Annotated in this window: 56 protein-coding genes, 3 pseudogenes and 1 riboswitch (1 of these 60 running past the window's edge); of the genes and pseudogenes, 9 read left to right on the top strand and 50 right to left on the bottom strand. The window is 44.8% G+C overall.

Going from position 1 to position 57671, the window contains the following annotated elements; all coding sequences use genetic code 11:
- The 5 genes from FZD51_RS23705 to FZD51_RS23685 form a co-directional block, all read right to left on the bottom strand.
- A protein-coding gene (locus FZD51_RS23705) for a hypothetical protein (protein ID WP_148976978.1) crosses the window boundary here: on the bottom strand, positions 1 to 52 show its start. 377 nt of this gene lie to the left of the window's left edge; 52 of the gene's 429 nt are visible here — the first part of the coding sequence; its start codon is at positions 50 to 52; its stop codon lies beyond the left edge, outside the window.
- Positions 53 to 956: 904 nt separating this feature from the next.
- Entirely contained in the window at positions 957 to 1214 is a 258-nt protein-coding gene (locus FZD51_RS23700; RefSeq protein WP_148976977.1) for a hypothetical protein, read from the bottom strand.
- A 24-nt stretch (positions 1215 to 1238) separates the two neighbouring features.
- On the bottom strand, positions 1239 to 1994 hold the full coding sequence (locus FZD51_RS23695; protein WP_148976976.1) for a TraR/DksA C4-type zinc finger protein: 756 nt from the start codon (positions 1992 to 1994) through the stop codon (positions 1239 to 1241).
- Positions 1995 to 2141: 147 nt separating this feature from the next.
- Positions 2142 to 4697 carry a hypothetical protein gene (locus FZD51_RS23690; RefSeq protein ID WP_148976975.1) on the bottom strand — a complete coding sequence of 852 codons (2556 nt, stop codon included), beginning with the start codon at positions 4695 to 4697 and terminating at the stop codon, positions 2142 to 2144.
- 17 nt (positions 4698 to 4714) lie between these two features.
- Positions 4715 to 5554 carry a DUF2157 domain-containing protein gene (locus tag FZD51_RS23685; protein WP_187445881.1) on the bottom strand — a complete coding sequence of 280 codons (840 nt, stop codon included), beginning with the start codon at positions 5552 to 5554 and terminating at the stop codon, positions 4715 to 4717.
- 218 nt (positions 5555 to 5772) lie between these two features.
- On the opposite strand from FZD51_RS23685, the pseudogene FZD51_RS23680 reads away from it, so the two are divergent.
- Positions 5773 to 7142: pseudogene (locus tag FZD51_RS23680) on the top strand (dipeptidase).
- A gap of 36 nt (positions 7143 to 7178) precedes the next feature.
- Here the strand turns inward: FZD51_RS23680 and FZD51_RS23675 are convergent.
- The 9 genes from FZD51_RS23675 to FZD51_RS23635 all read right to left on the bottom strand — a co-directional run bounded on the left by FZD51_RS23675 (position 7179) and on the right by FZD51_RS23635 (position 16705).
- On the bottom strand, positions 7179 to 7370 hold the full coding sequence (locus tag FZD51_RS23675; protein WP_009790816.1) for a hypothetical protein: 192 nt from the start codon (positions 7368 to 7370) through the stop codon (positions 7179 to 7181).
- Positions 7371 to 7438: 68 nt separating this feature from the next.
- Entirely contained in the window at positions 7439 to 7786 is a 348-nt protein-coding gene (locus FZD51_RS23670; protein WP_148976973.1) for a hypothetical protein, read from the bottom strand.
- A gap of 126 nt (positions 7787 to 7912) precedes the next feature.
- Complete coding sequence (gene helD / locus FZD51_RS23665; protein WP_148976972.1) at positions 7913 to 10234, bottom strand: RNA polymerase recycling motor HelD; 2322 nt, start codon at positions 10232 to 10234, stop codon at positions 7913 to 7915.
- Positions 10235 to 10502: 268 nt separating this feature from the next.
- Positions 10503 to 11201, bottom strand: coding sequence for a tryptophan 2,3-dioxygenase family protein (locus tag FZD51_RS23660; RefSeq protein WP_148976971.1), 699 nt, complete (start codon positions 11199 to 11201; stop codon positions 10503 to 10505).
- Between the two features lie 15 nt (positions 11202 to 11216).
- Positions 11217 to 11840, bottom strand: coding sequence for an arylformamidase (kynB, locus tag FZD51_RS23655; protein WP_148976970.1), 624 nt, complete (start codon positions 11838 to 11840; stop codon positions 11217 to 11219).
- A 13-nt stretch (positions 11841 to 11853) separates the two neighbouring features.
- Positions 11854 to 13125, bottom strand: coding sequence for a kynureninase (gene kynU / locus FZD51_RS23650; protein WP_148976969.1), 1272 nt, complete (start codon positions 13123 to 13125; stop codon positions 11854 to 11856).
- A gap of 118 nt (positions 13126 to 13243) precedes the next feature.
- Positions 13244 to 14842, bottom strand: coding sequence for an MDR family MFS transporter (locus FZD51_RS23645; protein WP_148976968.1), 1599 nt, complete (start codon positions 14840 to 14842; stop codon positions 13244 to 13246).
- A gap of 30 nt (positions 14843 to 14872) precedes the next feature.
- On the bottom strand, positions 14873 to 15235 hold the full coding sequence (locus FZD51_RS23640; RefSeq protein WP_187445880.1) for a MarR family winged helix-turn-helix transcriptional regulator: 363 nt from the start codon (positions 15233 to 15235) through the stop codon (positions 14873 to 14875).
- Between the two features lie 189 nt (positions 15236 to 15424).
- A complete protein-coding gene (locus FZD51_RS23635) occupies positions 15425 to 16705 on the bottom strand; it encodes an MFS transporter (RefSeq protein ID WP_148976966.1) in 1281 nt (426 codons plus the stop codon).
- Positions 16706 to 16847: 142 nt separating this feature from the next.
- On the opposite strand from FZD51_RS23635, the gene FZD51_RS23630 reads away from it, so the two are divergent.
- From FZD51_RS23630 to FZD51_RS23620, 3 genes are all read left to right on the top strand, one after another.
- Positions 16848 to 17273 (top strand): VOC family protein, encoded by a 426-nt coding sequence (locus FZD51_RS23630; protein WP_148976965.1) that lies wholly within the window; start codon positions 16848 to 16850, stop codon positions 17271 to 17273.
- Between the two features lie 143 nt (positions 17274 to 17416).
- Entirely contained in the window at positions 17417 to 18994 is a 1578-nt protein-coding gene (locus tag FZD51_RS23625; protein WP_338120407.1) for a histidine kinase N-terminal 7TM domain-containing diguanylate cyclase, read from the top strand.
- A gap of 71 nt (positions 18995 to 19065) precedes the next feature.
- Positions 19066 to 19983, top strand: a complete 918-nt coding sequence (locus FZD51_RS23620; protein WP_148976964.1) for a nuclease-related domain-containing protein — start codon at positions 19066 to 19068, stop codon at positions 19981 to 19983.
- 595 nt (positions 19984 to 20578) lie between these two features.
- On the opposite strand, the gene FZD51_RS23615 is transcribed toward FZD51_RS23620, so the two are convergent.
- From FZD51_RS23615 to FZD51_RS26920, 18 genes and pseudogenes are all read right to left on the bottom strand, one after another.
- Positions 20579 to 21040: an SRPBCC family protein gene (locus FZD51_RS23615; RefSeq protein WP_148976963.1), complete on the bottom strand. Its 462-nt coding sequence runs from the start codon at positions 21038 to 21040 to the stop codon at positions 20579 to 20581.
- A gap of 88 nt (positions 21041 to 21128) precedes the next feature.
- A pseudogene (locus FZD51_RS23610) lies at positions 21129 to 22006 on the bottom strand (alpha/beta fold hydrolase).
- A 368-nt stretch (positions 22007 to 22374) separates the two neighbouring features.
- Positions 22375 to 22551 carry a hypothetical protein gene (locus tag FZD51_RS26345; protein WP_187445879.1) on the bottom strand — a complete coding sequence of 59 codons (177 nt, stop codon included), beginning with the start codon at positions 22549 to 22551 and terminating at the stop codon, positions 22375 to 22377.
- 29 nt (positions 22552 to 22580) lie between these two features.
- Complete coding sequence (locus FZD51_RS23605; RefSeq protein ID WP_148976962.1) at positions 22581 to 23039, bottom strand: YhfM domain-containing protein; 459 nt, start codon at positions 23037 to 23039, stop codon at positions 22581 to 22583.
- 154 nt (positions 23040 to 23193) lie between these two features.
- Entirely contained in the window at positions 23194 to 23352 is a 159-nt protein-coding gene (locus FZD51_RS26745; protein ID WP_262381083.1) for an NUDIX hydrolase, read from the bottom strand.
- 146 nt (positions 23353 to 23498) lie between these two features.
- A complete protein-coding gene (locus FZD51_RS23595) occupies positions 23499 to 23879 on the bottom strand; it encodes an NUDIX hydrolase (protein ID WP_262381076.1) in 381 nt (126 codons plus the stop codon).
- Between the two features lie 154 nt (positions 23880 to 24033).
- Positions 24034 to 25275 carry an MFS transporter gene (locus FZD51_RS23590; RefSeq protein ID WP_148976961.1) on the bottom strand — a complete coding sequence of 414 codons (1242 nt, stop codon included), beginning with the start codon at positions 25273 to 25275 and terminating at the stop codon, positions 24034 to 24036.
- Between the two features lie 54 nt (positions 25276 to 25329).
- Positions 25330 to 25737, bottom strand: a complete 408-nt coding sequence (locus FZD51_RS23585) for a GNAT family N-acetyltransferase (protein WP_148976960.1) — start codon at positions 25735 to 25737, stop codon at positions 25330 to 25332.
- A gap of 147 nt (positions 25738 to 25884) precedes the next feature.
- Positions 25885 to 27255, bottom strand: a complete 1371-nt coding sequence (locus tag FZD51_RS23580; protein WP_148976959.1) for a GNAT family N-acetyltransferase — start codon at positions 27253 to 27255, stop codon at positions 25885 to 25887.
- A gap of 57 nt (positions 27256 to 27312) precedes the next feature.
- A complete protein-coding gene (locus FZD51_RS23575; protein ID WP_148976958.1) occupies positions 27313 to 28161 on the bottom strand; it encodes a GNAT family N-acetyltransferase in 849 nt (282 codons plus the stop codon).
- Between the two features lie 23 nt (positions 28162 to 28184).
- Positions 28185 to 29132 carry a Gfo/Idh/MocA family protein gene (locus FZD51_RS23570; protein WP_148976957.1) on the bottom strand — a complete coding sequence of 316 codons (948 nt, stop codon included), beginning with the start codon at positions 29130 to 29132 and terminating at the stop codon, positions 28185 to 28187.
- A gap of 108 nt (positions 29133 to 29240) precedes the next feature.
- Positions 29241 to 30131, bottom strand: coding sequence for a phosphotransferase family protein (locus FZD51_RS23565; RefSeq protein ID WP_148976956.1), 891 nt, complete (start codon positions 30129 to 30131; stop codon positions 29241 to 29243).
- 10 nt (positions 30132 to 30141) lie between these two features.
- On the bottom strand, positions 30142 to 30858 hold the full coding sequence (locus FZD51_RS23560) for a class I SAM-dependent methyltransferase (protein ID WP_148976955.1): 717 nt from the start codon (positions 30856 to 30858) through the stop codon (positions 30142 to 30144).
- A 13-nt stretch (positions 30859 to 30871) separates the two neighbouring features.
- Positions 30872 to 31924, bottom strand: a complete 1053-nt coding sequence (locus FZD51_RS23555; protein WP_148976954.1) for an ArsR family transcriptional regulator — start codon at positions 31922 to 31924, stop codon at positions 30872 to 30874.
- Positions 31925 to 32148: 224 nt separating this feature from the next.
- A complete protein-coding gene (gene sdaAA / locus FZD51_RS23550) occupies positions 32149 to 33021 on the bottom strand; it encodes an L-serine ammonia-lyase, iron-sulfur-dependent, subunit alpha (RefSeq protein ID WP_148976953.1) in 873 nt (290 codons plus the stop codon).
- Positions 33022 to 33047: 26 nt separating this feature from the next.
- A complete protein-coding gene (sdaAB, locus tag FZD51_RS23545) occupies positions 33048 to 33707 on the bottom strand; it encodes an L-serine ammonia-lyase, iron-sulfur-dependent subunit beta (protein WP_148976952.1) in 660 nt (219 codons plus the stop codon).
- Positions 33708 to 34315: 608 nt separating this feature from the next.
- Complete coding sequence (locus FZD51_RS26925; RefSeq protein WP_262381081.1) at positions 34316 to 34810, bottom strand: methyl-accepting chemotaxis protein; 495 nt, start codon at positions 34808 to 34810, stop codon at positions 34316 to 34318.
- 48 nt (positions 34811 to 34858) lie between these two features.
- Positions 34859 to 35251, bottom strand: a pseudogene (locus tag FZD51_RS26920) (PAS domain-containing protein); the annotation flags it as partial.
- 702 nt (positions 35252 to 35953) lie between these two features.
- On the opposite strand from FZD51_RS26920, the gene FZD51_RS23535 reads away from it, so the two are divergent.
- Positions 35954 to 36580: an FMN-dependent NADH-azoreductase gene (locus FZD51_RS23535; RefSeq protein ID WP_148976950.1), complete on the top strand. Its 627-nt coding sequence runs from the start codon at positions 35954 to 35956 to the stop codon at positions 36578 to 36580.
- A 48-nt stretch (positions 36581 to 36628) separates the two neighbouring features.
- Here FZD51_RS23535 and FZD51_RS23530 read toward each other — a convergent pair whose 3' ends face one another.
- The 9 genes from FZD51_RS23530 to ltaS form a co-directional block, all read right to left on the bottom strand.
- Complete coding sequence (locus FZD51_RS23530; protein WP_148976949.1) at positions 36629 to 37264, bottom strand: FMN-dependent NADH-azoreductase; 636 nt, start codon at positions 37262 to 37264, stop codon at positions 36629 to 36631.
- Between the two features lie 86 nt (positions 37265 to 37350).
- Positions 37351 to 37725 (bottom strand): permease, encoded by a 375-nt coding sequence (locus FZD51_RS23525; protein ID WP_148976948.1) that lies wholly within the window; start codon positions 37723 to 37725, stop codon positions 37351 to 37353.
- Between the two features lie 4 nt (positions 37726 to 37729).
- Positions 37730 to 37945, bottom strand: coding sequence for a helix-turn-helix transcriptional regulator (locus FZD51_RS23520; protein WP_101547618.1), 216 nt, complete (start codon positions 37943 to 37945; stop codon positions 37730 to 37732).
- Positions 37946 to 38522: 577 nt separating this feature from the next.
- A complete protein-coding gene (locus FZD51_RS23515; RefSeq protein WP_148976947.1) occupies positions 38523 to 39707 on the bottom strand; it encodes an alanyl-tRNA editing protein in 1185 nt (394 codons plus the stop codon).
- A 33-nt stretch (positions 39708 to 39740) separates the two neighbouring features.
- The gene (locus FZD51_RS23510; RefSeq protein WP_148976946.1) at positions 39741 to 40463 is read right to left on the bottom strand and encodes a nucleotidyltransferase domain-containing protein; all 723 of its coding nucleotides are present in this window, start codon (positions 40461 to 40463) and stop codon (positions 39741 to 39743) included.
- A 23-nt stretch (positions 40464 to 40486) separates the two neighbouring features.
- A complete protein-coding gene (locus FZD51_RS23505; RefSeq protein ID WP_148976945.1) occupies positions 40487 to 40858 on the bottom strand; it encodes a VOC family protein in 372 nt (123 codons plus the stop codon).
- Between the two features lie 90 nt (positions 40859 to 40948).
- Positions 40949 to 41908 (bottom strand): RNA polymerase sigma factor, encoded by a 960-nt coding sequence (locus FZD51_RS23500; RefSeq protein ID WP_148976944.1) that lies wholly within the window; start codon positions 41906 to 41908, stop codon positions 40949 to 40951.
- 450 nt (positions 41909 to 42358) lie between these two features.
- Positions 42359 to 42592, bottom strand: coding sequence for a group-specific protein (locus FZD51_RS23495; RefSeq protein ID WP_148976943.1), 234 nt, complete (start codon positions 42590 to 42592; stop codon positions 42359 to 42361).
- A gap of 133 nt (positions 42593 to 42725) precedes the next feature.
- Positions 42726 to 44696: a lipoteichoic acid synthase gene (gene ltaS / locus FZD51_RS23490; protein WP_148976942.1), complete on the bottom strand. Its 1971-nt coding sequence runs from the start codon at positions 44694 to 44696 to the stop codon at positions 42726 to 42728.
- Positions 44697 to 45067: 371 nt separating this feature from the next.
- Between ltaS and FZD51_RS23485 the strand changes: the two genes are divergently transcribed.
- Positions 45068 to 45682: a YczE/YyaS/YitT family protein gene (locus FZD51_RS23485; protein WP_148976941.1), complete on the top strand. Its 615-nt coding sequence runs from the start codon at positions 45068 to 45070 to the stop codon at positions 45680 to 45682.
- Positions 45683 to 46528: 846 nt separating this feature from the next.
- Here FZD51_RS23485 and FZD51_RS23480 read toward each other — a convergent pair.
- From FZD51_RS23480 to FZD51_RS23465, 4 genes are all read right to left on the bottom strand, one after another.
- On the bottom strand, positions 46529 to 47494 hold the full coding sequence (locus FZD51_RS23480) for an ATP-grasp domain-containing protein (protein ID WP_148976940.1): 966 nt from the start codon (positions 47492 to 47494) through the stop codon (positions 46529 to 46531).
- 14 nt (positions 47495 to 47508) lie between these two features.
- On the bottom strand, positions 47509 to 48555 hold the full coding sequence (locus tag FZD51_RS23475) for an LLM class flavin-dependent oxidoreductase (protein ID WP_148976939.1): 1047 nt from the start codon (positions 48553 to 48555) through the stop codon (positions 47509 to 47511).
- 81 nt (positions 48556 to 48636) lie between these two features.
- A riboswitch (SAM riboswitch) is annotated at positions 48637 to 48743 on the bottom strand.
- 103 nt (positions 48744 to 48846) lie between these two features.
- The gene (locus FZD51_RS23470) at positions 48847 to 51138 is read right to left on the bottom strand and encodes a helicase C-terminal domain-containing protein (protein ID WP_148976938.1); all 2292 of its coding nucleotides are present in this window, start codon (positions 51136 to 51138) and stop codon (positions 48847 to 48849) included.
- A 103-nt stretch (positions 51139 to 51241) separates the two neighbouring features.
- Positions 51242 to 51688, bottom strand: coding sequence for a C40 family peptidase (locus FZD51_RS23465; RefSeq protein ID WP_148976937.1), 447 nt, complete (start codon positions 51686 to 51688; stop codon positions 51242 to 51244).
- A gap of 215 nt (positions 51689 to 51903) precedes the next feature.
- On the opposite strand from FZD51_RS23465, the gene FZD51_RS23460 reads away from it, so the two are divergent.
- Positions 51904 to 52095, top strand: a complete 192-nt coding sequence (locus tag FZD51_RS23460; protein ID WP_148976936.1) for a hypothetical protein — start codon at positions 51904 to 51906, stop codon at positions 52093 to 52095.
- A 48-nt stretch (positions 52096 to 52143) separates the two neighbouring features.
- On the opposite strand, the gene FZD51_RS23455 is transcribed toward FZD51_RS23460, so the two are convergent.
- Positions 52144 to 53178, bottom strand: a complete 1035-nt coding sequence (locus FZD51_RS23455; protein WP_148976935.1) for a mechanosensitive ion channel family protein — start codon at positions 53176 to 53178, stop codon at positions 52144 to 52146.
- 165 nt (positions 53179 to 53343) lie between these two features.
- Between FZD51_RS23455 and FZD51_RS23450 the strand changes: the two genes are divergently transcribed.
- Positions 53344 to 54429 (top strand): AI-2E family transporter, encoded by a 1086-nt coding sequence (locus FZD51_RS23450; protein ID WP_148976934.1) that lies wholly within the window; start codon positions 53344 to 53346, stop codon positions 54427 to 54429.
- 128 nt (positions 54430 to 54557) lie between these two features.
- Here the strand turns inward: FZD51_RS23450 and FZD51_RS23445 are convergent, their stop codons facing one another.
- Positions 54558 to 55022, bottom strand: a complete 465-nt coding sequence (locus FZD51_RS23445) for a PAS domain S-box protein (protein WP_187445877.1) — start codon at positions 55020 to 55022, stop codon at positions 54558 to 54560.
- Between the two features lie 25 nt (positions 55023 to 55047).
- The gene (locus FZD51_RS23440; RefSeq protein ID WP_148976932.1) at positions 55048 to 55350 is read right to left on the bottom strand and encodes a PAS domain S-box protein; all 303 of its coding nucleotides are present in this window, start codon (positions 55348 to 55350) and stop codon (positions 55048 to 55050) included.
- Positions 55351 to 55506: 156 nt separating this feature from the next.
- Between FZD51_RS23440 and FZD51_RS23435 the strand changes: the two genes are divergently transcribed.
- Positions 55507 to 56556, top strand: a complete 1050-nt coding sequence (locus FZD51_RS23435; protein ID WP_148976931.1) for a M42 family metallopeptidase — start codon at positions 55507 to 55509, stop codon at positions 56554 to 56556.
- Positions 56557 to 56591: 35 nt separating this feature from the next.
- Here FZD51_RS23435 and FZD51_RS23430 read toward each other — a convergent pair whose 3' ends face one another.
- Together FZD51_RS23430 and FZD51_RS23425 are read right to left on the bottom strand one after the other, a co-directional pair.
- Complete coding sequence (locus FZD51_RS23430) at positions 56592 to 57101, bottom strand: M15 family metallopeptidase (protein WP_262381079.1); 510 nt, start codon at positions 57099 to 57101, stop codon at positions 56592 to 56594.
- A 336-nt stretch (positions 57102 to 57437) separates the two neighbouring features.
- Positions 57438 to 57671 (bottom strand): transposase (locus FZD51_RS23425; RefSeq protein WP_148976930.1); only part of this gene is annotated, 234 nt, incomplete at its 5' end.

Here is a 57671-nt window from a genome sequence, read left to right as displayed (position 1 = left end):
CAATGGATTGCTTTTCAAAATGCGAAAAATCGATACCACTTAATTTGCTCATATAGTTGAATTCTCCCAGCTTTGTATACTTCTTTTAAAACATTGCAGCACTGGTCTGTAAGCACCTTCCATTTTTTTAAAAAGTAGTGTAATCGTTTTTGTATGTATGTTATCAGGATTATATGGTTTCAATCAAAAGCTGCCTGTTTGGAAGGGAGCTTTTGATATTTTTTAGTAGAAGGGGTTGAGTTTGACCGTTTGTGGCTCTCTGAATTAGTTTTTTTTGTTTAGAGGGTTTCATATTGCTTGTTTGAGGCCCTCTGATTTAGTTTTTTGGATTTAGAGGGTTTCATATTGCTTGTTTGAGGCCCTCTGATTTGTTTTTTTTGGTTTAGAGGGTTTCATATTGCTTGTTTGAGGCCCTCTGGTTTAGTTTTTTGGGTTTAGAGGGTTTCATATTGCTTGTTTGAGGCCCTCTGGTTTAGTTTTTTGGGTTTAGAGGGTTTCATATTGCTTGTTTGAGGCCCTCTGATTTAGTTTTTTGGGTTTAGAGGGTTTCATATTGCTTGTTTGAGGCCCTCTGATTTGTTTTTTTTGGTTTAGAGGGTTCTAGTCCGCTCGTTTGAAGCCCTCTGGTTAGGCTTTTACTGGCTTAGAGGGCTCTAGTCCGCTCCGTTAAGAGCATCTATTCGGCTTTTTCCGGCTTAGGGGGTTCTAGTCTGCTTCGTTAAGACCCTCTGATTGACCTTTTCCGATTAAGAGGGTGCTAGTCCGCTCCTCTAAAACCCTCTGATTGGTCATTTCCAGTTTAGAGGGTGCTAGTCTGCTCCTCTAAGACCCTCTGAATTGGGTTCTCCCGGTTTAGAGGGTCTTAGTCCGCTCCTCTAGGACCCTCTGATTGGCCTTTTCCGGTTTAGAGGGTGCTAGTCCGCTCCTCTAAGACCCTCTGATTGACCTTTTCCGGTTTAAAGGTTGCTAGTCCGCTCCTCTAAGACCCTCTGGATTGGCTTTTCCCGGTTTAGAGGGTTCCAGTCTGCCCATCTATTATGATCCTGCATTTTCTCCATTACTTGACTTAAAAGTCCCTCTTCATCCTGACATGTTTCTTTTATTATATCCTTGAAAAAATACCATGCCAAATCATTAACCCCTGTTTTCGGCAGATACGGTGTATCTGTTGAGCCACAAAGAAAACGGAAGACAACTTGTCCTGCACCCTTCACATAAAAAAAGCCAACTCCTAAGAGTCAGCTTTCGTCTTCGACATATGGATCATGTTCATAGGCAGGAAGGTCGCCGAAGGTTGTCATGATGCCTTCTTCATCAAGGGCCTCTTCATACCTTTCATGCTGTGCACTTGGGTATACTGTGATGTTCTTGCCTTCAATGTCTGTACCGATGAAGTTTTCGTAATCTTCAACATAGCCGATATTTTCTTCTGCTTCGATATTGGTATCATTATAATGGTCAGGCGGAACAATAAAGTCGGATGGCGTCTCGGAGTTGCCCCAGCTTTCGACTTCCTGCCATGCGTCCTCCGCATCGAATGAAACATTTTCATCCTGCTCGTCCATATCGAACTTACCGAAAGGAGGCATCAGCACACCTTCTTCGATCGGCCTTTCATGGGAAGTAACCTGGTCAGGGCTGTGCTCCTTGCAGTACGTTGTGTTGGGCAGAGCTTCAAGGCGTTCTTTTGGAATCTCCTTATGGCATACTTCACAGATGCCATAGGTCCCCTGGTCAATCGCCTGCAGCGCTTTGAGTATATTGCTCAGTTCAAGCTTATAGTGCTCATTCAGCGCCAGGTCTTTTTCGCGTTCGTACAGCTCGGTTCCTTCGTCGCCAGGATGGTTATCGTAGCTGGACAGCTCCCCGACGGATTCATGGGGATGGTCCCTTGTCAGGTCAAAATTGTCATTGGACTGAAATCTTTCTTCGAGATCTTTTTTTTCATGCAATAGCTGGGAACGGAACGCTGCTATTTCGTCTTTAGTAAGCAAGATTCCATCTCTCCCTTCTGTTTTGTTCTACCTATATTTTGGGATGTACGGTGCAATCTCATGAGTGTTAAATAGTGTTAAATGGACGGTTCCCAAAAACCCTGCTCTGTTTTGAAAAAGGAAAGGGCAATCGGCCCCTCCCTTTGTTTATTTCCATTTTTTCAGACCCTTGATGATCCTTTTTCGGAAACGTGCCAGTATGCCAGTCTCACCTTTTGCCGCTTTCTGCTTATTCCATTCATAATAGCTTGCAGCTGCAATCAAAAGGCTTCCGGCGATCAGCAGGTAAGCCCACCATGGCAGATTTCCCCAAAACGGCCTGGATTGCATCAATACATTAAGTAAAAGAACAGCAAAGCCTGTGAAGAAATATGATTTGATTTTCCAGATCAGCCCGCCAAATATGGACAGCAGCGATAAGATTCCAATGATCAGGGCATCCTGAATGGTCGAGCCTGCAAGAGCGTCTTCCACTAGAAGAAAAGCTGACACAGCAAGCACTGCCCATTGAAGCTTGCTGATGAAATCCGGGAAACGCCCCTTCAGGCTTAGTCTTATTAGTATGCTAACTGCAATGAAAGGAAGCACATATGCTTCCCTGATAAGCACTTGAGGGATCGGCAAATATTCTATAAGAGCAAAGTATGGCTGAAGCAAAAACACTGCACCGGCAGCGGGCGGAATCCAGCCCCATTCCTGCGGCATCCGCCTGCCTTGAGACCATAATGCCAAAGAAATGAGAATGCCCGGCAGCATTTCTGTAAGAATTCCTCCTTCAGCCGGATACATTCCTGCCAGGAAAAGCAGGCCGGCGGGTGTGTAGCTGTCTAACCTCAAACTCCGTTCCGTTTTTTCATAAAGCTGTTTGGAAAGAAATTGGCCGATAAAAATCAACACAGCCCCCATTCCGCCCATAACCAGCAGCCAGAATACAGAGTCCATACCAGATGCTGCAACATACATCATAGATGCAAACCAGATGAGCACCAGCGGAACGCCATTCAGGAGCTCCCACCTTCTGCTGTGTAGATAATATAAGACAGCAGCCCCATATATCACAGATAAGGAGAAATCTGCCAGTCCAAAAGGATACACCAGCATAGAGGATGCAAGGCCGATTAAGGAGAATGGGACAAGATAATAAGGCAGCCTCTTTTGATCTTCCTCTGACATTAGGCGGGAAAGACCATAGATTACAAAGCTTGAGAGCATAAAAACATGCTGCCTGCTGCTTCCCTCAAAAATCAAAAGGTCAAGCGAATAGAAAAACAAAAACAGTGAAAAGCAAGCACTGTACAAAAAGGCTTTCGTCTGCCATTCACGAGGGGATTGCCGGGAACTGATCCAATACACCGCACCTGCAGCAGCCAAGCTGATGAAAGCATGCTCACTATGAAGCAGCCAGGTCAAAGCCAATGCAAAGGGCAGATAAATATGGGCTGACCAGGCAAAGGAACGAAATAGCATTTGTTCTATATTCCTTAAAAAAGCCGAAATTCCGGCAAGGATAATGCCCGGCATGACAATCTCTGTCCAGCGGACTATGTCAGGCAGGAACACAATTCTGCTGACAGCAGTTAAAAGAGCAAAATAAGCTGCAAACACGATTGCCGGCATCAGGTATGATGACAGCCTGTTTTTCACTGCTTTATGAAGTCTGTAATAAATCCCTATTCCGCAAACCAATACCGCTGCTCTGGACCACTCATTCAGCGGGAGGAAGATCGCAGATAGAACGGCTGCCGAATAAAAGGCCTGTGAAATAAAAAACATATATTTACTCATTGCCGGCTCAATTTTCCTATTCAGCAGCATGCCTGCCGCCAAGCTGGCTGCAGCCAGGATAGCATTCATCGCAAATCCGAGTGTCTCTCTGTAAAATGGCCAGATGGTCCGCAGCCATTTCCCCCAGGAGAAGAAGGCAAGTGCAAAGGACAAAGGAACTGCCCATGACAAAGCTTCGTTGAACTCCTGCCTTTTTTCAGCGGTTCGGGACACCAGGAACAGGAGGCTGAGCAGCATAAGCATAGCCCCGAGCCTGCCCCAATATGCAAAGCTTGCGGACAGCAGGATGCAGATGCCCATCACAGCCAGTCCGATATCCCGGGAACTCTGGCTGATAACCCCAAGCCATCCAGGTGTTTTAAAAATGCCCATTATGACATAAATGGCAGCCCCTGACAGAAATACAGGCAATAGAAAATCTTTGAATGAAAAAAGAATATCAGCCGCTAACAGGATTTCCCATAATGCCGCGAATAAGAAAACAGGGCTCAAATAAGCAAATAAATCATTTTTTCCTTCAGCCAAAAACAGAAACTGGCCGGAAAGAATCACGTAAGCGAGGAGTAAGCTGATGGACGGATCATTCAAACCTGCCAGCGCTGCCTCTGCACTTATAAATAAGAAGACAAAAAGAGACACAGCCGCACTCGTCCAATTGAATATCTTCTCCCAGCCTTCTCCTTCCCCGAGCAGTTTTGGCAGGAACATAAACCCTGCACCGGCAGCCGCATAAACTGCCGGGCTGAAAAGCTCCAGCAGTGAATTTTCCGTCAGCTGGTAAACCCCCATCACAACAAGCAGTGTAAACGCGAAATGGTATTCTTTCTTGCCTGAAACATACACACTCGCCATAAAAAGGACAGCCGCAAGAAGCATATTGACGCCGATACTAAAAGTATCCTGATAAAAAGCCAGCATCAAAACGGTCGATAAAATCAGGCTCGTCTGGACGATATAAGCCAGTCCCCAAAAAACAGGGGAGAAGAACTCTTTTTCCGCCCCTTCAGGAACAGGGCAATCAGTCCCGCATTATAAATCATCATGCCTAAATAAAAGGTATCCTGCCTTGCCCCCAGTGCAAGCAGCAAAAAGCCGGCAGCCGATGTTATTGCTGAGAAAGCAAACCAGACGAAAAGCCTCGAACCCATCTGCCGGGCAAGGAAACCATAAAACGGAGCCAGGATCAAAGCTCCCGCAGCAGCATAAAAATAGCTCCCCTCACCATAAAAAGATAAATACTCGCCCATGAGACCGAACCAGCTTACCGACAGCAGAAAGATGGGCAGGAAGAGGCTTCCCAGCACATTAAAAGCAAAAGCGGTCTTATGTATAGCGAGAAGCTTCCCGGCTGCCAGGGAGATCCCGAAGAACAATAATGAAACAAGTGCAATGGAGCCGCTCTTCATCCAGTCGCTCATTTCATCCCAATTGCTGGTTGCGACAAAAAGCCCTCCAACCAGGAGCAGCACAACACCGAGATTCAGCGTCATTGATATATTCCGTTCCCGCACCTCCTCGGGGCTCCGGTTTTTTTCTTCAGCAGAAGGCTTTTCAGGTAGTGATGCAGGCGCAGGTGCAGTGATCACCTTCTCTTCCTTTTTCGGCTGCTCAGCCGTTTTCAATTCCACTGCATCCAATTCCAGTGACTGATAGTAGGAAAGATGGGCATCAAGCACCCGGCTGTAATCGTCCGGGCCAATGAATTCCTGCTTTTTCAGTTTATACAGTTCTTTTTGGAAAATTTGCTTTTCATGCTCTTTGGTAAGAGAACTCAAGGATATGCCCCCTTCTATGGATTAAAATTCCATCATATACATTTGGTGTAATATTACACCAAATGTATCCTTTTTAAAACTATTATTTAAAACATTGCCAGATTTTTTGCAAGAGGGAGGTTTTATTAACAGCTGTGGAGAATATAAAGTATTTATTTGCGAAGGCTCTGATGGCTGCGGGAATATACCCAGCCCGTAAAGAGAAATAGGAGGCTGCTATGCTAAACAATGTATTCGATTATTTGAAAAAAGAACGCGACACCCACCTGCAGGAGCTGACGGAGTTTTTATCCATTCCGAGCATCAGCGCCCTGCCTGATCATAAGGACAATGTCAGAAAGGCTGCAGAATGGACAGCAAAGGCACTTGTAAAAGCAGGAGCTGAGAACGTCAATATCTATGATACTTCCGGCCATCCGGTTGTATACGGAGACTATATAAGAGATGAAAGCAAACCGACTGTCCTGATATATGGCCATTATGATGTCCAGCCAGCCGATCCGCTTGAGCTCTGGGAAAGTGCGCCTTTCGATCCAGAAATCAGGGAGGAGAAAATCTTTGCCAGGGGAGCGAGCGATGATAAAGGACAGGTGTTCATGCATATAAAAGCTTTTGAAGCACTGTTGAAAGTGACTGGAAATGCACCTGTCAATTTTAAGTTCTGCATAGAAGGTGAAGAGGGAGTCCGAATCTGCCCAAATTCGCAGAGGAGCATAGAGAGCTCCTTTCTGCCGATGCAGCGGTGATTTCTGATACCAGCATGATGGAAAAAGGCAGGCCCTCCATATGCTATGGACTAAGGGGGCTCTGCGGGCTGCAGATTGACTTGTAAGGAGCAGATGCCGACCTGCATTCAGGTTTATATGGAGGAGCGGTGCAAAATCCGTTACATGCCTTGGCTAAAATTGTGTCTTCCTTTCACGACTTTAACGGAAAAATATTGGTCGACGGCTTCTATGATCAGGTGGAAACATTGACCGGGCAGGAAAAAGAGGCTTATGATGCACTTGGCTTAGAGGATGACAGCTTTAGATCACAGGCCGGTGTTAAGGAGCTGTTTGGGGAATCGGGGTATTCAACTGTTGAGAGGCTTTGGGTAAGGCCGACTTTGGAAGTCAACGGCATTGGGGGAGGCTTCCAGGGTGAAGGGATCAAAACGGTCATCCCTTCCCGGGCATCAGCCAAAATCACCTGCCGCCTTGTCCCGAACCAGGACCCAGATGAAATCGCCCGCCTGCTCGAGGAACATATCAAAAAGCATACTCCTCCTGGTGTAGAACTGAGCGTTACCTTATTTGACAAAGGAGCGCCTTATGTTACTCCGTTTGACCACCCGGCCATCCAGACTGCCGGAAAAGCTTATGAAAAAGTATACGGTGTGCCGGCGGCGTTCACCCGCGGAGGGGGATCGATCCCGATCGTTTCCGTTTTCGACCAGCTTCTGGGTCTGCCCGTCGTACTGATGGGCTTCGGTCTGCCGGAAGAAAATTTCCATGCTCCCAATGAGCACTTCCATCTTGAGAACTTTGATAAAGGCATGCAGACCCTCTGCCATTACTGGGCTGACCTGGCGGAGGAAAGGTTTTGAGACCATAGGAAAAAGGCGCTTCTCAGCGCCTTTTCTTTATTTCCTGATAGAAACCAATTTTACATCATCAAAGCTGAAACGGTGGTAATTTTCCTCTTTGTCGGTAAACTCAATAAATCCTTCAAGATCCTTGATCCTTCCAATAACTTCAGAGCGGCTTTCGGCCTCAATCTCCTCAATGACCTCCAGGCCTTTCTCAAATGTGTAAACAATTTTAAAATTTTCCATAGTTAACATCTCCTCTTTTATTCTATATGATTGCCTTCACCGGAAGGAAGATTCCAAACCGCGATAGATCAGTTTGTTTTTAAGAGTACAAGCAGACCATCTTCTGCATACCCCAGGACTTCCCGGGCATCCAGGTCTGACAGGCCAAGGTCTGAAAGCCTCCCAAGTACACTGGAAAGAGCTGGATCTTCTCCATCCTGTTCAAACGCTGTAGCAAGATTCCGGAAGACCGGACCATCATTTGAAGGTGAATGTTTAACCATTTCAACCTGCAATCCTGTTTTCTCTTTCAGCTTGTCACCCTCTTCACTATCCCTGCACACCACTATATAGCTTTCTGCGGAAGAAGCATCCGCTGCTTTCCGGATGATTTCATCTGCAGAAGAAAATACGCCTGTCACTTTTGATTCAGCCATTATGTATCTTCACTCTCCTTCCGGCATCTCTTTCGCATTTTTCCCTAATGGATACGTCCAAAACCTCTTTTTATTCTGCAAAACATGGAAAAAGGCATTGAGTCTGTGCTCAACGCCTTCAAGAAATTACTTAGTCGTATATAATTTCGGGTCCACTTCAAGGATAAAATCATTTTTCCTGCCCGTATATAGAATATCAAGCTCATGCATGGCCCTTGTGCAGGCAGTATAAAAAATGGTCCGGTCACTTTCATGATCATAAGCAGACGCATCATAAATGATGACAGTGTCAAACTCGATGCCTTTTGCTAAATAAGCCGGAATGATGGTGATGCCTTTTTCATAGGAGAGGGTTCCCTTTTTGATCAGCCGCACATCCGGCAGCAGTTCCTTCAAGCCTTCAAACGCTTCCTTGCTCTCTTTTGCCGTCCTGCAGATAATGCTGATTGATTTATGAGCCTCTTTCAGCTGCCTTTCCACTGTTTCGGCAATCTTGGCATGGAGAGCTTCCCTGCTTTCTTCAAATATTACTGCAGGAAGCCTGCCTTCCCGGTTGAATGGTTCAACAAGATCCCCGCCGCTGATGAAAGATCTTGTAAATTCTACAATTGGTCTTGAAGAGCGGTAGCTTTTTGTCAGCACGATGGTCTTTGCTTCTTCCTCGTGGCCGTGGTACAGCGTCGTTGCACCGATGGAATGAGTATACACCGCCTGGTTCACATCGCCAAGAAGAGTAAGCCTGCTGTAAGGAAACAGCTCTTTGATATAAGCAAACTGGAAAGGAGAATAATCCTGGGCTTCATCAATGAACACATGCCTGATGCCCGTATCCTGCTTCCTTCCTTCCAGGAGATGCTGCAGATATAAGTATGGCGTAGCATCTTCGTAAGGGATTTTTTCCTTGCTCAAATTCGCTGCGGTAATCGTGCAGACAGCATCCCAGTTTTCCGGTAAAAGAGATTCATCCATTAGGTGATCTTTGCGGAAAAGCTGCTCATAGGTGGCGAATACATCAAGGAATTTTAGGTTCTTCACCCTGCTTTTCAGTCCTTTGAATCTTTTATTGACCACCATGTTCTCAAGGAACTTCTGTTCTTGCTCAAATTCATCGAAATTCTCACCGTTTTTATTTTGCTTTTGCTGTGCTTTTTTGAAGGCTTCCAGATAATCCACTTTCTCGAGAAGCTGAATTTCCTCTTCCACCCACTCTTTTTTCCGCTCCGCTTTTTGGATTTTCCGAAGCTCCTGCAGCAGCCAGTCTTTTGTCAGCTGCATCCGGTTTGGAATGGAAATGGATTTATCCAGTGAGTAAAAATACTGGCTGATCTCTTCATGAGAAAAAAGGGTCTCGCCGCGGAACCGCAGATCTTCAAATTGCAGACCTTCCACAGAAAGCTTCCCGGCATATGCATGAATCATTTCAACAAATCCGGTATCAGACTTGAACCTGATTGCCTTCTTCCTCATCTCTTTTTCAGGAGTCTCTTCCTCTGAAAGGATAGACTCCAGCTGATCAAAAGGATCTTCTGCACCAAGCTCCCTGCCGAGGCTTCGCGTGATATATTCCTGATAGGTTGCCTGTGACATATTTTCCTCGCCAAGTTCAGGAAGTACGGTGGAAACATAGCTGTTAAAAAGAGAATTGGGAGAAAACAGCATAATATTGTCCGCCTGAAGGGTGCCTCTGTGCCTGTAAAGCAGATAGGCCACACGCTGGAGCGCAGCCGATGTTTTCCCGCTTCCGGCGACTCCCTGGACAATCAGCACCTTGCTGTTTTCATTGCGGATAATTTCATTCTGTTCTTTCTGAATGGTCGCTACAATCGACTTCATCTGGGTGCTCGCCTTATTGCCGAGAACTTCCTGAAGAAGCTGGTCCCCAATCGTCAGCCCTGTATCAAACATCCCTTCAATCTTTCCGCCCCTGATGATGAACTGCCGCTTCAGCAGCATTTCTCCTTCAATGGTTCCTTCTGGGGTTTTATAATGGGCAGGGCCGGGAGCATAATCATAATACATGCTTGAAATCGGAGCCCGCCAATCATAGACGAGGAAATTTTCATCCTCTTCGTCCATAAGAGAGGAGATTCCGAGATAGATGACATCCTTCTCTTTTTCTCCTTCCTCATGGAAATCGATCCTTCCGAAATAGGGAGAGTTCTTGATTTTTGCCAATGTACTCAGCTGCCGGTCAAGCTGGCTTTTGGTCCTTTCCCTTTCAGATAAAAGTTCAGCCTGCTGCTTGATGCTCGTAAACGTCTCAATCACATCATCCGGCTCATCCAGATTGACTGTAACATCTTCCCAGAATGTTTTTTTGAGTTCAAGCACATCTGAGCCTGCTGCAGACCCTTTATCCAAAAGCTTGTGCATCTTGCTGTCTGCAATCCCGATGATCTCTTTGACCCGATGCTGTTCCATTTCTTTGCTATCGCCTGGTTTGCTCATAAAAAAAACACTCCCCGGAAAAAATTACGGCCGTTTTTAGTTGACACCACTTGTGTTTCTGTGTTACTATTTAATTAGATAATAATATATATTTTCAAATGGCTCTTTTAGACCGCTCTTCATTGTAACACTAATACATATATTAAACAAGACCGCTGTTTTTAGCCGGTCTTGTTTTTTTTAGTGAATCTGCTCTATTCAGTTCACTTTTTCAATAAAAACTAATACCAGGGCTCCTGCAAACCAGCAGGAGCCCTATTTTCATTATCTATAAAGGCTTAGGATCATAGCTGGATCCTGTAAGATCCGTCAGCTCGCAGACAGCATCCCAGGCAAGCGGATAAAATTCATGCCTGGCGCCGCGCTCAAGGGCCTGGGCAGGAATGCCCTTCAGGCTTTTCGTCCGCAGGCCGATCATCCTTTTGACCAGCTGGATGTGGGAATGGCGGAATGTCTGGAAATACTCGTCAAATGTCAGCAGATTTTTCAAGAGACGGTAGAGCGTCCGATTGCTGTCCGGTTTTTCAAGGAGCTGCAGCACTGTCCTGTTCTCTTTATTGATCAGATGTTCGAACGGTTCCCAAAGCTTCGGGCCTTCCTTCAGAATGCTATTAAATCCTGGAGAATCCTGGCCGCTCCCCCTTCCAAGGAACAGCCTGATGGTATGATAGTCCGCAGGTGTGATGGCTTTTACGAGATTGAAAACCGGCGGAAGCTGGCGCAGATGCTCATTGATCCGGTCAAGCATAAGGCTTGCCCCTTCGGCATCTCCTTTTTGCATGCTCTTGCATGACCGGTCCAAATATTGAAGAATCAGCTTGAAGTGCAGCTCCGCAATCTGGTGGACTGTCTGGAAAGTAAGCTCATCCTCGCAGCAGAGCTCTTCTTCTTCCTTCTGAAGGCTGAGCAGTTCTTGTGTGCGGATGTATTTTTCATAGTCAGACAGCTGTTTGCTTTCCTCTTTCACAGTATCACTCCCATTTCAATCAGGATATTTTCTGATGACTGCGCGCACCGGGCTTCCATCGGCATATTCAATCGGAAGGGGAAGTGCCATCAATTCGTACACTCCCGGTTCTGCCCTACTTAAATCCAGGCCCTCGAGTATATGGATCCCGCATCTTTGAAGCTCATGATGGGCGGGAAGCTCCTTACTGTCCAGCCTATCAACGGACGGCACATCGACACCAATAAGCTTGACGCCTTTTTCAGCTAAAAACGGCCCAATGTCAGGATTTAAAAAGGTGATTTCTTTCGGAAACACAGAAGCTTCCTTCCATGACCCCGTCCTTAATAGAATCCTCTCGGCGCCGTGAAGATCAATTCCTTCAAGCTCTTTTTTCCCAATGCTGGCTGCGCCTGCAAGATCGACAACCACTGCACTGCCTATATACACTTCAAGCGGTATATCGGTCATCCGGTTCCCTTCTGAGTCAAAATGGAAAGGGGAATCCACATGAGTGCCTGTGTGGATGCTCATTGTCAGCTTTCCGACATTCACAGAGCCGCTCTCTTCCTTTGTCCAGCTGACTTCATAGGCAAACGCTGTGTCTCCCGGCCAGACAGGCATCCCTTTGTGAAGCTTCCTCGAAATATCAATGATCATCTTTTGTGACTCCTTATGCGATGATTTCTCGCTTGTTTTCATATTTTTCGTATAATCTGTTCTCCATGATGTCCTTTAGAATCGACACAGCCCTCCAGATATCATTGTACGAAGTATAAAAGGCTACCGGTGCGAGCCTGATAATATTCGGAGCACGAAAATCCGGTACGACGCCTTTTTCTTTCAATGCTTTGCAGATTCTTGCAGCATCATGATGTTCAAGAGCAACATGCCCACCACGCCGCATATCTTCTCTCGGCGTTCCGATTGTAAGCCCATAACCGGACAGATAAGCCTCTGCCAACTCTATCAGGTAGCCGGTAGCTTTCAAGGATTTCTCTCTGATTCTATCGATGCCGGCTTCCTCAAACATCTCGAGTGAGCCTAAGAGCGGAGCGGCACTTAAAATATGGGGCGTCCCAATTTGAAAAGCGCCTGCATCATGAGCTGGTGTGAAAGTATGCTCCATATCGAACTGCCTGCTTTTATCAGATCCGAACCAGCCGGATAAGCCCGGCATTTTGCCAAAATGCTTTTTATTCACATACAGGCCTCCTATACCCCCAGGCCCGCTGTTCATATATTTATAGCTGCACCAATAAGCAAAATCTGTGCCCCATTCTGAAAAATGGTGCGGAACCGCCCCAGCTGAGTGGCACGCATCAAAGCCGATAATGATGCCCCTCTTGTGGGCTTCCTTTGTCAGCCGTTCTATATCCAGAAGCTGTCCGCTTCTATATAAAACAGTAGGAAGGATGATCAGGCAGATTTCATCCGTCATCGCCTCTATGATATCTTCCTCGGTGATTGTTCTGCCATCCCTGCTCTTTACCTGGACGAGATGCTCTTCAGGCGGCAGACCCTTCAATTGGATCTGCGACTGCAAAGCATAAATATCCGATGGGAAATTCAATTCGTCGGCCAATATTTTGGTCCGCTTGCCTTCCGGTTTGAAAATGGTTGCGGCAAGCTGGTGCAAATTCGTTGTAGTGGAAGCGGTTGCGATTACTTCTTCAGGCTCTCCTCCAACCAATGCTGCTGACCTATGTCCCAATCTTTCGGATACATAGTACCAAGGATTCTCCCCGCTCATCCATCCGTCTATGCCTAAGTTTTTCCAAGAATCAAGCATGTCGAAGAGTGTTTTTTCTGCCCTTGCCGATAAAAGCCCCAGTGAATTGCCATCCAGATAAATCATATTTTCTTTTATGTAAAATTCTTCTGCAAATTTGCGGAGCGGATCCTGGCTATCCAAATAATCTGCTCTCTCTCTTAATTGCTCCAAACTATTCCCTCCCTGCTCTTCTTAAAAGGTAAGCCAGAATAATGGTATTGTCAATATTCTGAATTAACCCGGTAAATGGAAAAAGAACCTGGCATAAGCCAGGTCCCTGTGATTCTAATTATTCGCTTTTTGCAGGCTCTGGTGCCTTTGTATCCGCTGCACTCCTGAGCGGAATTTCCTTCAGGAAGAAGGTAAGAATGACTGCCACCAGCATCGTGATGGTGACAAATAAGAACACGCCTGACAATGCATAGCTGAGCGCTTCCCTGAGCATTGAAATGATATGCTCGAACAGGGAAGCCGCTTCTGCAGGCAGCGAAGCCTTAAGCTGGGCCAGTTTCTCATGATCCAGGAGAAGCTGAGGGTTCTTCAATGACTCCAGTTTCCCTGCAAGCTCAGGAGAAGCAGCCATATTATTGGTATTCTGATTCTGCGGCATCGAGGTCATTTTGTCTTCCATGCGATTATTCAGCAGCGTACCCATAATGGCCACACCCACTGTTCCGCCGACAGAACGGAAAAGCTGTGATGTCGCGGTGGCAACGCCCAGGAATTTTTGCTCAACTGCATTTTGGACAGTCAGCGTGAATACCGTCATGCCAATCCCGATGCCGAACCCTACAAGAATCAGGAATCCAACAAGTGCATATTGGGAAGTGTCTGCATCCATTCGTGACAATAAATACAATCCGACGGCAGAAATGCACAATCCGATGATTGCCTGCAGCTTATACTTACCTGTTTTCGAGATAATCTGGCCGCCAAGAGCACTGGCGAAAACCAGACCCAGAGTCATGGCCATCGTCAGGAAGCTTGAGTGTGTGGCTGAATATCCAAGAACACCCTGGATGAAATAAGGCACATACATGACGCCGCCAAACATGGATACACCGATGACGAAGCCAATGATATTCGAAATGGTAAAGATGCCGTTCTTAAATAGAAATAGCGGCAGAATCGGTGTTTTGACTTTTCTTTCGATGATGATGAAAATGATGAGTGCAATCACAGCACCGCCGAACAGCATGATGATCTGTGATGAACCCCAGTCATATTTCGTTCCTGCCCAGGAAAATCCTAATAACGTGAGAACAATGGTAGCTGTAAGGAACAATGCTCCAATATAATCGACGCTTTCTCCTTTTTTCTTTTCCTGTGACGGGAACAGCTTCCAGATCAATGCAAGTGCGACAATGCCAAGCGGAAGGAATACCCAGAATACCCATTTCCACTCCAGGTTATCAACAATATAACCGCCGAGCGTCGGCCCGAAAACACTTGATATACCGAACACGGCGCTCATCGCCCCCTGCCACTTCCCTCTCTCGCGGGGCGCAAAAAGGTCTCCTACGGCAGTAAAGGCGGTAGACATGATCATCCCGGCCCCAAAGCCCTGGATACCGCGGTATGTGATCAGGTCAAAAATATCGGAGGACGTTCCCGATAAAAAGGCGCCGATAGAAAAGATGATAATTCCAATTAAAATAAACGGCTTCCTTCCATAAATGTCAGACAGTTTCCCGACAAGTATGGTTGTAATGGCGCTTGTCAGCATATAAATTGTGAAAACCCAGCTGTAATAATCCAGTCCGCCCAGGTCAGATATGATTTTTGGAAGGGCGTTCCCTACGATTGTCTGATTGACTGCTGCAAAGAACATAGCAGCAATGATAGCGATCATAATCGTAATTTTTTCTTTTTGGCTTAAATGTTCCATTCTTTGCTTCACCTCTTATGATGTCTCTTATTAGTGGATCCTGCCCAGCAGGCTGCTTGTCAGAGCGAGCTCTTTATCCGACAGATCACGGAGCTTCTCTTCAAAATAATCTTTGGAAACCTGCTCCAGCTCTGCAGCCATCTTTCTTCCCTCAGCAGTCAGGGACAAACATACAATCCTTCTGTCCTGATCGCTTCCGCCCCGCACGATCAGTCCTTTGCTGAGCAGCTTTTCGCTGACTGCCGTTATATGGCTGCTTGAGACCCCGAGCGCTCCCGCCAGCAGGGAAACTTTACTTTCCCCTTTTTCTGTAAGCTTCCTGAGAATAAGGAATTCATTAAAAGGGATATACCCGTCAAACAGGTCATGAAAATCAGCTTTTGATTTCTTCACAGTTCCTCTCACTGATGCAATCAGGTCGTAAATCAATCTATTCCTGCTAATTGGTATCCCCCCTGCTTCCATTTACCAGATAAATAATTAACTTTGTGAACTATTAACTTAAGCAACTATAATCCTATGCTTTCTTTTTGTCAACATAAAAAAAACCAAAAGCATTTCAAGCTTTTGGTTTTGGTTAATTTAGAAAATATTTCTGGCTAGTTTTAATGAATGTCCCTTTGATTTCCTTAAATAGACGAATAAGCACAAGAAGAATATCGCACCTGATCCTCTCAGGACTGAAGAAACTGTCATAGCAGCATTCATGCCGGCAGCTTCAAGAAGGAACACCCCAAATTGCGGCGCAATGAAGGCGACGAGCGCCAGCAGAATATTATAGTTGGAAATACAGATGCTGCGTGTTTCCTCTTCAGTTACCTCCAGCAGCTGATTGAAAAGCAGCAGCACGGTGCCTGAAACAAACAGCCCGGAAAAGAAATTGACGATAACCAGATACACCATATTCGGCGACAGGATTGTCAGCACAGGTGCCGAAGCCATACCCAAAGATACAAGAATCATCATTTTCGCATTAGAGTGTTTATCAGCCATCCTTCCCCACCATTTAAAGCTCACAATCTGGGCAAGCTGATTCGCAACAGTGAAAAGGCTGATCCAAAGTGCCGTGGCGCCGGCAATCTTGATCTGATAGATGCTGAAAAGCGACCAGGCCATCTGCCACCCGAAATTAAAGAAAAGACTGCAGATGATAAAATACAAGAAAGGCTTGTGCCTGAAAACATGAAGGCCGATGCTTAGTTTTTTCTCCGCTTTCCTGCTGGACTTTGGCTCTTTATGCTTGAACAAATAGTACACTTCCGCCAATCCGATCAAAAACGCAGCTAAAAATAAAACCTGGAAAGGCAGGGCATTGGACTGGTCAAACTGCTGCAGAAGAATGCCGATGGCGAAAGTTGAAAGCATGCCGACAATGGTCATAACTTTGTTCCGCTCGGAGAAGAAACCGCTCCGGCGGCTGTCAGGTATCAGATCGCCGATGAAGGACTGCCAGCTAAGATTGGCAATCGAGCCTGGAAAATTCATCAGGCCGACAAGGAGGACAAATATCCACCCCCTCATTTCCTCAGGCAGATACACAAGCAAAAACATCGCTAAAAGGAAAAAACGCGCGGCCAGGAAGGAGTAAGCGGTAAGCCGCTTCTTTTCTTCCATCCTGCCTATAAGCAGAGAGCCGATCACCATGGCAAAAATTCCGATAAACTGAGGCAGGGAGCTGATCAGTCCAACCTGGTAGTTCGAAACCCCAAGTACACTGATCGCAAACAGAGGAAAATAATTGGTGCTGATGTTCAAAATGACAGTAGTAGCAATCCCGTTGCGGATGCTGAGCTTCTCATTTGCATCGACAGCCGAAGCTGGTCGGGCCATATATACATCTTCTTTCATTATAGAATTTTTCATAAACAATAATTTCCTTAGCTATCATAGTCTCTCAGCAGAACCGTTGCAAGTGCTTTTTATACATTTTTTGTGAATTTTTCAGATGAATTGTAAACAAAGCTTCCTTCCTTTACACTGTTAGGGAGTGAAAGGAGCCGTACTTGTGAAAAAAATAATGGATCATATTGGCATCGCCGTAAGGGATATAGACAGCACCCTCAAATTTTACACAAACATACTGGATGCTGAACTGATTGACAGATACGTAAGTGAAGCAGCAGGAGTCGAAAGCGAAGTCTGCATATTAGAGGTTAATGGTGACCGGATCGAACTCCTGGCACCTACCAATAATACAACCTCCCCCATCGCCCGGTTCATCAAGCAAAAAGGGAAAGGCGTCCACCATATCGCCTATCGGGTGCCTGATTTAATGGAGGCAATCGCTGACCTGGAAAACAGCGGAATCCGGATTCTTGAGGATTCCCTCAGGACAAACAAGCATGGCAGGAGGCTTGTGTATCTGAATCCTGCTGATACCGAAGGAACCATCATTGAGTATTGTGATTATCCCGGGATCGTAAATGAATAAGCAAAACCGCCTTCTCTGTTAAAAAGGAGGCGGTTTTTTCTTTTTCATCCTTTAAATGACAAAATTCCTTTCCTGTCTCATAGGTCTTCAAGTATACTTTATATGATTAATAATCTATCAAAAGATTTATACTACTGGAGTACATGATGACCAATGAATTGATTTTATATAAATCGCTAGTCGCTCTTTCAGGAGTTTTGAGTTTATGTTTATGCCTATTTGCCTTCTATAAGCTAAAAGGCGCTCCAGGTGTTAAACCATATATCATCGCGACCATCTTATCGTCGCTCTTTTCCTTTTTCTATGTATTTGAACTGTCCAGTTCCACTTTGAAGGGCATCAAACTATGGTTAAGCATGGAATATCTTGTCATGCCCTTTATTCCTGCCTTTATCTTCTTAATGTGTGCTGAATATGCCGGGCAAAAGCTGAAGCCCTGGGTCATTTATATTCTTTTCCTTTTTCCCAGCGCAACCATCTTCATGCATGCCACAAATGGCCTTCACCATCTGTATTATAAGGCTGTTCTGCTGAAAAATAATGCCCCCTTTCCGATTGCCGATCTGGAATATGGCCCTTTCTTTTATGTGCATGCTTTTTATATGTTCATCTGTCTGGCGGTCAGTGTCCTGACATTGCTTCTTAGGCTAAAAGGTGCATCCCTCCTGTTCAGAATCCAATTATTTTCCATGGCTGCCGGTCTGGTATTCCCGATTCTTGCAAATTATTTTTACTTAAACGACCTGAGCCCCTATGGCATTGATCTTGGACCCGTTTCCATGAGCTTATCTTATCTTTTCCACTGGGTGGCTTTGATGTCTTTCAAAATGTTCGATGTTACCCCGATATTGAGAGATACGGTTTTTGACAGAATGAAAGAAGGCGTGATTGTTCTGAACCGGAAGGGAGCCATCCTTGATTACAACTCAGCGATGGTTCCAATCATGCCCTTCCTCAAGCCTTCTGTGATCGGTAAGCCTTTTAAAGAGGCATTTTCCGGATTTGCCTTGCTAGAGGAAATTATAGAAAATGGGATGGACTGCGATTATGAGTGGATTCAGGATGATAAAAGAATCCACCACCAGGTGCAAATGTCAGATGTCGAAGATAAAAACGGCCATAAAATCGGGCGGATTATTTCATTTGTTAACATTACTGAAAAAATCCTCATTCAGGAACAACTGAAGGAACTCGCTTCTATTGATGGCCTGACACAGGTTTACAACCGGACTTACTTTATGAAGCAATCGCTAATATCACTTGGGGGCATCAGTCCCAATGGGGGGAACGTCTCCATAATCATGTTTGACATCGACCATTTTAAAAAGATTAATGATGAATATGGCCATGAGACTGGGGATTTTGTACTCTCCCATGTTGCAAGGGTTGCCAAAGAGAGCATTCGCCCAACTGATGTGATAGGCAGATACGGAGGGGAAGAATTTATCATTCTGCTGCCGGAAACTTCTTTTGACGAAGCCTGTGATTTAGCTGAAGTGATTCGGCTGAATGTGTCAGGACAGAACACTAAGGCGGGCAAGGTTTATGTGCATGCAACGCTTAGTTTAGGAGTTTCACATATACTTCTTTATCCGCAGGTTTTGGATGACCCTATTCAATTTCTGATGAGAGAAGCAGACCAGGCTTTGTATGCTGCCAAAAGGAATGGAAGGGATAAAGTTCAGCGGTTTGTGAGGGAAACAGAGTTGACGGAATCATAGGCGGGAACAGGCTATTATATGCACCTGTTCTTTTTGTTTGTGTTAAAATATGACAAAAGGAGTGATGATGATTGATTGTAAAAACACGGACAGAACCCCGTGAGTTGCGCCTTTTCAGGGCATTGAATTCCCGTATGGATTTGTCAACTAAGGATGAGACTTACTATTCTAATTTAGAGAAAGGCTACCAGGGCGAACTTCAATTTGATGAATGGCTTTTTTCTGCAGCAGAAGGCGGCCTGATTTTGAATGATTTGCTGCTGGAAATGAACAATACCTTATTCCAAATCGACTCTGTGCTGATCACCGCATACATCGTTTATCTCTTTGAAGTCAAAAACTTCGAAGGCGACTTTGTGGCCGAAGGAGATCAATGGTTCACCGCCTCAAAAACCGAAATCAAAAACCCCCTCCTGCAGCTCAAAAGAAACGAGCAGCTGTTCCGCCGGCTCCTCCAGGAACTAGGCTGCAAAACCAAAATCCAATCACACCTCATCTTCATCAACCCGGAATTCCAGCTTTATCAAGCCCCTCTCAACCTCCCTGCCGTATTCCACCCGCAGCTCAACCGCTTTGCCGTTCCTCTAAAGAAGGATACCTCACTGAAACTGTCATCAGCACATACCAAACTTGCAGACAGACTGGCCGCTGCCCACCTTGATAAAACACCTTTTTCATCTGTTCCTGAGTATGGGTGGGAGGGGTTGAGGAAGGGGATTGTGTGTAGGGGGTGTGGGGTGATGTATGAGGATTTTGATGGGAAAAGCTTGAAATGCAAACATTGCGGAGGGAAGGAAAGTCATACCGCAGCGATCATGCGTGCTGCAGAAGAATATAAGCTACTTTTTCCGGATAGGAAATTGACTACTAATGGGATTTATGAGTGGTGTGGGGTTATTAAAAACAGAAAAACCATTCGTAAAGCACTAACCGGCACCTATGATCGCCTAGGAAGCAGTAAATCTTCCTATTTTGTCGACCGTTCATAGGCAGTTGGAAGGACTGGTTATAGATATTCCGCTTACGCCATTTGTTGCTTGAATATGAGATAAGAGGGTATCGTTTTCTGAACTGGTACCCTCTGTTTCTTGTTTTTTGGGTTTAGAGGGTCTTAGTCCTTCCGACTAGTACCCTCTGGTTGGTGTTTTAGAGTTTAGAGGGTCTTAGTCTTCCCGACTAGTACCCTTTGTTTGATGTTTTTGGGTTTAGAGGGTCTTAGTCCTTCCGACTAGCACCCTCTGTTTCCCTTTTTTGGGTTTAGAGGGTCTTAGTCCTTCCGACTAGCACCCTCTGTTTCCTTTTTTTGAGTTTAGAGGGTCTTAGTCCTTCCGACTAGCACCCTCTGTTTCCTTTTTTTGAGTTTAGAGGGTCTTAGTCCTCTTGACTAGCACCCTCTGATTCTTATTTTTGGATTCAGAGGGTCTTAGTCCTCTCGACTAGTACCCTCTGTTTCCCTTTTTTGGGTTTAGAGGGTCTTAGTCCGTTCCACTAGCACCCTCTATTAACCTTTTTTGAGTTTAGACGGTCTTAGTCCGTTCCACTAGCACTCTCTGTTTCCCAGTTTTCGGTTTGGAAGCTCTTAGTTCATTGCCTTCCCTCCTTCTCAGCCAACTCCTTCAACCCCACAGCACGAGCCCCTATAAACTCCCGCATATACCTCTCCAAAAACAGCTTATCAGCTGCAATTCCCAGCAGTCCAAAAGGCGATTCATATTGAAAAGTATCAATCATAACCGTACCTTCAGCTTCCTCCAAAAATTCATGAATATGAACAAACGACTTGAAAGCGCCTTTCACCATGATATCGACAAACCGATAAGGCTTTTCCATAACTGTCACTTTAGCCGTAAGCCTCTGTCTGATACCGAAATGCACGGCCTCCCAAGTTACCATATCGCCTTTTTCAAGCAATCCGCTGGTCACTCCCCCAAATGCCCTTTCCTGTGTTCTTGATGTTGTTTGTATATGTACTTCAACACTTCTGGCAAGATCAAAACATATTTCAATTGGTGCTTTGATGAATTGTGAATGTCTGATGGTCGGCATAATGGAGACTCCTCATTTTTTCATTAATACTATTTTAACTCAACCACACAAAAAGGACAGCCATCCAAAGAGGACTGTCCTTCCCAGTTTAGGAGTTCAAATAATTTAAAGCAATTTTTTCAAATAACTCTTCTTCTTCGTAATGCGGTGTGTGGCCGCTTTTTTCGAAAATAAAAACTTGGCCATTCTTTGCATGGTCTTTAAAAGCTTTAACCTGTTCAGGGCAGGTTACAGGATCATACTTGCCTAAAAGCAGCAGCATTGGTGCTTGCACTTGAACCAATGACGGCAGCAGGGAATCGTAGATTTTTCCTTCTTCTCTCAATCGGTTATAGTGTATTTCGGCTCGTTCGTCAAAAAGATCCCACTCTTCCTGTGTGTAGAGCGCATAATCAGTTGGATTGTTAAAATTATATGTGTATATTTCAGCTGATAGCTTAGATCCATATAAGCATTTAGTAATTGAACAGTACTATTCTGGTCATTCAATAACAAGCATTGATTCTTCAATTCTTCTTTTCCATACTTTTCAGCAAGCTGAGCGGTTTTACTCAGAAGCCCGAGTGTAGTCAATTTGAAATCAAAGGTTGGACCTTCCAGGATTATCTTGTTAATTGAATCTGGGTATAAGCAAGCATATTTTATCGCAAGAAATCCGCCGAATGAATGGCCTATCAATGACCATTGTCCGATATTCAAATACTCCCTCAATGCCTCACAATCCGATATAATATCATCCAGTCCAAAGCGTTCTTGCTCTGAAATCCGTTCGGAGCGGCATACACCTCTCTGATCAATAGCTATCAGTTTCATTGTTTTTGACAATCGTTCAGCCTGATGATAGCTAAAATCAAAGCAGCTCTCCCCCGGGCCTCCGTGCAGATAAAGAACTGCTTTTGAATTATGCTCCCCATGTATTTCTACATAAAGCTTTTTTCCGCGAATCAGAATAAGTTTACCTTTCATCTATATAACCTCCTAATATTGATCTTAAGCAAAATCTTGCCTTAGGAGGGGCTCGTGCCAGGATGAAGCTTAGGCTGCATTGTTAAAATTCATGTTCCTTTAATAGCATGATTATCTCCTTTAATTAACATTTTTGCTTCTTCCGAAAAATCAACAACGTTTCCCCATATCCAAACGGAAATATCTTCAATATCTACATTGAATAAAAATCAGTAGTATCAACCTCTGCACTAATTCAACTTCCTTGGTGCTGCATATGGCGTTCAGTAAAACATCTTCCCCCCCCGGCCCTTTATGAGGTTCCGTGACCATTAAAAAATACGTACAAAAGGGGTGGAATTCAGATTTCCATGCAGAAATCATGCCGGCTAATTGATCCTGGTCATAAAGCAGGGTATACATTTAGCATGTCTGCTGCTAACACCCAGTATAAAATTTTTAAGAATATGTCCGTCATTGCCGCAACATTCAGATAAGAAACCTTCTTTTTCCTTAATCTCGTCAAGCCCATGGCTTTTTCTTATCATGTATTTAGCATCAGGCATTTAGTTTCTCCTTCACTCAAAAAAATAACTTACTCCTGAATATCCAACAATCCCCCAACCCTAACAGCCGACCACCAAGAAAGCGTATAGATGGTATTCGTATCTTCCAGGTTCATAATCGTTCCATGCTTCTTATCAATCCAAAGAAAATAAATTTCTTCCCCCAAGATGATTTTATAATCTGGATCTACCATATCGACTGCACCTGGCTGTTTCCTGGCTCTTTTAAAAGCTCTTTTGAAAGCTTTGACTGTCCGCTGGTCAGAAAATGTAATCTTTGTTTCCTCTTTCATAGATGAGAAGCTTGCCATTTTATATACTTCTACTTCTTTAACTTTTTCAGGCCACAGGTTCCAGCCTGCCAAAAGGACAAAGGCTGTTAAAATAATCAAGAGCTTTTTGTTCAAAATTATCCCCCCATAAGTTAGACGTTTTTCAATCCATGGGGTTACTTGTTTTTCCAAATTTTTCAATTCTTCACTTCCCAATGATCAAAGCTCTCCGTTTCAATCCACAGCTTCCCAGTCTTCATCCACTCAAATGCTTTCAGGACTAGAGGCGACGTATTATCCAAGCTTGCTTCATACTCAGCAACCCACAAGGCTCCAAGCGAATCCTGACCTTTAAATTCCAGCGGCTGAGTCAGCCTGCCGGTTCCCTCGTCTTTATAAAAAACACTATATGATGCACATGGGTATATTCCTTCCAAACCCAAGGAAGCATGAAATCAATAACGCCGATATTCCGAATGATTTCTATTTCCATACCTGTTTCTTTAAGAAACTCTCTCCTTAGAGCAATAGCCTGGCTTTCTGAATCCTCAAGCCTTCCTCCCGGCAGATCAAAGCGATTGGTGTTTGGACCGCCTTTTTTTTATCATCATGAGTTTATTTTTCTTGAAAAAGAGGCCATACACACCATAAGCCCGGTGCATTTGACTTTTCATATCAGCGGGCTTCCTCCAGTTTGCCTGCACGTAAAAAGTCAGGAGGACTCTTTTTAGCAAAGTGTCTTTCCACACTCATCAAAACCGCATCATTCCCCGGTAATGCGGCGGTTTCAATCGCTTCCGCAAATGACATCCATCTGTAAGCAGAATGTTCATGATTTAAGGTGACTTCCTGATGTTCCGGAACATAGCCGACAAAAACAGGCGCCATGTAAATATAATTGTCTTTCGCAGAGTATATCTGATCATATTGGTTGGATACATAAAGATAGGGCAGCGAGATGCCTGTTTCTTCTTTTATCTCTCGTAATGCCGCTTCCCAGGCGGTTTCCCCTTCCTCAATGCTGCCGCCAATATAGCACCAGGCATCCGGCAGCACAGTTCCGGCTCTCTTTAAAAGTAATACCTTGCTTTCTCAAACTTTTTTATTAGAATGGCAGCAATGCCTGTGCATCTTATTGAGACTTCTGACATAGATATACCTCCGAAAAATTTGTTGCTTTTTAATAACCCATAGGTTTTTGCGCAAGATACTACCCAACCTTGGTCATTTTAAATTGGAGTTCATGGGTATCTTCAGAAATATGATAAACCCGCCAATAAACCCCCACCAAAAAAATCCCCATTACAATAAAGATAAAAGTAATCCCAATTTCCGGTATAGATTCCATCCCCCAAATGAATAAACTGGAAATCATCCCTCCAACCGCGCCCACCAGTCCAAGGACTGATAGATGCTTTCCTCTTGAATGGGCAGGAAGCGATTTAGCGGTGATGGCCTGCAGGGTTGGCAGATAGATAAGCCCGCCTACAGAAATGAATAGCATCCCCAGCATCAAGAAGGCTGGATGAATGAAATAGCTTAGGCAGATATAGCCCAGTATAAAAAGCAGCAAGCCCAGCATGAGGGATGTTTTTTCAGAGAGCCGTTTGGTCAGCTTGAAGATGACACCTGCTGCTATGGTGATGATGATCGTTTCTTCGAGATTGAGATAGCCGATCATCTTGTATCCCGAAACATCGAAATCCCCAAGAGGATATTTTGACACGATCCTGATGCTTAAATAATTGGGGAATTGTTCTTTCAATATATTGATCAGCAGCTGTCCTATGCATAAGAAAAGAAATAATTGTGAAGCAAAAATACTTAGTTTCTTTGCCGGTGCGGCTGGGAGCTCAGTGATTGCCTCAGCAGCTTTAAGAGGAATGTCTTTTATCAGCAGCGAGGTCAATACAGCGGATAATATGGAAGTCAGGCCAACGATAAAGAACAGCATGGAAGAATGATTTTCAAAAAAGAATCCACCCAATAAGCTTCCGCCGGCAAATGCAGTACTTGAAATCCACATGAAGTAGGTATAGATGATTTTTCTGTCCTTTTCATTGCTCGCATCAATGATCAAAGCAGAATAGGCGGGATTAGAGGCACTTTCAAAGAAATATATAAAGCTGAATGCAATTACAATGGGAATGGCGTAGAAGTGGTGGAGTGAATCAAAACAGCACACAATTAAAAAGCCGAACCCGGTCATCAATTCACTGGTGATGATGACTCTTTTCCGTCCGAACCGGTCAGCTGCCTGTCCGCCTAAAAGATATCCTATGATACTAATGAATCCAATGATGATAATCATCGTAGTTGTTAAAGAAGCTCCAATTTTCGCTGCAAAATAGACAACCGTGTAAGGCATGACCATCGTATGAGCAAGCACGGTGAAAAATTTCAATAGCATTCTTACCCGGATGGTTTCATCAAAAGATAAAAATTGTTTCATATCTGCTCCTTTGTCCTTTTAGAAAAAAGCACAGAGAAAGTCCCTGTGCTTACCCTATTTTATACCTGATTGCCTCTCATAATTTCTGATTACCATTCCGCCGGCCCTAGTCATTCCCGCCTTCTCATAGAACGGAGCATGGGAATCATCACAAAGCAGATCAATCATATAAAGGCCATCAAGTTCTTTAAGCATCCTGTTTAACAGCTCTTTTCCTATCCCTTGGTGCTGATAATCCGGGAGGACTTCGAGCAATGGGATATACGCAGATAGAACATTGTCACTGATGGCAGTGATGAAGCCGGCTGCCTGCTCCGCTTTTTCATCAATGGCGAGGACCACCTTAAAGCTGTTTCCCAGCATTTTCAGATGCGTCTCCGGGGAGGGAGGATTCGGCCACTCTGCAAAAAAACCATTCAGCATGTCAGACGATATACCTTCTAATGAAGATGTATAGATCATAAGAAATTCAACTCCTGTCATTTAATAGGTTTGTTGATTTCTCCGATCTCAATAAAATAATAAGAACACTGTCTACCTCCGAAATATGTAATAAGGAATATTTCGACAAAAAACAGCCAAAACCTTTTTCTTCCAAAAATATTTTTGCTAGTCCCGCAGCTTTTTCTCAAGGATGATTTTATGCATCCCTTTTTCATCTATGTATGTTTCCATTACTTCAAATCCGTGCTTTATGTTCAGGATCAGCATGTCCCGCCACTTGTTCATCGTTTTTGTCCGGACCACCCTGTACCCGCGCCCCTTGATATATTCATGCTGCATCTCCATCAGCCTCGAAGCAATTCCTTTCCCTCTGAACTCCTCTTCCACACCGCCAAGCCAGCTGTAAAACTTGCTCTCCTCCAATTCATAACCGATCTTATAGCCAATCAACTGGTCATGATAGATTGCAGATGCAACAAGAAGCTTAGGTTTCTCGGCCATCTTTTTTTCCAGCTGGCCCAGTTCCCCGAAAATGGCAGCATGCAATGGAAGGATTTTATCCAGCATTTCCTGTTTTGGCATTCCGGCATAAATCTGATAGTTTACTTCCACTGTCGCTGTCCCCCCCTGATGCAAATCGTACCACTTAGGCCTGATTCTCGAGAAATAATCATGGTCTTCCAAAAACAGATTCACTTTTCCCATCATTTCCTCAAGATTTTCCGGGGTATGTTTCAAGGTCCAGATTACCGTGGAAAAAGCACACATTCCGAGGTAAACGGAATATAAAGTCCAAAACGACTCTCCCGGTTCTTCCTTATCATGGTAGCCTTTTATTTGGCCGATTGAAAAAGGAATGCTTACATTCCGGCTGAAGATGCCGATTTTCAGAAATTCGTGGATCGGGTCTCCCCAATCAAACCGGTTAAAATCAATAATGCCTGCCAGCCTTTTATTTTGAATAATCAGGTTACCAGGATGGTAGTCATCATGCTGAAAAAGACTGGGACGATTTTTCATCCTGTGAAGATTTTCTTCAATAAAAGAGAGTATTTTATCATCATGTTTGATCTTCACTCCCCATGAAGAATATGCCTCCACATACTTCCTGTGCTTTTCTGCTTTCCTTTTATACCAGGAAGGCGTTCCTTCAGGAGCATGAAGCTGATGCATTTTCCTCAATTGCCTTCCGGCCTCTAACCCTATTGCATACTGATCCTGCTCAGAAAGGTGCTTTATTTCTTCCTCTGCATCCTTCCCCTCGATAAAGGAAGTGATCATATATCCTCTTCCTCCTGCTTCGCCAATCTCTACTGGCTGGGAGCAGGGGACAGCATAACCATGCATTTTTTCTAAAATCGTGAACTCTTGTCTTTTTGATGGAAGTCCTGACAAATCAAAGAGCCTCAGAAGTAATTTGCTTTTATCCTTCAAAGAAACCATATACTTCTCATCTTGTGAAAACCCTTTTACTATACGGACAATACCAGTGCTCTTTTTGAGGAGCGGTATTTCTTCTGCCAGCCTTTCCAGCATCCTGTCACCTCCGATGATAAAAGGCCAAATCACCGGGATTTGGCCTTGCTTTTTCAATTATATCCACTTCAGCATGACAGAATCGGCTGCCGGTTTATAGCCGATTTCCTGATAAATATGATTGGAGGTTGGATTGGCTAAATCTGTGTATAGTGAGCAAAACTTATAGGATTTCAGCAATTTCCTGCTTAATGCAGCCACACAGGCAGAAGCATAGCCTTTCTTCCGCTCCTCATCAGGCGTATAGACGAGATTGACAACAACACCATGTTTGGTTGGCCTTGCTTTTTTCGCCATGGAAACCGGTCTGCCATCCTCCAGCCATAAGTAAAGGGATCTTTCCGAGATAAACTGCCGCGCCTTTTTCCTTCCCTCTTCTATGCTCAGGGTATTTTCAGGAGTGGCTCTGCTGAAATCGGATATCCAGCCTGCAGCGAGCTCCTCATCCTTTTCAGAAGCCAGTGCCAATGTTCCGCCTGCATATGGAAGATCGTTCACTTTCTCCAGGATATAAACCCTCTGATCCATCACAGTTTCACTGCCGGCACCGGTCAATTTCTTCCATTCTGCTTCAGCCTTCTGCGCTGTTTCCTTTGGTGCCACGATTCCTGGAAAAGAAATGTTTCTTTCAAAAAGCTCGCGCAGGACCAAAGCAGCCGCTTCATCAGGAATGTCACCTGCAGACCATATCAGATAGTGCGGCGGTGTCATGATGAGTGCTGCTATGATTTCTGCCTCCCTTTCTGCCAATGCAAGGAAGGGAGTTTTATAAGGACTGTCAGGTTCAGCAGCCTGGTAAAGCAGCCCCAGCGGAAGATTGTTTTCAGCTTCCCGTTCCAGCAGAAACGCTTCTGTTCTTTGCAGGAACTCCTGCGGGTTTTCATATACGGTAAAACGCAGATCCATCTTGCTTCCCCCAAGATTTAAGATTATGTATTCAACAGCTGCTCAAGGACTTCCTGCACTTTGTATCCTTGTTTAAAGCTGACGATCCTTGCTTTTCCCCCATCAATGCTATGGCAGATTTCGCTGACAAGATCCATATCATTTTCACGCTCGACCGGCAGGATTTCGGCTTCAGCATCAATCGTGCTTTCAGCAAGCTGGCTCCAGTTTTGCAGATCAATGGTCCCTTTTTCTCCAAAAAGCTTGAAAGAAATCTTTTCCTGCTGACCGATCCCGCTCGCCCCGTTGAAGACGACAGGAATATTCCCGCCAGCCGTCATCACTGCCACAAAACCTGTTTCGCATAAATCCGTATCTTCAGGATAGTCGACAAAGGAACGGACATCCTTGATATCGCCGAAAACGTCCAGGATCATTTGGATATAGTGCGGGCCGACTTCGCGGATGAACCCGCCCTGCTCCCTGCCGGCGATCCAATTATTTTTCTGCCATTTTCTTGGCCATTCAGTGAAATGCAGATTCACCTCAACCCGTTTGATTTCACCGAGCGTCCCATCCTCTGCTTTTTCCTTGAAAAGGCGGAACACATTGCTGTACATCATCGGGAAATTGATTGCATTGACGATGCCGGCCGCCTCTGCAGCCTCTGCCATTTCCCTTGCTTCCTCAATTGAATTGGCAAGCGGCTTTTCACAAAGAATATGTTTTCCTTTTTTGATCGCATCCAAAGCGATCTGGTGGTGGTACTTTGGAGGCACGGCTATGTATACCAGTTCGATTTCTTCATTATTTAACAGTTCCTCATAGTTGCTGTATAAAGCAACTTCCCCTAGTTCGCTTTTCAGTGCCTCGAGCCGGGTTTCATTCGTATCGCAAAGTGCTGCGACCTTTGTTCCTTCATTATACTGAAAATTTCTCAGCACTCTCTCTCCGATGGCACCGAGGCCAATGATTCCCACGTTTTTAGACATGCTAACACTCCTATTTCTAATCTTTTGACTATTTCTATTATAGCTTATTGCGGCGGAAATGGGGATTGGAATGTTTCAGCCCTTTAGTTTACATAATAATATTATATACTACAACAGATGGGCTATTTTTCTATGAAGCTCCTTAACTCTTATCCCCGCTGCTTCCCCCTGTACAAGATCAATGCTTTCAATATGAAATAAAACGGCAAGCATCGCAGCTGTATCAAACTGATAAAGATATTGGACAGCCTCTGGAACCCTTGCTATTTCCAGCTCCGCCCCTGTATATCCCATGATAAATTCATCTGTCAAAAGCCCATAATCTTTTATTCTCATAAGCTCCAGGACCGGATCTCCAATCAGCGCATTAGTCCAGTCAATGACAGCAGCCGCCTTTCCTTTTTGGAAAATAAGGTTTTCCGGCCGCAGATCCATATGCAGCAGCCGCTTTTTCTGCTTGAATGAAGAAAGAATCCCGAAAATATCTTCCGGGTCAGGCAGCGGCAGGCTGCATTTTAGAACCCTTTCAGCTGATTTCGCCCTAATGGCAATCCTGTCAGCCAATGCCTGATGTACATCCTGCTCAGAAATGCCAGTCTCAGGCAAGATTTCAATGCTGTGCAGCTCTTTTGCAATTCTTCCTATTTCTTCAATGGAGACACTCTGATCTCCCTCCACAAATTCCTGAACCAGAAAATCGGCTGTTTCGCCAAGATGCAGATGGCAGATGGCCGGCACCGGCAGTCCATACCTTCTGCCGTGGTCTGTCAATGCATGTTCTTTCAGCAGCCCAAGCCTTGAATCTGTGATGGTATCCGTTTCCCTGTCAATCTGCCGGGACCAGGGAGTCCGTATGGCTACCTGGCCCCAATCAGGGGAATAGCCCTTGAACACACAATTTTCTACCCCAAAGGCAAATGGTTCAATATCTGAAATGTGGATTCTTCCTTCACATTCTTCCTGTACTTTCTTTAATAATCCTTTTATTCTCTCATCCATAGCAGGTCTCCTATTCTTTCTTTTGAAAAAGCGCAGTCAGCAGGCCGGAAACACCGAACTCTGCATCATCATTGTTCTTCTTTTTCATCGGCCTGATTTCAACTGGTCTAAAGCCGCTGAATAAATGGAGGAGTTTTTCCTCTGTGAAGCCGAGCCCGCCCTTCATGCTGCGTTCTCTATAGACATCCCAGTCTGATTGGGCCGAGCCGCCCAGCTCACCGTTTTCTTCAAAGCATGTTAGCGCAAAAAAGCCATTTGGCTTCAGCCTGTCACGCAAGATGGCAAAGTAATCGGCTCTCCGATGCGGCGGGATATGGTGAAAGCAGCCTGAATCGTAAATAAAATCATATCCGGCAAAGCTCTGGTCCAGCTGGAAGATATCCGCTTCAACGAAAGTGATATCTACATCATTTCGCCGCACTCTCTCCCTTGCCCAATTCAGTGCTTCTTTAGAAGAATCTACAGCATCCACCGTGCACCCTTTTCCAGCCATGTAAATGGCATTCCTGCCTGGCCCGCAGCCGAGTTCCAGCACCCTGCCTGCTTTAATTATGCCCTCATTGAAATAAGCAGCCAGATTCTCATCAGGAACATTCCTGAAAAATGGGACTTGATTGCCCCTTCTTTCATAAAACTGGTCCCATTGAAATGAAGATTCTTCTTTCAGCAGGAAATCCAGCATGTTCATGACATCTTCTGTGGTTCTAATCGTTTCTAAGCCAGACATCTTTCTTCCCCCTTTATTGCAGAGACAGTGATAAATCAGGGTAGCATCTCTGCAGCTCGTTTAGTTTTTCCTCCAGCTTTTCAGAATGAAATCCGGTCTTAAATACTTTCTTATCAGGCAGAAAGCTGATGCTCGTTCCCGTTTCATTCGTTTCCCCTATGGGAACAACCTGGGTAAGCGCTTTTCCATACTGATATTCCTGCCTGTAAATCTGATGATCCTTTTTAATCAGGACTGTCAGCTTTTCTGAAAAAGCGTTTATTGCCGCAACAGGAATACCGGTTTTTTCATTCGATGAATCTTCCAGATAGTTTTTCTCAACATCTGTCAGCACATCCTGCAGCCTGCTCATGCTGGTTCCCTCCAGCAGGGAAACCGGGATGCCGCGTCCATCATCGGAAACAGTCGCACTTCCATCACTATGCAGGTATATATTTATTCTGGATGCATGGCCGGCTTCATGCTCCTGTACAGAATGATGGATAAGTGACAACAGCAAAATGTCCGCATCAAACTCACCTTCTGTTCTTATGTTCATTTTTTCAGGTTCTTCCCTGAGCGCTTCCAGTGTCAAATAGCGGCTGCTCTCGAACATTTCTGCTGCGGCAGCCAGTTGAAGAAGTATTGGGAGAATTTTATCAGCTGTGATTGAATAGCTGCCTCCCCTTTCCTTCTGTTCAATGATGCCAGCATGCAGCAGCGGCTTCATATGGTGGTAAAGCTGTCCGGTCGTCCCCATTTCGAGTTCCCTGACTAATTCCGCTGCATTCTTCGGTTCCTGCAGGAGAGACTTGATAATTTCTATTCTTTGTTTGTGGCCAAGAGAAGAAAGAATATTTGCAAGTCCCCCGCTGTCTGGCGCCAGCACCTCCCCAAGAGTTTTGGACGCCGGCTTCCATTTTCTTCTTCCTTCATCGGTTGTTATTGTCCCGCTATAGGAGATACTGGTAGACAGGCTCTCTTCTTCACTTTCCTGGATCAAAGAGACTGCATCTATGCTGTCTGCTTTCTTTATAAGAATTTCCAGCTGCTGCTTGATAAGGTTAAGTTCTTCTTTGAATGGCATAATGACCTCCTTTATGCAATATTATTCTTTTATGTTATTACGTAATTACATAATAGCATATTATCTACAAATCATCTTGATTTTTCAGAAAAAATTATTTATTTTCAGCAAGGACTGAATGTTTTTGATTATTTATGACCCTTCCGCTTGCTTACCTGCCATTAACTGCGGTTATAAAACAAAAAAATCCCCCGCTTATAAAAGCAGAGGATTTCACCAGCATATCATTTTCCAAATATCTCAGCCTGCAGCCTTTTTCCGGTTGGGGTCGCGGCAAGCCCGCCTTCTGCAGTTTCACGCAGGGCGGATGGCATTGTCAGTCCAATTTTATACATCGCGATAATGACTTCGTCGCATGGGATCCTGCTGGTGATGCCGGCAAGAGCCATGTCTGCAGCTGTCATGGCATTTGATGCACCCATTGCATTCCTTTTTACGCAAGGCACTTCTACCAGCCCTGCTACAGGATCGCAGACGAGGCCAAGCATATTCTTCAAGGTGATGGCCATAGCCTCTGCAGCCTGGGAAGGAGTCCCTCCCGCCAGCTCGACAATGGCTGCGGCCGCCATTCCGCTCGCTGAGCCTACTTCAGCCTGGCAGCCGCCGGCAGCTCCTGAAATGGAGGCGTTGTTGGCAACGACAAATCCGAAGGCTGCTGATGTGAACAGGAATTCAATCATTTCCTGCCTTGATGGGTTGAGTTTTTCTTTCACTGCGAACAGGGTGCCAGGCACCACCCCCGCCGAACCTGCTGTCGGTGTGGCGCAGATAACGCCCATCGCAGCATTTACTTCGTTGGTGGCAACCGCTTTGCTGACAGCATCAAGCAGCAGGTTTCCGGATAAAGCTTTTCCGCTTTTGATATAATTCTGCAAGAGGACCGCGTCTCCGCCTGTAAGGCCGGAAACCGATTTGACGCCTTTCAGGCCGCGTTCGACCGCTTCTTCCATTACGGTCAGGTTGCGGTCCATCTGGTCAATGATCTCCTCGCGTGTCCGCCCTGATACTTCTATTTCCTGCTGAATCATGATTTCAGCTATTTTAACGCCCTTGCTTTCGGCAAGTTCGACTACTTCTGCTACATTGCGAAATAACATGGTATTCCCTCCCGGCTCCTAATCTTCTATTCTGCCATTCTGATGATTTGTGTGATATTAGGAAGCTGTTCCAATTCTCTGATCACGTCCAGATCGATGCGCTGGTCCACTTCAATGACCATCATTGCCATCTGGCCCTTTTCTTTCCTTGACACTTCCATATGCCCGATATTGATCCGGTGCATGGCCAGTACATGGGTAACGGCAGATATCGCTCCGAACTGGTCATTATGGAGAACAAGTATCGCAGGATTGCCGGACAGCTTGAGCTTAAAAGTGTTCAGCTCTGTAATTTCTATCGTGCCGCCGCCAATGGAGATGCCTGTCAGGTCCAGGTCCTGCTTTCCGTCAGTCAAGTGAATGGATACGGTATTCGGATGGTCCATGACAGTGTCTTCTATTCTGAATTCAATGTCAAGTCCCGCTTCCTTAGCAAGTCCCAATGACTGCGGGATCCGTTCGTCGAATGTATCGAAGTCGAGAAGCCCGCCTACAATGGCCACATCTGTTCCATGCCCCTTATATGTTTTGGCAAAAGAACCGTACAGGGAAATGACCGCTTTTTCAGGCAATTTTCCGAAAAGTGTTCTTGCCACCCTTCCGATGCGTGCAGCACCGGCAGTATGTGAGCTCGATGGACCGATCATGACCGGACCAATAATATCAAACGCAGATCTATATTTCATTTTGCAACCCTCGCAATATTTGATGATTTTCTGGCAGCATACTGAACCTGTTGGCTTAAAAATTTTTAGGTGCGCTGCTGTTCTTAATATATTTTAATATACGGACCTTTTGCATCAATCGTATACACTTTCGGCTTAACTCATTTAAAAATTATTTCCTTTATAGCTGAAAGGATGCAGGATATCACACATTTGGATCAAGTAAACATCCTGCTTTTTAAAGTATGCACTCAATCTCTTAAGATACAATGGAAAGACTATATTTGCAAGTTTGATCACTGATTGCATCTGTTTTTTGAACTGGTTTCCTGAGAAGAAGATTCAGTGTAAACGCTTCCACTAACAAACAGATACATAATAACATAGATTCTGCTTGACTAATAATTTTCGATTGGAAAAGCACCTCAAAAAAATCTTTTTTCTTAAGCAGCCTTCTCTTTCGCATTAGATGTGCCACAGCAGAACCATTCATTATTTTTGCTTGACAATAATCAGCTTAGATCAGTAATTTGTGCTGCCTTTTATTCTGCATGTATCTCTTCCATTGTTTAAAAAACATAAATCGGCTGCCTGTCAGCAGGCAGCCGGTCTTCTTTCCGTTAAATCGCTTATTTCAATATGTCCTTGAACGCCTTTGCCCTGCTATCAAGCGATCGGGCTGCACTCTCTATGCCCTTGAATTCCGCCATTGACTGTTCGTTCAGCAGCCTGCTTTTTTCAATTCCGTCCCTTGACTGCCTGGTGGCTTCGCTGATATTTTTCACCTCGCCTGAAATGCCTTCGATATGGGCGTTCACTTCACCGATGGATTCCTGGACCATGGTGGCAAGCTTTCTGACCTCGCCGGCAACAACATTGAACCCTCTTCCATGCTCCCCTGCCCTGGCTGCCTCGATGGCTGCATTCAATGCAAGAAGATTTGTCTGGGCAGCTATTTCGCGGATTGTTTTGACAATGTCGCCAATAGACAGTGCCTGTGTTTTAAGAGTATCCAGCATTTTCAGATTCTCTCTTGAATCTCCAGCAAGCTTCTCGGATGCTTCTGCAGCTTCTTCGCTCCTGGTGATTCCGAGCTCAGCCCGGTTCAGCAGCTCCCCTGCCATGTTTTGCAGTTCGTTTGCAATCGCGACCGTATTGCTTTCTCTTTCATTTATATTTGTAGCCAGTTTTACTACGGCAATGACATTTCCTTCTTCATCCCTCACTGGGGTATATGTAGCTTCAAGCCAAATCAGGTTTCCTCTCTTCGTCACACGCTGGATTTTTTCCTGAAAGCTTTTGCCGCTCCTCAAGTTTTTCCATAGTACAGAATAAGCGGGGCTGCTGGCAAATTCATCGGTACAAAATCTCCGGTGATGCATGCCCTTCATTTCGTTCACATCATATTCCATGGTACTTGCAAAATTATGATTTGCCCATAGCACAGTGCCTTGCGGGCTGAACTCAATCATCGCATGTGACCTTTCAATGGCAGCCAATACGGCTCCCTCATCCAGAACCTGCAATGTGCTTGGAATTTTGTTAGCTGGGACAGTCAATGTCATGCTTTTCCTCTTCTCCTTATATTTAGGCCGGTGCTTCTGAGGCAAAGTCTTCGAGGAAGCATGTCAGCCTGATCCTGCAGGCCGGCACACTGCCGGCTCCTGCTTATGAAATCGCCGAAACACATGTAAATTCCACGCCTCCACCTATATAAGACTATTGTACTAGCCAGTGTAAGCAGTGAACAACAAGGAGTGTTCTGCAAAATGTAACAAAATAGCTACACAGCTAGATTTGACATACCATTTTTAAAACAATTCTCTCAAATCTCAAAATAGATATTCGCCTTTCGAAGCCGGACTGCCTCTTACCTCCTGCAGGTTTGTCCCCGGCACTGAAAGGGAATAGGAATGGAAACAAACTCAGGAGGTATCCCGCTATGAAAAAATTGGTGAAAAACATCATCAAATGTGCTCCAATAGCCTATCCGATCGTGAAAAAAATGTGGGGGAAGAGGAAAGCGCGCCAGTTAAAAGCCTCGTCATAGATGTGAGTAACGGAAGGAGGCCGGGCCGGGAGACCGGCAGCTTCTTTTTCATTGACAGCTTCAGGAATGGAAGCGGACTTTAATGTTATTTGTATAAGCAGATGCTTTGACCCTTCCAGCCTGACTAGCTATAATAGCCAATATCCGCTTATTATCTTGAATTAAAAGTATTTAACCTGCGGAAAACTTCTTAGTAACTAACGGAGGAATTATTGTTATGTCAAACGTATTATTCATCAAAGCAAACTCACGTCCTGCCGATCAGGCAGTCAGCGTGCAAATGTACGATGCTTTCCTTAGCAGCTATAAGGAGAACCATCCGGAAGATACAATCACTGAGCTGGATTTGTTCGAAGAAAATCTTCCTTATTATGATAATCTTCATATTACAGCAATGTACAAGCAGGGCCAGGGCATGGAGCTGAATGCAGAAGAAGAAGCTGCTGCAGCCCGCGTCACAAAGTATTTGAACCAATTCCTTGAGGCGGATAAAGCTGTGTTCGCATTCCCGCTCTGGAACTTTACGGTCCCAGCTGTCCTTCACACATACTTTGACTACCTGGCACAAGCCGGCAAAACATTCAAATACACTGAAAACGGCGCTGTAGGTCTTCTTACTGATAAAAAAGTCGCTCTCTTGAATGCCAGGGGCGGAGTTTATTCAGAAGGCCCTGCTGCAGAGGTCGAAATGTCTGAGAAGTATGTAAGTACACTTCTGGCTTTCTTCGGAGTCCAGGACGTCACTTCCATCGTGACTGAGGGGCACAACCAGTTCCCTGATAAAGCGGAAGAAATCATTTTTGAAGGCATCAAGCAGGCTGCTGATACAGCTGCAAAATTCTAAATACAAGAAGAGATTTCTGCCGGGCAGAAATCTCTTCTTTTTTCATGCTTAAAAGGTTTTGGCTTTCTCTTTCGCCTTTGCCACGCCTTCTTCTTTAATTTGCTGGGCGCGGTCCGGGAATTGGTTGTGGCCTTCAATAAAAATGCCTTCAAAAGAAGGAATCCCAAAGAATTGCATAATGATCCCGATATAGCGGTGCCCCATTTCCATTTCTGCGGCCGGACCTTCGGAATAGATTCCGCCTCGCGCCTGGATATGAAGGGCCTTTTTATCAGGAAGAAGACCTACCGGCCCTTGTTCTGTATATTTAAATGTCTTCCCTGCTGTACAAACAGAATCAAGATATGCCTTCATCACTGGAGGAAAGGAAAAGTTCCACAAAGGAGTAACAAAAACATATTTATCTGCAGATACAAATTGCTCAGTCAGTTCAGAAAGCCTGTTCACTTTTTCTTTTTCTTCCTGAGACAAGTCATCAAAAGAGCTGCCCGTGCGAAGCTTGCCCCATCCGCTGAATACATCTGCATCAATCTGGGGAATATGCTCTTTATACAGATCAAGCCATATGACTTCATCCCCCGGATTGGATTCACGGTAAGATTCAATAAATGCCGTTCCGGCAGCCATGCTGAATGATTGTGTTTCATCATGGGGATGTGCAGTGATATATAATAAAGTCGCCATAGAATACCCGCCTTTTTATTGAGATTTACCTTTTTAGCTTTCTCAAAATGGCAGGTTTTCAGTTCTGTTAAATTTCCCCATCGCTGTCAAATCCTTTTAGAAACGAACACCATGGACAAAAATACCGTACTGATTGTCAGGCCGGATAAAATCTGCAGCAGTTCAAGCGCAGAAATATCAATAATCCCAAGACCAAGCAGCAGAAAAAAGATGAAAAAATAAACAATGAGAGCAAAATAAGCGTAAAAGAGGCCTTTCTGGCGGATCAACTTCATTCTTTCGTCCTTTTGCTTAAACTGTGGATAAAGGTATCCCATTGAAAAGCTCATAACTGTCATCGAAAGAAGTGTCCATGTCTGCGGCAGGATGCTTTCCCCTGCCGCTATGCCGATGACGGCCATAAAGAGGGTCATGAATAAAAATAAGCCCCCGCATATATTGAAAGTCATTCTTGACTCCATCCGTTCATTCTCCTTTCTTATTTGTTTCTTCTTCGTAGATAAAAATATGTTCAATCGTTGTATCAAAGGTCTTCGCGATTTGAAATGCAAGCGGAAGAGAAGGTGAATATTTTCCTTTTTCAATGCTGATGATCGTCTGCCTTGACACACCCAGCCTGGCCGCAAGCCGGTCCTGCGAAAAACCATGCTTCTTTCTCAGCTCTGCCAAATTATTTTTCATGAACGTCCTCCTTGGTTTTACTATATTGTAAAGGGAGCTTTACGTCAAGGTAACTTTACATTAAAAATGATTTTAAGAAACCTGTGATGGGTTTGATTTTTGAGTAAGGTTAATTATATGAAGGGCTGGAATCACTATTCCTGCCTACCTAGCGGGCCGAAACTTCTAAAAAGGCACAATCTCCATAAAAGGCTGCCTCCTCATCTAAAATAGGCTTTTTTAAAAAGAGAGGCCGGGGACTTTTTCATCATTTTGGGGTTTTTTCTACCGAATAGCATCTTTTTCTACCGATTGGCGCATTAATTTCATTAAATCAGCTTGCTTTTTAACCAATTCACGTTTTTTCTACCAACTCCCTCCGAACGGACCTCTTAGCGCGCTGAACCCTCTCAAATCAGGTACGACGTCCCGTGAAAATAGTGGCACTGGGCAAGGATCCCTGCAGCCACCATTTCCGGAATCACAAAAAAGAGGTGCGTATCTCAGTATACAAACCAAGCATTCCAGAAACCGGCATTAGCCCTCCGGCTCCATAAATAAAGACCCTGCTTATCACAGGGCCTTTTTTAAGAAGAGATTATAGATTATCCCCCATCAGCTCAAGAAGCCTTTCCCCGCTCATTTCAGTTTCTCCGCCTCCCTGGGCAAAATGCTTGTTTCCCCCGCCTCTGCCATGAATGGCAGGAAGAATGGACTGAATGATTTTTTTCATATCTGCCTCCGTTTTTGTTCCGCTTGCACATACGGCCTGCAGCTGACGGCCGTTTTCCGCTGCAAACAAGACAATCGCCTGTTCATTTTGAATGGCAATAGACTTGGCCAGCTTCTGAAGCTCCTTAACATTTCTATCGCGAAAAACTTTCCGGATGATGGGTGATCCATCAAGGATGCTGCTGGCATATTCCTTTCCTTCCTGCTCAAGCAGCTGATTCTTCATTTCCTCCAGTTCTTTTTCCATCTGTTTCTGCGTATCGAGCAGCTTGATGATGGCATCGGGTATTTCCCCCTCTGGCGAACTGACCAGCTGGCTTGTCCGATTCACAATTACATTTTTAGTGTGCAGCTGCTTCAGCACCCTGCCGCCGCAGACAAATTCTACCCTGGTCTGCTTCTTCTGCCGGCTCCAGCCAAGAATCTTTATAGCCTGGACTTCCCCGGAAGCTCTTGGATGGGTCCCGCCGCAGCCGTTATAGTCAAAATTAGGAATGATAACAAGGCGGATATTCTCTTTTACCTTAGGCTCTTTTCTTAATGGGTAGCCTGCAAGCTCAGCCTCGCTGACCCATTTGGTTTCAATCGGAAGATTATCGGTAATAATCTCATTCGCTTTACTTTCTGCCCTTTCTGCTTCTTCCTCACTCAGGTTCTCTGTATCAAGGTCGATGGTCAAAGTCTCTTTTCCAAGGTGAAAGCTGACAGTCCTGTACCCGAACAGTTCATCAAAGGCAGCAGATAAAATATGCTGCCCTGCATGCTGCTGCATATGATCGAATCTTCTCTGCCAGTTAAGCCTTCCCTCGACTTCCTCTGTTTCTGGAAGCTTTTCTTCAAGATAATGCCTGATTTCGCCCTCTTCTTCTTCAACATCAGTTACAGCGATACCATGAATCGTCCCTGTATCAAAGGGCTGGCCTCCACCGGTCGGATAAAAAACGGTCCGATCCAAAACTGCATACCATTTACCGTCTGAGTTCTGGTCCTGGCGGATGACCGAAGCTGTAAATTCTTTTATGTAAGGATCCTGATAATATAACTTTTCCATCTGGGTTTTCATTCCTTTTCAATTTTCTTATAATTATTTCCCACTTAGCGAAAAACCGTCAAAGCATTTGCCGCCAAATGGCTTCATGATGTCATCCACAAGCTCAATGACGGGTTGTTTTTCCCCATATTGATAAAAGCTGTCAAAGCATTCCGCAAACCTGTCTGCCAGAGCTTGATCATAATAGGCTATTTCCCTGTAAATCCATTTTGACTGGCCAATCCATTGTTTATTGGTCCTTAGAAGAAATTCATGCGCCAGCTCAGCCAGTTTGCCAGCGACAAAAAGAGATTCATGCCTTTTAGTGCTGCCAATGAAATCATCCAGAGCATCAGTCAGGAAATAGCGCTTAAACGTCAGCTCAGAATCTGTCCACAGAGCAGGGCCCGCAGCCATCAAGAGGGCAGCTTCCTTCCTTATCCCGCCAAGAAAATCCTCACCTTTAAGCACCAACCCTTCCGCCACCATCCGTGGAAGCGTCGGCCTGGCCCTTTCTGCATCCTTCTGGAAATATACCCTGCACGAATCTATGGTATGTATAAAAAGCTCTACCGGCCATCCTTTATAATAGAAGGATTCTCTTCTGACGGAACCAGCTTTGTCATTTATTACGATAATATCCAGATCAGAGGTCGCGGTTCCTTCTCCCCTTACAACACTTCCTCCAAGGATGGCCCCTCTGCAGTCCGGGAATCTTTCATAGATAAGCATTTGTGCAGTTTCAACCGCAGGCAGCCTTTCTTTTATCTCTGTCATTTCTTCTGTCTCCCCATCCCTTTTTATCCTGTACAAATCATAATGATATGGCCGTCAGGATCTTTTACGTTGAAAAAGCTGAAATCGTCAAAGTGGGTTATCTCTGGTTCAACGGCAAAACCTTCGTTCTCCATCCAATTGTACGCCACATGAATGTCCCCGGTATGCAGATTGAATAATGGATAAGAGCCAGCCTGCGGTCTTTTTCCTCCACCGCTAGGTCCCGCATCCAGGGTAAGACCGGTTGCCCCATTCATTTTCATATTGTATACCGGGTTCTCAACCGGCTCTGTGACTTTCTGGCCCAAAAGCTTACAGTACCACTCTGCGGACTTTTTCAAATCTGCCACATGTACAAAAACCGTATTCATCATATTGCCTATAGGTGTTTTCATCTTTTCATCTCTCCCTGTCTTGTAATAGAACCTGAACAACAGCTCTTCAAGATCTATAACGGGAAAAAGACGCCAAATTAAACGCGGGATTTAAAAAATATGATAAAAATATTCTGCACCCAGTTTCACATCCAGCTCTTTTGCAGCTGCATTCATCAGATCCCAGGAAAAGCAATAGTATTTCCAATACACTATTTTATCATTTTCCAGTTCCATAAAGTGAATGTTCTGCAGCAGCTTTTCACCGGATTTAAGAGCAAACTCCAAAATGACCTGCCTGCCCCAGAGCATCGCGACGGCAGCTTCGACTCCTTGCTGCCTGGAAACCACCTCTGCCCAGTCCTTGAGCGAATTTCCTTCTGTTTCTCTTTTTCCGAATTCCACTCCAGCATGGGTAATATCCGTGAGAAGATTTTCGTCAAGGAGAGAAGCAATCATGTCCGGGTCTTTTCTACGGAAGCCTTCAAGCAGGGTGCTGATCGTCTTGTCATGTGTGATAGGCGAAGCAGGCCCTTTCATTACTCTCCGATTCTGCTGCCTTTCAGAGACCTTTAACAGATCTCTTGCTCTCTGGACATTTGCGTAGACAGCTCCAGGCGAAAGACTGATGAGGACTGCAGTCTCTTTGGCTGTAAAAAGAAAAACGTCTGTAAGCAGTAGGCAGACAAATTGCTTAGGACTCAGCTGGCGGGCCAGATAATCTAGGGCTGGGAGAATCTCAAGCTCCTTCTCGCTGTCGCTTTCCAGAATTTCTACAGGGTATGAATCTCTATAGGCAATCCGATTTTTTCTTTGCTGATCGATCCATGTATTAGTGGCGATTTTGAATAAGTAGGATTTTACATTCAGCTCCTGAAAGACCTTTGAGAGCATAGCCAGTGATTTCAGCAGTGTATCCTGGACGAGGTCTTCTGCATCCCATGGAGAGCCTGTCAACCGGTAGCAATATTTCCATAGTAAAGTGCGATAAGGTTCTATCTCCTGCTTGAATCTTTTTTCCAGGTTTTTGATTTCCGTGCTTATTGTATGTAAACCTTGATTATCTTCCATGGAGACTCCTTTGTTAAAATGAAAAAATTCGTTTTTTTTGCTTCTCACCTAACAACTTCGACGATTTTCGTCATTTTCCTTTAAAAGACAGCAAAAAAGAGCCAGTGGCTCTTCTTGATAATCAGAAAATTATAAGTTTGTTTTATAATTTGTTTTGCTTTTAAATGGGGCTGGTGTTTTCCGTTCCAGGCACTTCGCTTTCCGCGGGGCGGAGCCTAAGCCTCCTCGCGCTGCGCGCTGTGGGGTCTCAACTCTTCCGCTATTTCCCGCTGGAGTCTACATGCCTTCCACTACAAACACCAGGGCATATTTAATTATATGGCGATTTTGCAACTAGAAGAAGCTCGCTATTTTTAAATATAGATGACCACTCAAGTCACTGTTTCTTCATACTATCAAAAAATAAAAGCAGCATTCTTTACTTCCATTCAGCAGCTTTCTAATCCGCTGTTAGACATTATTAACAACCAAATAAAGCCTTCGCTCCCGTTCTTCCTTCTCGTCTTCTGAAGCGAGATCGTATTTCTTTAACAGGTGAAATACGTCGTTCAGGATATCCTGTGTGTGTTCTTTTTGCAGGAATTCCTCCATCAGCGGCTGGAGCTGGCTGGGGAGGTGTTCCTTTTGCTGTTCATATTTATTTTTAACATCTTCTGCTGAATGGTTCAGTTGGCATTCGCTCATTATTATCTCTCCTTCCTGCTCTAAAAAGTCTTTGACTATTTAAATAGCTTCCCTATTTTCAGTGGATTTACACCTGCCAGGAAGTATTCTTACATGGAAAAAGCAGAAGCCACGGCTTCTGCTTTTTGGTGTTTTATTTTTGAAGCCCTGTCATTGGGTTCGCTTCCTCGGCAGGCTCTTCTTTTATATATTTGTAATCTTTGCGGTTGATCGGTTCAAAGCCTTCCGGTTTATGGAATCTCAGCAGATCTTTGTACACGATATTGTCAGACATCAGCAGTTCTTTTTTAGCCTTTTCTGACAGCCTTACACAAGCACTGCCTTCCTCAAGCTCTTCACCGGTTTCCGTCGAGTAGCATTTTTCATCAACAGAAGTGTATTCAGGGCTGATGAAGTCGCCGTTGCGGAAAGGAATAACTTCCCGGTGGGTTTCAGACAATAAATCTGAACCGATTTGCATATAGTCTTTTGTGCTGACGCCAAGAAGATGCATCAGGGTCGGCATTACATCCACCGCGCCGCCGTATGTGTCCATCTCGCCGCCTTTTACACCAGGTACGTGGATGAACAGAGGGACCCTCTGCAGCTGGGCATATTCAAAAGAATCGATTTCCTTGCCAAGAATCTGCTCCATCGCAGGGTTGTGATTTTCTGAAATGCCATAATGGTCACCATACATGACGATAACGGTGTTATCATACAGGCCGGACGCTTTAAGGTCGTTAAAGAACTGCTCCAGTGCCTGGTCCATATAATTGGCAGAAGTGAAGTAATGGTTAACAACGCTGTCTTCTGTTTCTGCCGGCTGGAATTCTGTGTCCCCTTCATCCATTTTGAATGGGAAGTGGTTGGACAGAGTGATGAACTTTGTATAAAACGGCTGCTTCAGGCTTTCCAGCATCGGCATGGATTCTGCAAAGAAAGGCTTATCCTTCAGCCCGTAGTTCTTTGTGTTCTCATCTGTCATGTTGTAATATTCGGCATCAAAGAAACGGTCATAGCCGAAGGATTTGTAAATTTCATTCCGGTTCCAGAACGTTTTATAATTTCCGTGAAAAGAAGCTGACGTATAGCCGCGCGTCTTCAGTATCGCTGGTGCTGCCTGGTAGGTGTTTTGGGCCTTGTTGACAAAAACAGCCCCCTGGGACATCGGATACAGGGAATTTTCCATCATGAACTCGGCATCGGAAGTTTTCCCTTGCCCTGTCTGGTGGAAATAGTTCTTGAAGTAAAAAGTCTGTCCATTATGAGCCAGGGAATTCAGGAACGGCGTTACTTCCTGGCCGTCCAGCTTATAGTCGATCAGGAATGTCTGGAAAGATTCCATTGAAACATAGATCACATTCATGCCTTTTGCTTTACCGAAATAATCGGGATTCGGTTCCGCATAATTGGCTTTCACATAGTTTTCAACCTCTGTGATATCACTGCTGTCTGCCATAGCGCGCTGACTGGCAGATCTGGCATTTTGAATGATGTCATAAACCGTGAAATTGTAGGCGCCCAGATACTTGACCAGATAATTGCGGTCAAATGAGCGTGTCAGGAGTTCAGGACGGTCTTTTTCAGCAAGCCCAAGATTAATGAAGAATGTGATGACAGCAGCAGCGATCACCAGGCTTGCCGTCATTCTCTTCCGTGTATGCTTCGCCGGTCTATACCATTTGACTGCAGCCAGTACAACCAAAAGGATTGTGTCGGCAAAATACAGGATATCAAATGGTGACATCAGCGAAAGTGCACTGTCTCCAAGCTGTCCGGCATTTGTTTTTGTCTGCATAAGGACAGGGACTGTAATAAAGTCATTGAAGAAACGATAGTACACCACATTGGCGTACAGCAGGAAAGACAGCAGAAACTGAATAGCAATCAATACGCCTGACTGTATCTTTCCTTTAAAAAATAGCGCGATCCCCAGGAAAAGAAGGGATGAGCTCAGCGGGTTCAGGAAAAGCAGAAATTCCTGCATGCTGTTGTCGATTCCTAAATTGAATTCAATCTGGTAGGCAGCATATGTTTTCAGCCACAGCAGTACTACTGCCAGGAAAAAAACAGCCATGCTGTTTTTAAATAGCTCCTTAGGCGATTTTAAGATCGATTTCATCCTTTTTACACCTCTTAGTTTGTAAAGTTATTGCAAGAGCACAAATTCCTATTTCATGCTTCCTGCCAAAACTAGAAAAACTTAGCAGCCGCTAAGTTCGGAAAAACGTTATACTCCAAACCCGCGGGCTCAGATCCTAGTTTTTGTAAAAGATTCGTTAATTAATAGTGAACGAATGTTAAATACTATACCATATTTTAACCCACTTGAAAACATTCATCAAATTTGAAGCAAAGTTTTTGTTGGGAAAAAATTAATCTTTTCATAAGGCAAATGGTGATGATACAATGTATCTTCCGCGTGAATCCGCTTTCTCTCATGCGGCTAAAACAGGAAAACAAGGTGTAACAGCCTGATAAAGGAGAACAATTATGAAGGAAAGAATCTTATTTTTTGCAGCAGGGCTGCTTGTCCTCACGTTAGGTGTGGCGCTCATTATCAAATCAGCCCTCGGCGCCTCTGCATGGGATGCACTGGCAGTCGGCGAGTCTAATCTTTTCGGGCTGACCGTGGGGACTTGTGTTTTCATAAATGGTATCGCTCTGATCATCATCAACTCTATATTATTGAAGAAAAAGCCGGAAATCCTGGCGGCAGGAACCATTCTGGTCATTGGTGCTTTGATTGATTTCTGGCTGCTGGCAGTATTCAAGGACTTTTCTCCAAGCTTGCTGCTCACCCAGTCCTGCACTTTGCTCTCAGGCATTCTGACGATGGGTCTGGGAATCGCCGTCTACCTTCAGGCAAAATTCCCGCCAAGCCCGATGGATACCTTGATGGTCGCCGTGCACACCAGGTTTGGCCTTTCTTTAAGGACTTCCCGTATTGCCAGTGAAGGATTCGCCCTTATTCTGGCGTTTCTTTTCCAGGGAGCGATCGGTCCCGGCACAATCCTGGTCACACTGACACTCGGCCTTGTGGTGCAGTATTTCCATCCTAAGCTGGAATTATTGATGGCTAATGGGTTCAAGAAAGCCGTTGTATAAAATATTTCGGGTTTTGTTTTGAAGTATAAAGTGCGAGCGGGCAGTGCTTTTCGCAGACTCTTTAGCAGTGAATTTAGCACACAAAAAGCTCGGAGCTATATGCTCTGAGCTTTTTTTTAGAGATAGCATGGTGTTGAAGATAAGCAACCGTATGTTCAATTAACGATTTTGCTGTGAGGCAGGAATGCAGCTGAAAGAGCTATTTTTCCCCACCCACCCTAAACATAAAAGAGCCGACCTTCCAGGGACATGACGAGGTTCAGCGCGGATTGACAAATAAGCGGAGAAATGAGACTGTCGATTAATTAAAATGTGAAACTTTCACTTGACCACACTGAAGCTCAACTGCTATTTTAATGCACTAGAGAGTCAAGATCGTTTATAAAAATCCCCTTTGAGACGCATTTAAATCGATTTTAAGACTGTTAAGGCTAAATAAGGGGTCAAGATACTCTGGGCAATGCTAAATTGAGCAATGAAACCTAACGAAATTTTAAATTTTATCGGTCTAAAATATGGGGGCATTTTTTAAAAGTAGTTAATCGACAGTCTCGAAATTCCCACTAATTTGAAAAGAGCTCTAAAAACAGCTTAAATAGAGGGAGAAATTCCGGCTATCGACCCGAAAAAAAGGAAAATAGACCATTTTGCTTCGCTTAACCGGAAAATCTCCGCTTATTAAGACCCAATCGAGGCATATTAGCAATTTAACGGGAAAATCTTCGCTTATTTATTTCTTGCTGGCAACCCAATCGATTCCTTCACCATCCTGCTCCATTCATCCGGAATTGAAGTCACACTATTAAAAAAGGCCGCTCCCAAATGAGCGGCCTTCTTCTATTATTATTACACTCTGCTGTATTCCCTAACCTTAGCCTGTTCTTTTTCAAGCTGGGCACCGAGAAATTTGGCGGCTTCAAGCATGCCGAATTTTCCTGCTTTTGCCTCTGCGTCAGAATTATAGTTTGTGTTTGTGTTGACATCATAGGTATAAATATCCCCATTGGCATTTTTAATGAATTCAATGCCGGCGATTTGGATGCCGTTATTCTTGAGGAAGGTTTCGTATTGTTCGACGATCGGGTCGTTGAAGCCTTCAATGATCTTAAACTTTGGCTTCTCTTCCACCTCTTCACCAACCGGGCAGAACAGATCGCCGATTTGGCAGGCATCGGCCGGGCAAAGCTCAAAGCCTTCAGATGTATCAACCTGCACGGCATAAACGAATTTTCCGCCGACGAATTCACATCTGGTAATATATGATTCCGGTGATTCAATATATTCCTGGATCAGTGTGATGCCATCGACAGGCTCTTCAAAATTCGGCCCTTCGACATATTCCCTTAATGCGTCCAGCGAATGGAACAGCTGCACACCAAGCCCTTTGCCTGCGCGGTTATGCTTCGTGATGAACGGTGCGCTGTCGAGCTTTACAGCTGCTTCAAGAATTTGATTTTTTCCGACAGCTGCTATTGTTTTCGGAGTGGCGATTCCGGCAGCATTCAGCGCTGTATATTGATTGACTTTGCTGACCTCCAGCCTTAAAGCGCGGCTTCCGTTGAAAACGGTGCGGCCATGCTGTTCCAGCCACGAAAGGACGGACTCAGTCAGTTCAGGAGCAAATCGGTTCCCCCTTGTATGGGAAGATGCGCTCATCCTGCTGTAGAAAATCCCCTCCGGAGGTGCAGTGGTCAGGTCTACAATCCCTTCATTCAAAAACCATTCCTCATAAGGAAGACCCAGCTCCTCCAGCCTTTTTGTCAAATGGGCAGTCCATTCGCTGTTTTCGTGTATGATGTGTATTTTGCTCATATGTTCTCCCTCTTTTACTTTAAGATTTTCCTTTTGGCTTCAACCAGCGGCATGACTTTTTCCGAAAATCTCTGCATTTCCTCCAGCTGCGGCGAGAACTGAAGCAAGAGCAGATCGACGCCGGCTTCTTCATAAGCAAGGATCTGTTCAGCAATCTGTTCAGGGGTTCCGATCAGATTTGGCCTGAGGCCGCGGTTGGAAACGGAATAATCGTACAGCTTTACCTGCTGCTCAAGCTGCGATTTGCCGACAAAATCTTTGTAGCCTGCATAGCCGCTTGATTCCTTAACATTAGTGATGCGGGCAAGCTCTTCCTTCGCCTCTTCTTCTGTGTCGCGGCAGACAATGTAGGCTGCCATGCCAAAAGACTTAAATGGCTCATTTCCGCTTGCCTGCCTGCGTGCTCTCATGTCATCGATTTTAGATTTTACTTCTTCAACTGTTCCGCCGTGCATCACATAGGCATCGCAGTGGTTTACAATCGCTTCCTTGCCGCGCGGGCTTTCTCCGCCTGCATAAAGGATCGGATTCGGCCTTTGCACCGGCTTAGGGGATAAATGGGCGTTTTTAATAGAATAATAGCTGCCGTCAAAATTAAAAGTCTCTTCTTCCCATAAACCTTTCATGACCTTTACGAACTCTTCTGTCCGGTCATAGCGCTCATCATGTTCAGTAAAGATGCCGGCATACTGGCGCGCCTCTTCCTCCCACCATGCCGAAACAACATTCAGTGTAAAACGGCCATTGCTGATATGGTCGATATTGCTCGCCATCTTTGCCGTCACGGCAGGATTGTGGAAGCCGGGGCGGACAGCCGTCATAATTTCTATTTTCTCAGTAACCGCAGCAAGGGCGGCCGCTGTTGACCATGCTTCAAGCGAATCCTGCTCCGGGCCTTTTATATCATTCAAGTAAAGTTCTGCTATTAATGTGGTATCATATCCCCACTTCTCTGCTGCCTGGATGACTTCTTTTGCATAACTGAAAGTCGGGGGCATATTCTCATCTTCTACATTGCGCAGCCAGCCGCCAAAGATCGGCAGCCAAAATCCGTATTTCATCTGTCTCTTCTCCTCTCACTTGCACCTTGTTGTCAGCAATAAAAAAAACTTCCCCGATAAGAAGAAGTTTGGTATGCCTCTATCTTATCTGCCAAAGCATTGCGCTTTGCTGGATTTAGCACCATTCTGACTAAGTCAGCGGCTGCCGGGTATCACAGGGCCAGTCCCTCCACCACTCTCGATAAGAAATATTCAATTGATTTCATAGTAATCCTACAACAAAGGTCGGCTTTCTGTCAACTGACTAGTCTAACTATTTTTAAAAATGTTTTTTTTGCCTCCAAGCCTTTTTTAGCGTGTAAGCCTTTTTAGCGGAAACCATTCTGCAGGGAGCAGTTGTTCATATCTTTTTTGAAGGAAGCGGTCATCAATCAGCAGGATGGTTCCTGTGTCTTCCTCTGAACGGATGAGGCGTCCGCCAGCCTGGGCTGCTTTGTTGGCTCCCGGAAAAGTATACGCATAATCATAGCCGTTTTTTCCTTCAGCCTGAAAATAATCTTTGATCAGATTACGCTCAAGGCTCAGCTGTGGAAGCCCCACACCAACAATAATGACACCGCCGAGCCGGGTTCCCTTCAAGTTGATCCCTTCTGAGAATATTCCTCCCAGCACAGCGAACCCTAGAAGGCTTTCTTCAGGTTCCTCCTTAAAAGAAGACAAAAATTCTTCTCTTTCTCCCTCTGCCATCCCCTGTTCCTGGACCATCATCCTGATGTCACTGGATTCTTTCATTCTTTCATGGATTTCCCTCATATATTGGTAAGATGGAAAAAAGATTAAGTAATTCCCCGGCCGTTCAGCTGCCAGCTTTTCTACCGATCGGATCAAAGATTCACCTGTCGCGCTTCTGTCCTTATATCTAGTGGAAAGCGGCAAAGCAAGGACTTCTGCATTTTCTTTCGGGAACGGAGAAGGCAGTGACAGGGAATAATGATCCTCATTCCAGCCCAGCATGGTCTTAAAGTAATCGAATGGCTGGAAGGTAGCCGAAAAAAAGAGTTTGCTGCGGAACCCCTTGCCCATTTTCTGGACAAGATAGGATGGATCTAAACAAAACAGCTTGAGTACAACATCCTTCCCTGCCTTTTCTGTATAAATGACAAATCGCTCATCTGCCAGCCTAGATATCCTCAGGAAAGCCTGTACAGAAAAATAGGTATCAAGCAGCAGTTCCTGGCCCTCATCTCCCCTGCCGCTGATCAGCTCCTTTTCTGCGAAAAGAGCAAAGTCCTCAAGATGCTCGAGCAAATCTTCCGGCAGCTCTTCATGAATCCTATAGCTTTCCTCCTTCAATTCTTTATTGAAAGAGATAAATACATCGTTCATCCTTTTAGCTGCAGCATTAAGCTGCGGGGCCGTGTTTTTATAAGCCCTTTTCAGCTGCAGGAAATTCTGCTTCCCCAGATCCGCCGAAAACATATCCCTCGCCCGGTCCACCAGATTATGCGCCTCATCGATCAGAAGGGCTGTCTTTTTCTTGCCTTCTGTATGAAGCCTTTTCAGGGACACACGGGGATCAAAGATATAATTGTAATCGCATATGATAGAGTCTGCTGCATAGGCAAGCTCCAGGGAAAATTCAAACGGGCAGACTGTGTGCTTCATGGCATATTTTTCAATAACAGTCCGGTCAACTGCTGTTTCATGGGAGAAAATATCGAGTACCGCATCATTGAGGCGGTCATAAAACCCGTCAGCGAAGGGACAATGTTCTTTCTGGCAGACCGCCTGCTCCTGAAAGCATATTTTGTCCTTGGCCGTTATTGTCACCGTGTGCATATGGAGGCCTTTTTGCTGCATCAATGAAAAAGCTTCTTCGGCCGCCTGCCTTGTGATTGTTTTGGCTGTAAGATAGACCATCCTTGACAGCAGCCCCTCTCCCATGGCTTTGATGGCGGGAAAAGCTGTTGAAATGGTCTTTCCAGTCCCGGTCGGCGCCTGCGCAAACAAGTCCTTTTCGTCCAGAATCGATTTGTACACAGCTTTTGCAAGGTTTCGCTGGCCCTTCCTGTATTCCTGAAAGGGAAAAGGGAGGGCTTTAATGCTGGTGTCCCTTTTTTCCCTATGATGGAGCATGAGCCGTGCATAAGGATAAAAGTCAGCAATCAGCCCCTTCACATAATCTTCGAGGAAGGATAAAGTCTCCACCTTCCTGAAGCGCTTTTCTTCTTCGGTGTGAATCTGCAAATAGGTAAGCTGAACGGTAATTTTCTTGAGCCCGCGCTCTTTTGCAAGCATAAAGGCATAGCATCTTGCCTGAGCCCAATGCACAGGATGGGTATCTTCATCAAAAGCTGACAAATCCTTTGCCGTCGACTTGATTTCATCTATGACCAGTTCCCCATCCTCCTGAATAATCCCGTCACATCGGCCCTCGAGCAGAAACTCAATCTCCTCATGCTGAACAGCTTCCTTCAAGAAAACCTCATGTTCATCTTCTTCCTTATAAGTACCCTGAATTTTCTTATGTGCTTTCGTTCCTTCAGCCATCGAAGAAGCTGCTGCAAACCCGGACTCAATGCTTCCGGAACGATATACATATTCCGCCAGGCTTCTGGCAGAAATTCTCCAGCTTTTAGTCATCACAAGGTCTCCTTGCCATCTATGATACAACCATTATAGCACATACGTTCCCGGATTCAGGCAAACAAAAAGGGCCGGATTGCCCCGCCCATGGTTATCATAATTAAATTCGTTTAGCTCCATAATAGGCTTTGCTCCAATAAGGATTGGACATAGAATCAATTTTTACGCCCTTGGAGCTAGATGCATGGATGAATTTGTTGCCTCCAAGGTAAAGGCCGACATGTGATGGGCCTTTTTTATAGGTGCTGAAAAAAACGACGTCCCCTTTTTTCAGGCTTTTCTTTTGTACGGCTTGTCCCGTTTTATAAAGCTGCCCGGTAGTCCTGGGAATCTTTTTCCCGGCTTTGCTGTAGGTGAATCCGACAAGGCCGGAACAGTCGAAGCCCTTAGGCGAAGTGCCTCCCCATTTATAAGGAACTCCTATATATTTTTGGGCTGTGGCAGCCGCAGAAGAACCATAGGAAGCCGCTTCTGTATTTTCTCCCCCAAACAATCCGGCAAAAAGCAGGCTAGTGCAAAGAAAAACGCATGTGATCAGCTTCTTCATGTTGTCCCCCAAGTAATTTTCTCTCTCTGTTTTTGTGATGAACTTAGTTTCTCACATGCTTCCTGAAAAATATTTTACATTATGATGTTTGTTATGTAACAAAAAGATTACAAATATTGACGTTTTTCGACCAATAAAACAATAGTAAGCGATAACACGATACCCAATCCTCTATTTCACCAGATACATATACTGTAAAAAAGGAGGTGTTCTTAGTGCAGCAGCTTCCCCTTCTATATCTTGCCTGCATCCTTGCAGGGTTTGCACTGATCAAAACTGCCGGACTGGCTTTTGTGACAGGGGGCTTTGCCGCATTTATTACCGCTGTTGGTGTATCAGCCATGATAATATTTGCAGCTGCCCTGCTTTTCCTCGGCTTGAAGGCTTTATTCGGGCGCAAGCATTAGTTTCAGTTTACTTGCCAAAAACAGAGGCCAGGTGTCCTGGCCTCTGTTTTACATACCTGCCTCTCCCTCTACAGCAGGAAAGCTGGCAAGGCTGATATCATGTTCATAAAAGATGCCGGCTATAGCATGCCGCAGGCGGCTTTCATATTTTTGCTTAGTATCGAAATTTTTGACCGGGACCTCGATTAAAAACAGCATCGTATTATACTTGAAATCAACAAGCCTTATTTCAGCAAGGTCGACTTTTAAATAGGATGAAAAATGATCAGCTTCCTGAAGGACCGCCTCTTTCAGCAAGTTTTCAATCCTGCCTGTATCTTCTCCGAATTTGATACTCACCTCCACAGAAGCAAGCATTTCCGATCCAGTCCGGTTTTTAATGATCTGTTCAATAAAATGCTGGTTTGGAACGATCAGCGTTCCCTCTTTCGCCGTTCTTACTATCGTGGAACGAAGCCGTATGCTTTCTATGGTTCCGATTTTATTATTGATCTCAATCAGTTCCCCTACTTCCACAGGCCGTTCAAACAGGATGATGATGCCTGAAATGAAGTTGCCGGCGATATTCCTCATCCCGAAGCCGATTCCGATCCCGAGCACCCCGAGAGCCGCTCCTGCCGCAGTAAGGTCAAGACCGACCGTTGTCAGGCTGACGGCAACCGCCGCTATCATGACCGCATAATAGATGAAGCGGTTGAATGTATATCTCAGCCCCCTGTCGACATGATAATGTTCATAGACAGAAGACAGAATCTGCAGCGTAAAAACCCTGACAAACTTATTCGCCAGAGAAACAATGAGGAAGGCAGTGAATATCAGCCGCAGTGAAACTTTAACGTCCCCTGCCTGATAGAGCGTATAATTCAGCCAGTCCTGCGTTGAAAAAAAGTTCAGAAACAGAATCAGGGAAGCGTAAAAGGCCGCCCAATTGATGACCGAGAGTATTCCTTCTTTTGCTTCCGGCTGGGCCCATCGCCTTCTTGCAGCAAAAAATTGCAGGATGAATTTTAGAAGCCAAATAGCTGCAAGCCAGGAGAAAAACTGAATATATTCCTCTCTTGATAGTTCTTTAAAAAAGTCCATTGCCTTTCACCTTTACTTCTTTTATTTCTCTTTGTATTCCTTATAGGGCCGCTTTCTAAACAGGGATATTTTTTTAAGGCCGATTAAAGAAAGGTTTCGGTCCCGGCGGCAAGGGAAAAAAGGAAGGATACTATCAATTGAATTTAGGGATTCCAGGGGGATTATATGTGGATTAAAAAGCCGTTTTTTATGTATATAACAGGAGCCATACTTGTGCTGGTTGTTATTTTTCTATTGGGTAAGATCGATTGGTTCATCTGGCCATTCCGGAAGCTTGTGGCGACCATTTTCTTCCCGATCCTGATTTCGGGCCTTCTTTATTATATTCTCAGGCCAGTCATCCGCTGGCTAAGCAACTATATGCCGAAGACCGCTTCCATCTTTGTTGTGTTCGCCACGCTGATTGGGATCGGAACTGGTATCTTTTATTTCGGCGGAAGCCTGATAGCAGAACAGATCACCCAAATATCAGACTCTTTCCCTGACAAAATGGAGGATCTTACATCCGAGACAAAGGAAATGGTGGATGAGAATGACTTTGGCTTCCTTTCCTATGAGGAGATCGAGCAGAAGGTCCTTTCCTATTCGCAATCATTCATTAATACAGTCGGCAGCAACCTTACCGGGATCATTTCAGCCATAACCAGCATCGCAACCGTCCTGGTAGTTGTTCCCTTCATTCTTTTCTATTTTTCTAAAGATGATGAAAAGCTCCGGCCGAAACTGCTTAAAATGATACCGGATGAGCATAAAATAGAAGGCAACCGGATTTTGCTGGACATCGACAAAACCCTATCAACTTATATTATCGGCCAGTTTATCATAGCTTTTGCCGATGGTGTCCTGATGTATATCGGTTATCTGATCATCGGCCTGGATTATGCTTTAGTGCTGGCTTTGTTCGCCACGTTCCTGACGGTCGTCCCTTTTCTGGGACCGCTTCTTGGCATCATTCCTGCCATTTTTGTCGGTTTGATGCAGGAACCTTTCATGGTGATCAAAATCCTGATTGTCCTTGTTGCGGTCCAGCAGCTGGAAGGAAACCTCATAACACCGCAGGTAATGGGAAAAAGACTGAACATCCATCCGCTGACAGTCATCCTTGTCCTGCTGGTGGCAGGTTCCCTTTATGGCTTCATCGGCATTCTGGTGGCCATTCCATTCTATTCTGTTGTTAAGGTGATTGTAAGGGATTTCTGGAAGTTCTACCGGCTCCGCCATTTAGCAACCTCAATCGGAAACAAAGAATAAGTGGTACAGATAAGAACCGCCCGGAAGGCATCCGGGCGGTTCTTGTTCTTTTAAGACAGCTCTTTAAATGCCCTGGGCCGGAAAATACACTCTTACTGTAGTCCCTCTGCCCTCCTCGCTTTCGACTTTCACCCAACAGCCAGCTTTTCTGACCTTCTCAGCAGTTCATTGGTCTCAATCCTTTGCTGGATATCCCGGGAAACGGATAAAATCTGAGCCCCGCTTTCAAATGTATATTCATCTATTCCTTTCACATGGGATTCCATCCAGATGTAGCTCCCATCCTTCTTTTTTACACGATGAGTGATCAATAACGGCTCGCCGATTTTCAGCATAAGCTGATATCTTCTGCGGACTTCTTCGATATCATCCGGATGAATGAGCTTGAAGGCATTCAGCTCCAGCATCTCATCAGGCTCGTACCCCAGGATCCGGTTCACTGATGGTGAAGCATATAAATACGTAGCGTCATATCTGTGCAGAATAATCAAATCAGAGATATTGTCTGCCAAAAGCCGGTAGTTCTGCTCGCTTTCTTCTCTTTTACTTTCCATTCGCTTTTGTTCGATAATATCTATGATCTGGCCGAACATATATTGATCCTCATCACTTTCTCCCTTAACAAGGGAAAGATTGAGCTGGCCTGTTTTCTGTGAGCCATCCTTGCAAATGTACCGCTTTTCCAAGCTCATATTCTGTCCGTTTTCCGTCCAGGATTTCATTGAGCAGATCTAAATCTTTTTTATAATCATCCGGGTGGCTTACATCCTCAATTGTAAGGCATGCCCACTCTTCCATTGAATAGCCGAGAAATCTGCAGAATGCCTCATTTACAATCACTTGGTCTATATGGCCGATCACCACGGTCTGCGGGATCCTGGATTGATAAAACAGCTGCATAAACATGTTGGAATTCTTCATATTGCCTCCGATAAACCTTAAAACGTTACTCCCATCTTACTAAATATTGACCTTTTCATTCAATCATAATCTGGAAACTCTGAATATCATAAGATTTAACAAAAGTTTTTTTCCTAGTATAATGGATAGGAATCCAATCATATTAGGAGTGATCATTTGACTAACAGCAATGTAAAACAAACGGCAGACCTGATAAGGGAACTTGTTTCCATACCCAGTCCATCCGGGAATACCAGCGAAGTAATTTCCTATGTCCAGAATTATCTTGAACAGCTCGGCGTACATACATACCAAAACAGAAAAGGCGGCCTGATTGCCACACTTCCAGGAAAAGATGAAAAGCAGCACCGGATGCTTACTGCTCATGTTGACACATTAGGGGCGATTGTAAAGGAAATTAAACCGAATGGCAGGCTTAAAATCGATTTGATCGGCGGATTTACATACAACTCGATTGAAGGCGAATACTGCGAGATAGAAACGGCAGAAGGAAAAAAATATACCGGCACGATCCTCATGAAGCAAACCTCTGTGCATGTGTATAAGGATGCAGCAAAAGCTGAAAGAAACCAGCTGAACATGGAAGTGCGCATAGACGAAAAAGTCCACAGCAAAGAGGATGTGCTTGCCCTTGGCATTGAGGTGGGAGATTTTGTATCTTTTGATCCGCGTGTCCAGGAAACAGAATCCGGCTATATCAAATCGCGCCACCTGGATGATAAAGCCAGCGTAGCGATCCTGCTTCAGCTGATCAGGACATTGAAAGAAGAAAATATCGAGCTGCCTTATACTACCCACTTCCTGATTTCTAACAACGAAGAAATCGGATATGGCGGAAACTCCAATATCACACCGGAGACTGTTGAATACCTGGCTGTCGATATGGGCGCGATGGGTGAAGGCCAGTCTACAGATGAATATACCGTGTCCATCTGTGTGAAAGACGCAAGCGGTCCGTATCACTATGGATTGAGGAAGAATCTCGTTAAGATAGCAAAGGACAATCATATCGATTACAAGCTTGATATCTACCCTTATTACGGATCAGATGCTTCTGCTGCCATCCGGTCCGGGCATGATATCATTCACGGATTGATCGGGCCGGGGATCGACTCCTCCCATGCCTATGAGAGGACCCACATGGAATCCCTGGACAACACAGCAAGACTGCTTTTCCATTATGTACAATCTAAGCTTGTCAACTAATGCAAAAGAGGATGCGTTTCGGCGCATCCTCCTTTTTATTCCTCCTCAGGTGGCCTCTTCCCTCTCTGAAGCTCCCATATGCTAAGACCGAAATCATATTGCAGATGAGGGTAATCTTTGAAGCTGCGCCAATCTCCTCCCCATTCAAATCCGAGACCCTTTGCGATCTCGACGACCTCATCCCAGTCAGCACGGGAATTGCCGTTGCCATCATAATTCATATCCCATATGACTGCTCCGTTTATGGAAAGAAGGGCAAAGTCTATGGCGAGGCCGAAATTATGGTATGACTCCCCGCCTTTGGCATTTGTCACGATTTCGCCTTCAGCGGTCCGGCCTTTAGCATATAATTCATCCTGCTCTTCAATGCTGCGGAAATCCTGTGTAATGACAATATTGATCCCTTTTTCCGCCGCCAGGCTGATCAGTTCATCCTTTTTGGCACTGACCACCGGATGAAGCTGGACCGGCAGGGGCGCATCTTGATCAAAGCCATTATCCATATCAATATGAAAATCAATTTCCGGAAGCTGTTCTGCTCTCATAAGAAAAAGCAGATAAATCATCCCGGCAATCAATATAAAAATCCAGAAGCCTGATCTTTTAACCGGCACTTTGTCAGTCCTTTCTATATATAAGGCTGTGCTGTCGAATATAGCCTATACAAATAGATATAAAAAAAGATGCGGGGCATTATCTAAAAATCTGCCTTACATCTTGTATCTTATTATACTAGGAAATTGTTTATTCAGTCTAGAATAAGCTGCTATGGGTGCAGACTGTAATATCCAACGTTATATGAAGAATCTTTTCCAGCTGGATTTTTATAAAAAAAGAGGTTCTACGTCAAATGTTGGGGTGAGGTCCAAAGGGCTTCACCCTTATCCAATATGCACACCCAACTTTTTATACTTATGAGTTAATAAGATTTTGGCCCGAAAACGCTTAAAGCTTCTAAAGCCAAATGCGTTTCGTTTCATGACTTTCGTTAAGTTATTGAGGCCTTCTAAAAAACCATTCGAATAGTTATAGCTAAAGCTATTTAGTATTTCGATTTGCCAGTTTTTTATGGTCTTGGCAGCTTTCATGAACTCAGGAATGCCCGCCTGGGCAAC

It is taken from the genome of Bacillus infantis (assembly GCF_008180445.1).
GTDB classification, from domain to species: Bacteria; Bacillota; Bacilli; order Bacillales; family Cytobacillaceae; genus Bacillus_AB; species Bacillus_AB infantis_B.
The sequence above is the reverse complement of the archived record's forward strand: the minus strand, read 5'-3'. Positions and strand labels throughout refer to the sequence as shown.

What these genes read in the sequence shown, in the direction of transcription:
- FZD51_RS23690 (WP_148976975.1), bottom strand. Translation starts at nt 4,697, where the DNA reads ATGCTGGCTTTTTATCAGGATACTTTTAGTATCGGCGTCAATATGCTT.
- FZD51_RS23675 (WP_009790816.1), bottom strand. Translation starts at nt 7,370, where the DNA reads ATGGAAAATTTTAAAATTGTTTACACATTTGAGAAAGGCCTGGAGGTC.
- FZD51_RS23670 (WP_148976973.1), bottom strand. Translation starts at nt 7,786, where the DNA reads ATGGCTGAATCAAAAGTGACAGGCGTATTTTCTTCTGCAGATGAAATC.
- helD (WP_148976972.1), bottom strand. Translation starts at nt 10,234, where the DNA reads ATGAGCAAACCAGGCGATAGCAAAGAAATGGAACAGCATCGGGTCAAA.
- kynB (WP_148976970.1), bottom strand. Translation starts at nt 11,840, where the DNA reads ATGATCATTGATATTTCGAGGAAGCTTCACAAAGGGATGCCTGTCTGG.
- FZD51_RS23645 (WP_148976968.1), bottom strand. Translation starts at nt 14,842, where the DNA reads ATGGAACATTTAAGCCAAAAAGAAAAAATTACGATTATGATCGCTATC.
- FZD51_RS23635 (WP_148976966.1), bottom strand. Translation starts at nt 16,705, where the DNA reads ATGAAAAATTCTATAATGAAAGAAGATGTATATATGGCCCGACCAGCT.
- FZD51_RS23625 (WP_338120407.1), top strand. Translation starts at nt 17,417, where the DNA reads ATGATGACCAATGAATTGATTTTATATAAATCGCTAGTCGCTCTTTCA.
- FZD51_RS23615 (WP_148976963.1), bottom strand. Translation starts at nt 21,040, where the DNA reads ATGCCGACCATCAGACATTCACAATTCATCAAAGCACCAATTGAAATA.
- FZD51_RS26345 (WP_187445879.1), bottom strand. Translation starts at nt 22,551, where the DNA reads ATGCCTGATGCTAAATACATGATAAGAAAAAGCCATGGGCTTGACGAG.
- FZD51_RS23590 (WP_148976961.1), bottom strand. Translation starts at nt 25,275, where the DNA reads ATGAAACAATTTTTATCTTTTGATGAAACCATCCGGGTAAGAATGCTA.
- FZD51_RS23585 (WP_148976960.1), bottom strand. Translation starts at nt 25,737, where the DNA reads ATGATCTATACATCTTCATTAGAAGGTATATCGTCTGACATGCTGAAT.
- FZD51_RS23580 (WP_148976959.1), bottom strand. Translation starts at nt 27,255, where the DNA reads ATGCTGGAAAGGCTGGCAGAAGAAATACCGCTCCTCAAAAAGAGCACT.
- FZD51_RS23575 (WP_148976958.1), bottom strand. Translation starts at nt 28,161, where the DNA reads ATGGATCTGCGTTTTACCGTATATGAAAACCCGCAGGAGTTCCTGCAA.
- FZD51_RS23570 (WP_148976957.1), bottom strand. Translation starts at nt 29,132, where the DNA reads ATGTCTAAAAACGTGGGAATCATTGGCCTCGGTGCCATCGGAGAGAGA.
- FZD51_RS23565 (WP_148976956.1), bottom strand. Translation starts at nt 30,131, where the DNA reads ATGGATGAGAGAATAAAAGGATTATTAAAGAAAGTACAGGAAGAATGT.
- FZD51_RS23560 (WP_148976955.1), bottom strand. Translation starts at nt 30,858, where the DNA reads ATGTCTGGCTTAGAAACGATTAGAACCACAGAAGATGTCATGAACATG.
- FZD51_RS23555 (WP_148976954.1), bottom strand. Translation starts at nt 31,924, where the DNA reads ATGCCATTCAAAGAAGAACTTAACCTTATCAAGCAGCAGCTGGAAATT.
- sdaAA (WP_148976953.1), bottom strand. Translation starts at nt 33,021, where the DNA reads ATGTTATTTCGCAATGTAGCAGAAGTAGTCGAACTTGCCGAAAGCAAG.
- sdaAB (WP_148976952.1), bottom strand. Translation starts at nt 33,707, where the DNA reads ATGAAATATAGATCTGCGTTTGATATTATTGGTCCGGTCATGATCGGT.
- FZD51_RS26925 (WP_262381081.1), bottom strand. Translation starts at nt 34,810, where the DNA reads ATGGCAGGGGAGCTGCTGAACCGGGCTGAGCTCGGAATCACCAGGAGC.
- FZD51_RS23535 (WP_148976950.1), top strand. Translation starts at nt 35,954, where the DNA reads ATGTCAAACGTATTATTCATCAAAGCAAACTCACGTCCTGCCGATCAG.
- FZD51_RS23530 (WP_148976949.1), bottom strand. Translation starts at nt 37,264, where the DNA reads ATGGCGACTTTATTATATATCACTGCACATCCCCATGATGAAACACAA.
- FZD51_RS23525 (WP_148976948.1), bottom strand. Translation starts at nt 37,725, where the DNA reads ATGGAGTCAAGAATGACTTTCAATATATGCGGGGGCTTATTTTTATTC.
- FZD51_RS23520 (WP_101547618.1), bottom strand. Translation starts at nt 37,945, where the DNA reads ATGAAAAATAATTTGGCAGAGCTGAGAAAGAAGCATGGTTTTTCGCAG.
- FZD51_RS23515 (WP_148976947.1), bottom strand. Translation starts at nt 39,707, where the DNA reads ATGGAAAAGTTATATTATCAGGATCCTTACATAAAAGAATTTACAGCT.
- FZD51_RS23510 (WP_148976946.1), bottom strand. Translation starts at nt 40,463, where the DNA reads ATGACAGAGATAAAAGAAAGGCTGCCTGCGGTTGAAACTGCACAAATG.
- FZD51_RS23505 (WP_148976945.1), bottom strand. Translation starts at nt 40,858, where the DNA reads ATGAAAACACCTATAGGCAATATGATGAATACGGTTTTTGTACATGTG.
- FZD51_RS23500 (WP_148976944.1), bottom strand. Translation starts at nt 41,908, where the DNA reads ATGGAAGATAATCAAGGTTTACATACAATAAGCACGGAAATCAAAAAC.
- FZD51_RS23495 (WP_148976943.1), bottom strand. Translation starts at nt 42,592, where the DNA reads ATGAGCGAATGCCAACTGAACCATTCAGCAGAAGATGTTAAAAATAAA.
- ltaS (WP_148976942.1), bottom strand. Translation starts at nt 44,696, where the DNA reads ATGAAATCGATCTTAAAATCGCCTAAGGAGCTATTTAAAAACAGCATG.
- FZD51_RS23485 (WP_148976941.1), top strand. Translation starts at nt 45,068, where the DNA reads ATGAAGGAAAGAATCTTATTTTTTGCAGCAGGGCTGCTTGTCCTCACG.
- FZD51_RS23480 (WP_148976940.1), bottom strand. Translation starts at nt 47,494, where the DNA reads ATGAGCAAAATACACATCATACACGAAAACAGCGAATGGACTGCCCAT.
- FZD51_RS23475 (WP_148976939.1), bottom strand. Translation starts at nt 48,555, where the DNA reads ATGAAATACGGATTTTGGCTGCCGATCTTTGGCGGCTGGCTGCGCAAT.
- FZD51_RS23470 (WP_148976938.1), bottom strand. Translation starts at nt 51,138, where the DNA reads ATGACTAAAAGCTGGAGAATTTCTGCCAGAAGCCTGGCGGAATATGTA.
- FZD51_RS23465 (WP_148976937.1), bottom strand. Translation starts at nt 51,688, where the DNA reads ATGAAGAAGCTGATCACATGCGTTTTTCTTTGCACTAGCCTGCTTTTT.
- FZD51_RS23455 (WP_148976935.1), bottom strand. Translation starts at nt 53,178, where the DNA reads ATGGACTTTTTTAAAGAACTATCAAGAGAGGAATATATTCAGTTTTTC.
- FZD51_RS23450 (WP_148976934.1), top strand. Translation starts at nt 53,344, where the DNA reads ATGTGGATTAAAAAGCCGTTTTTTATGTATATAACAGGAGCCATACTT.
- FZD51_RS23445 (WP_187445877.1), bottom strand. Translation starts at nt 55,022, where the DNA reads ATGTTCGGCCAGATCATAGATATTATCGAACAAAAGCGAATGGAAAGT.
- FZD51_RS23440 (WP_148976932.1), bottom strand. Translation starts at nt 55,350, where the DNA reads ATGAAGAATTCCAACATGTTTATGCAGCTGTTTTATCAATCCAGGATC.
- FZD51_RS23430 (WP_262381079.1), bottom strand. Translation starts at nt 57,101, where the DNA reads ATGAGAGCAGAACAGCTTCCGGAAATTGATTTTCATATTGATATGGAT.